The sequence below is a fragment of the Cyclobacterium xiamenense genome (assembly GCF_900109255.1).
GTDB lineage: Bacteria > Bacteroidota > Bacteroidia > Cytophagales > Cyclobacteriaceae > Cyclobacterium > Cyclobacterium xiamenense.
The window spans coordinates 172,479-230,149 of the sequence record NZ_FNZH01000002.1 but is presented as its reverse complement, the minus strand read 5'-3'; the positions used below and the strand labels follow the sequence as shown (position 1 = coordinate 230,149).

Sequence of the window (57,671 nt, the reverse complement as noted above, 5' to 3'; positions counted from 1 at the left end):
TTTTCTTGCTTCAGCGCTTTTGATCTGTCATTTTTTTAAACCATATACCGCATATAAGCGGTAGCGAACCAGCTTCCGATGCTTGCACAATTCCTACATGCTGTCCTGTGGATTGTTTCAGCGCGCTTGTTCGTACCCCCTTCTATGTCCTTCTATGCCCGTATGTATTTTTCCATGTTCTGGTGCGATTACCTGCTTTGGGGCCTTTGTGGAAAAAAGCCGGCGCTCCCAGCGAGGGCAATTGCCAGGCGAATGGATTTGGTAGCTATTCGTTGAAAAAAGAGGTTTCATAGGTGCCGCCATGCTGCAGGTTTTCCAAGCGCTGATCCAAGGCCTTGGAAGTTTCCGGTTCATTCTTTCTGGCGTAAATCTCCTTAAGCGCAGTGAGCGTCTCAACGCTGTTCGGATTGATCTGTTCCGCCCTTTGGAAATAGGGAAGCGCCTTGTCAAAGGCGGCGAATACCTCTGCTTCCATGGCTTCGAATTGGCCCCTACCCGCTGCGCTAAAGTCCCCGGACATCTCACTCAACGTCATCGTCAGGCTCGCAGCGCGGTTGTAGTACAGGGTGCCGGTGCTATACAGCGCATCAAAATTAGTCGGATCTTTTTCCAGGCTCTGACTGTAATAAGTGAAGGCCTGGTCGAAGTATTTGTCGGCCTGCTCGCTGTTTCCAGCACTGGATTCACGCTGGTACAAGTTATCGTATACGCTACCCAGGGTGAGGTAGAGTGTCAGATTGTCCGGTTCTCGGGTAATGGTTGTTTTCAATTTATCAATGAGTTCATCGAGTCGGTTTTGCTTCAGGAAGTGATTGATCTCGGCAAACATCAGGGATACTTCCCCGGGGTATTTTTCCCGACCGGCCTTCAGGTACTGGTAGGCAGTTTCCAGGTCGGCGTCTTCGCCGCTGGCATTGATGGTGTACAAGGCTTCATAGACAGCCGCTTTATCGTACTTCACCCTGTAGAGGTCTTCAAAGAGCGGTCTGGCCGCCTCGGGCATGTCGTTTTTCAGGGCCGCCATGCCGGTGACGTATTTATGGTCCATCAGGTCGAGGGCATCATCCAAAACGCTGAACCGGCCTTCTTTCTTCAGGATTTCATGGGCGGCCAGAGCCGAGGAGAAGTTGAGATAAGTCGATCCGTAGTCCTGGACTTCGAAGGCGTAGATCCCAAAGTTGTACAGGTGGGCTTGCGCTTCTTGGATACCATTTAACGCATCGCTGAGAAGATACGCAGGTGAGTTTATGGCTTGCGCATGCTTTTCCACAGCCGTTGTCAAGGCGTTAAATGCCTTGACCGCTACCCGGTCTACCTGCGGAAGTTCTTCTAGAGAACCGAAGCCGGTCTGTTTCACAGTTACGATCTGTGTCGCCAGCAAGTTTAATATCTCCCCTTTTAACACGTAGAAAGCCGGATCGGAAACATCTTCACCACTAGGGTCCGGCAAAATGGCCGCTACTGCTTCTTTAAGCTTGGCTTTAGAAGCGTTAGGATCGACTTGGTATTCGGTCAGCGCTCTCTTAGCTGCTCTCACATCTGCCTGCTGCGCCTGTACGGATACGGCAACCAAACCAAGGGCAAGCATTCCTACGATTATTTTATTCATGGTCGTTTATCGTTAGGTGATCAGGAAATGGGAGTTTTGATCGTAAAAAACCAAATCAGCACAAGTGAATAGCTACTCAGTAAGTTAGGAAATATTTCATTTAAAAACTGTCAAAAGATTTATTCTTCGTATTGTTGGAAATTTTAATGGACTCCGGTGCCCCTATGATCTGGGGGCCTTGGGTTATGTACATTTCGTTGAAACCGGACAACCGTTCCTGGTTGCCCGCTACCTAACGAAAAGGCTAGGAAATGTAGGGGTCGGCACCAGGGAAAAGCGCCGATCAAGGCGGAGGCTATCGTGGTTCAAAACTACTAAAAGGTGCAACATGGACCTAAGGCATACTGGTTCTGGAATGTAGTGGGTATGAGCGCTGAGCAGGGCTATTCCTGAAAGGTCGAATACCCGCTATTCCCGGCTGGCACCCATCGGTAGCGCGGCTGCTTGTACCGCCAGCGCATCCAACAAATGTTCGCAGTTGATTATTTTTTCCAGCAAGTCCTGTGGCAGGTAATAGTACTGATTGGAGGCCTCAAATCCGATGCGGGAATCTGCACGGGCCAGGGAATACAGCTGCAGGGCACTGTGAATCTCCATTTCCAATAAGTTTCGCATATGCAGGTAGACGAAATGATTGGGCGAGCGCCGCCATTGCTCCCGAAGCAATAGAAAACGGCCCTGCTGTGCCACCGACAGAACGTGCAGGTAGGCGGCTTTTGCCAGGATAAAATCTTCGGCAAGTTTCTCTTTCTGCTCATCGGTGGAGGGCAGTGCAGCCGCCTCTCCCAGCAAATCCAGTCCTTTTTTCCAACCCAAGGCTACTTTTTCAAATTGACTTACCAACACCTCCGGGGGATAGGGTCCCGACCATCCGGCCAGGTCGTCGTAGGGGAATCCCACCATGGTGGAGGCATAGCCGGTAGGTTCCAAAAAAAGCAGGTTGGAGGGGCCGTATTGTTGGGGCGCGTTGTAGACGACCTTTTGGTGGTAGGGAAATTCCTGAAAAGCATCGCTAAAGGCCGTCCAGGCTTTGCGGACAAGGGGTACACGCTGCCTGCCATAGCGCTCCCAGGCCAGCTCGTCCAGTACCTGTTCCACGGTGGCGCTGGGGTTTTGAGAAAATTTATGGGCAATTTCCAGGTTTGGCGAAGGATAGGAACCCAGCGTCCAGCTCAGCATGTACCCGTCCACCCCGGCCCGATTGAGGTTGGCAGCGTGTTGGGCCACCAGGTCCATCACCGGTAGCCAGGGGAGTGCGGAGAGCTCCCAGGAACTGTTTAACTGCACCTTGGCCACCGTACTCAAGTCCCGTTCTTTGGCTGCGGCCCAGTGGTCCAGGGCGCGGGGCCCGGGTCCCACGGCCGATAGGGAATACTCGGAAACGCGTGTTTCAATTCCCCCTCGTTCGATGGGAAGGCCCCATTCGCTAACGGACATAAGCTCGACATCCCTGGGTAGTTCGGCAATCACGTCCCGAGCCGGACCGTGGCCGTTCCATCCCCAATCCCAGGCAATGACGCGCGCCGAAGGTTTGGCCCGGTGCACCCCATCGGCGATCAGCCGATTTACCTCGGCGATAATGTGGGCATAGGGGCGTTTGCTGCACCGGGCGCAGGCGGCCTTTCCCCCATGGGAGGCACAATTGGTCAGGTTTTCGGAAGCCGTGATGGTAAAAACGCCGCCCAGTTCCGGTACTTGTTCAAAAACATGGGTCAGCGACTGACTGATCCAGTTTTGCACCTGTTTGTTGCTGGTGCAGAGGGTGGTCAATCCCTGCTTACTGATCCCGGCCATATCCGGTCGGGAGGCAAAAAAACGGGCGGGCATCGCCCGGGGCTCGTTGATGTAGAGGTAGATGGAAATCCCGTATTTTTGGGCACGACGGGCGATCGCCTGAAGATTTGCCAGGCGCTCGGAGGAACGATCGCCGAATTCCGGAAAGTCGGGTCCACCGGGTGCCAGTTGGTTCAACACCACGTGTAGCCAGACCCCATTGACGCCCTTTGCTGCCAGCTTTTGCAAAAGCCCGTCGGGGAAAGGGTCGCTTTGGGGGTCCAAGAGTGGATCTCCGAATACCCCGAAATAAGAATAAATCAACCGAAGTCCGCTCTGAGAAGAGCGGGTGGTTTCCGAATCCTGTGCTGTCGAGGCGACTTCGCTTAGTTGCTCAATAAAGGCAAAGCGGGGCTCTTCGGGCAGGGGATTATGGATGTGACCGTCCAGCAGGGCATAAATTTGGGCCGCTTTTTCCCAAGCTTCTGCGGAAGGTTGGGAGTACAGCAAGCGTTCCACCCGGGGTTTTAGCCGGCCAAACTTATGGAAGAGAAAGTCGTCTTCCTGAAGGGCAAATTCCAGTTCTTTTTCCGACATCCCGGTAAGCTCTAGTAGTTGCTCATAGGGCAATAAATGCCAATTTCTTCGAAGTAGGCTGATGTATAGCTGCCGGGAATATGCTGGAAAAAGGGCTTTTTTCTCCTCCAGTCCCATGGCCTGGGCAATATCGCGGACTTGCCAGCTTTCGCAATGCAGCAGGGCGGCCATTCTTTCCGCAGAGATCAGGTTCCAGTTTCGCCAGACAAAGGTGAAAAGGCGATCGGGAAAATGGTCAAAGGTAAGGGCCGGGGGATGGCTACCGCGGGGTAACCTGGATTGGGTAGCGCCGGGGTAAGGCAGGCTGAGCAAGGTAACGATCAGGAAAAATCCTAGTAAAGGTTTCATGGGAAACGGCGCGTCTTTCGTAGCTCAAAGTAATGAAAATTCTCCGATCCGGAAAGGAAGGTTTTTTGTTTGGCTTTGTTTGTTGTATTTTTAGCAATAACCACGAAATAGTTGATTGGGCAGTTTCGCTAGCATAGCGAAATCGCTCGTTAGTCGATTCAAAAAAACGGATACATGACCCTACCAATTATTATTGCATTGTGTGTTTTAATGCTTTCGGCCTACTTTTTTGACATTACGGCCGCGAAAACGAAAATACCACCCGTCGTTTTGTTGTTTGCGCTGGGGTGGGCGGTGAATCAGCTTGCAGAGGTTTTCTGGCTGGAAATCCCCGACCTTTCGAACGTGTTGCCCTTTCTCGGAACCATCGGCTTGATTTTGATCGTATTGGAGGGGTCGCTGGAGTTGGATTTTGACCAATCCAAGTTTTCGTTTGTGGGGCGAACCGTGCTTATCGCCATTTTACCGGTCTTGGGACTGAGTTTTTTGTTTGCTTTTGCCTTTATGCAATTTGCTGATATCAGCTTAAAGGTGGGACTGATCAATGCAATTCCCATTGCTATCATCAGCAGTGCGATCGCCATCCCCTCGGTGAGTAACCTCTCGGCAAAAAACAAGGAATTTGTGACCTATGAAAGCAGTCTCTCAGATATTTTTGGCGTGATCTTTTTTAATTTTCTGCTGGAAAACGAACGGATTGGAGCGGGATCCATTGGGTTTTTTCTGGGAGAAATTGTGCTAATTTTGATTATCACGTTCTTTGCAAGCATCATTTTGGCCTTTTTGTTAAGTAGAATCAAGCACCCGGTCAAATTTGCGCCTATCATCCTGGTGATTGTCTTGATTTTTGCCGTTTCCGAACTTTACCACTTGCCGGCCTTGATTTTTATTTTGTTGTTCGGTTTGTTTATTGGCAACCTGGTCCAACTCCGGCATTTGGTGGTGATAAGAAACCTGCACACAAAGAGTTTTAAAAGGGAGATCAAGAAATTCAAAGAGCTGACACTCGAACTGACCTTTTTGATTCGAACCTTGTTTTTTCTTGTGTTTGGTTTTCTGATCGATACCCGGGAGTTGATCAACACGGAAACCCTGATTTGGTCGGTTTCCATCGTGTTGGGTATTTTTCTAGTGCGAGGCTTGGTGTTAAAAGTATTTAAGATTAAACTGTTGCCCTTGATTTTCATTGCGCCGCGGGGCTTGGTGACCATTCTGCTTTACCTGAGCATACCTGGCGGAGCGGCCATCGCCCTGGTCAACGATTCCCTGATCATTCAGGTGATCATCCTTTCCTCGCTAGCCATGATGCTGGGCATGTTGACGGCCAAACCCAAACCTGCAGAATCCACGGTTGGGACTGCTTGAGGTTTTTGGTTTGGCCGAAAGGTTGCGGTTTTTAGCGGGACATGCCCCGTGCCAATACCGGCAGGACCATTTCCACTTTCCCCCTGCGGATGCCGTAGATGCGATCGTACAGGTTAATGGCCGGGTCGCAGTGGGGAACGATCACTTCCAATCGATCGCCTACCTTGTAGTCCCGGTTCGCTTCGGAGTAGGTGACGGTTCCGTATTCATCCGATCCGGCGTTGTAGGTAAATCCCGGCTCACCGATCACAATGCCGCTGGGTTTGTTGATGGTAAGGGCCTTGGCGCCCGAGTCGGTGATCAGCCGGCCGGGATAGTTGGTATTGATGACGGTGGTCATGACCGTCAGCGAAGGGTCGAAATGATCGTATAGCTCCTCGTTTTCTTCGCTCCCGATGGCCATGTACTGGGCATCCATAAACAAATAACTGCCTACCTGCACATCCGTAAAGCCGGGCACGTCCCCCATCATGTCGTAGGTGCCAGTGCCGGCGCCGCTGAAGATCTCCACGTTTAGACCGGATTTTACCATGCTTTCGTAGGTTGCCACAACCGGTTCAAAGGTTTGATCGGTGCGTGCTTTCCGGGCAGCGTAGCCTTTGACGTGTTGGGCGCCTCCGTCGTAGGCCAGAATGCCCATAAAGCGCAGGTTGGGGGAGCGGTCGATTTGCTGCGCCAATTCCAGTGCGGGCAGGCCCGTACGGACGCCCGACCGTTTGATAACGTCCAGGTCCACGACCACCTCGGCGATGATACCGGCGGCTTTGGCGGCATCCTGCAGGTCTTGTGCATTTACCGGATTATCGACCGCCTGGATAAATCCGGGGTATTTTTTTCGCAGGGCCATGGCTTTCTTAATTTTGACCGGGCTTACGTTTACCCCGGTCATCAGTACCTGCGAGATGCCGTTTTCCAGCATGATTTCCGATTCCGAAAGCTTTGCTGCGCAAACACCAACAGCCCCGGCATCCAGTTGCATCTGCGCCAATGCGGGGCATTTGTGTGTCTTGATGTGCGGGCGGACCCCAATTCCGCTACCCGCTAGTTTATAGTGCACCTTTTTGAGGTTTTTTTCCATGACCTCCAGTTCCAGGCAAAGGGAAGGGGTTTCGAGTTCCCATTTCGAGAGTCCGATTTCATCGGATGCAAGCGTGGGATAGCTGCCGGCTGTACCCTTACCGGGCAGCAACAAAGCCGTACCAGCCATACCGGTATACTGAAGAAATTTTCTGCGGTTGAGTCGATGTGTCATGTTTCGTGGTTTTCGTGCAGCTAAAAATAACGATTATCGCTGAATCTGTCCCGGTTATTTGCTGCATACATGCAGGAAATAGCGAAATAAATCGTCCCGAGTCGACGAAAATTTGCTGGAAAGGGAGTGGAACGGGAAGGCCTGCGGTTTTCTCTCAGGTAAAAATACCCTATATTGATGCAATTAATCGTTGATTTTTATGCGACAACTAGCGATAATCCATTATGGAACTGCAGAGGAGGCCTTTCGTCTTCAGGAAGGAGACGATCCCAAGCCCCTGGAATTTGAGGTATTGGTGGAGGTGGAAGGTTTTGGCCTGAATTATGCGGATGTAATGGCGCGGAATGGGTTATACAAGGAGGCGCCGAAAATTCCCTTTGTTCCCGGCTACGAAGTGGTGGGCAAGGTGGTGGACAGGGGTTCCGAAGTACCGGATGCTGTCGTCGGGAAGCGGGTAGTGGCATTTACCCGTTTTGGCGGCTACGCCGACCGAGCCCTCGCGGATTATCGGGGGTTGGCGCTTATTCCGGAAGCCATGCCGGCTGGAGAAGCTTGTGCACTGGCTACGCAATACTGCACGGCCTATTTCATGAGCAATTACCTGAGCCGCCTGCATGCTGGAGACATAGCCCTGATCCACGCTTGCGCAGGTGGAGTTGGAACAGCGCTTACGCAATTGTGCCAATTGCAGGGCGTGCGGGTAGTGGGCCTTTGCAGCACGGACGAAAAGGTGGCCTACCTCAAAGAAATGGGGGTGGAATGGCCAATCAATTACCATAAGGCAGATTATGCGGAAGCTGTGGAAAAGAAAATTGGAAAGCGAAAACTAGACGTTATTTTTAATTCCGTTGCAGGAAAAAGTACCAAACGTGACCTAAATTTGCTGGCTCCTGGTGGGCGACTGTTTTGTTACGGTGGGGCGGCCAGATCGGGCCAGAAAAGTAAGCTGGTATACGACCTGGCTTTTTTGCTGAAAACCGGGTTTCTAAGTCCACTTTTCATGATGATGAATTCCCAGGGGCTGATTGGCGTGAACATGCTCCGGGTGGCGGACCAGCGAATAGATATCATCGGTGCGTGTTTGCATGCGCTTATCGGCATGTGGAAGAAGAATGACATTCGACCCCAAGTGGGAGCCAGCTTTTCTGCCAGCGATATTGCAGCAGCCCACCGGTTGCTGGAATCTGGCAAAAGTACGGGCAAGGTGTACGTGCATTGGTAGCTGCTGGTCTCGCCTTGGAGCCCTACCGTCTAGCCCGTAAGAATACGGGTTTTAAAAATTAAATGATACCAGATGTTTCTATTGTTTGCTTATTTGTTTTTGGCTATTGGGGTTTCTTTCGTGTGTTCGGCATTGGAAGCATCCCTGTTGAGTATTACGCCCTCCTACATCGAATCCCTTAAACAGGCCGGGAAGACGTATGGAACGGAATTAGAAAAATTAAAGTCAAACGTGGACCGGCCCTTGGCTGCCATATTAAGTTACAATACCATTGCGCATACGGTGGGTGCGGCGGGAGTGGGGGCACAGGCAACCAAACTATTTGGAGAAGCTTATTTTGGTGTCATTTCAGCGGTATTGACCCTGGCGATTTTGGTTTTATCCGAAATTTTTCCAAAGTCCCTGGGAGCTACCTATTGGAAACAGCTGGCGCCCTTTATTGGAAAGATGCTAAATTTCATGATCCTTTCCATTTATCCCCTGGTCAAAATGTCCGAGTGGATGACCCGTTTTTTTAAAAACGAGGAGGAAAACAAGACCACACGGGAGGAAGTGGCAGCCCTGGCCAATATGGCTACTCGTGATGGCGTTTTTGAAGAAAACGAGTCAAAAATCATTTATAACCTGATTCGGTTTCGTTCGATTTTTGTGTATCATGTCATGACACCCCGGACGGTCACGGTGGCCTTGGAGGAAAATACGAGTTTAAAGGACTTCCTATTAGATACCAGCATCAAGAAGTTTTCCCGGATTCCCATTTATGAGGAGCGGATCGATCAGGTAACGGGCTATATTTTGAAATACGATGTGTTGGAAAAGCTCGCTCAGGACCAATTTGGCTACGTTCTGAAAGACTTGAAACGCAAGATCCTGGTCGTACAAACCGATGATCCCATTCCGGAGGTATTGGAAATACTGATGCAAGCCCGGGAGCACCTGGCCATGGTTACCGATGAATACGGGGGCCTTGCAGGAATTGTGACCATGGAGGATATTTTGGAAACGCTGTTGGGGCTGGAAATACAGGATGAAACGGATGGTGTAAGCGACATGCAGGAGTTGGCCCGAAATCAGTGGAAAGAGCGCGCCTTAAAAATGGGTTTGTTTCCGCCAGGAGAAAACATCGATTGAGTCATGGCAACGCACCTTCATCCCTCGCCCGGGGCAAACGGAAAAGCCCCTCAGTTTTTAGTAGCAGATTTTTATAAAAGCCCTGGCCTTAGTGCCGCTGCGCTGAAGCGAATTGCTGGGGTTCACGCCTATCAGGAATTTAAAAAAGGTACGCTGTTATTGCAGGAGGGACAGCGTGCGGATGCCTATTATTGCCTGGACGCAGGAATGATCCGGTCCTTTGCTACCAATCCTTCTGGAAATGCGATTACCACCGGATTTACCTGTCCGGGGCAGATCGCCATCGAGGTAGCCTCTCTTTTTTTGGGCCTCCCTACGGAAGAAAACATGCAAGCCCTTACCGATTGCCGGGTGTGGAAAATCAGTTTGGAAGCATTCCAGGTTTTGTTCAATGAGATACCGGCCTTTGCGACTTGGGGTAGGGATTGGATGACCCAGGCACTCCTCACCCATAAGTTGCGGGCCTTGCGGATGATTACGGAGACGGCCCCGGAGCGCTACCTGCGGCTGCAGGAAGAGCAACCGGAGATCCTAAAGGTAGCGCCGTTGAAGTACATTGCCTCGTACCTTGGGATTACAGACAGCTCTCTCAGTAGAATCCGGAAGGAAATACGTGGATAGGTCGGATTTCTTGTCTTAGGACAAGAAGAATTGCCGTACAATCCGCTAACTTGCTCGAAATCAAACGAACCAACCCAATGGCACGAAACACGAATCCTGTTAACTGGTTTGAAATCTATGTGGAAGACATGGAACGAGCCAGAAAATTTTATGCGACGGTACTGGCCGAAACGATGTCGGACATGGCCGTTCCGGAAAGCCCCGAAAGCGGAGACATGCACATGGTTGCCTTCCCCTGGGTCGAAGACGCATCAAACGCCGCCGGAGCCCTGGTAAAGTCTCCGGATATGAAACCCGGCGCCGGAGGTACCTTGGTGTATTTTACCTGTGAGGATTGTTCCATTGAGGAAAAAAGAGTACCAACAGCCGGCGGTAAGGTGGTGCAAGCAAAATTTCCCATTGGGGAACACGGTTTCTGCTCCATTTGCATGGATACCGAGGGCAATGTCTTTGGCCTCCATTCGACAAAATAGCCCGAAACCAATGAAAAAATACACCATTGAAATAAAATGGGGACTTATCTTTGCGCTTATGGGCCTCCTGTGGATGGGCTTGGAACGAATCATAGGCCTGCACGATGTGCACCTGGACAAGCACCCCATTTATACCAATTTTATCGCCATTCCAGCTATTTCCATCTATGTGTTGGGGCTGCTGGAAAAAAGAAAAAAGGTGTATGGCGGCAAGATGAGTTATGGGCAGGGGTTTAAAGCCGGACTTTTCATCACGTTGGTGGTAACCCTATTGACCCCGCTGACGCTATGGCTGACCCTTTCGGTCATCACACCTGATTTTTTGAACAACGCGAAAGATTTCGCTATTGAATCCGGCAACATGGCCCAAGAAGAGGCGGAAACCTATTTCAGTAAGGAAAATTACCTGGTTCAAGGCATCGTTGGTGCGCCCATCATGGGAATTTTGACCACTGCGATCGTGGCAGTGTTTACACGGAAACGCGAAAAGTAGCCGGTACCGTAGTACCGAAGCAAAGATCCCCGTAGGAATTGATCCGTTTATTGAATACCTTAGAAAAGGATAATTCTTAACGCGCGTATGAAAAAACTATTGTTTTGGTGGTCTGAACTTACATCTACTTTTTGGTTTATTCCCGTTTTCATTATTTTTATCGGGATCGTTTTGGCTGTATCGCTGGTATATGTAGACAGTTACTCCGGATTTGATCCAAGTGGTGGAGTGGAATATTTTTTTCCGGGAAGTCCCGACGCCGCTAAAAACATACTGACGACCATTGCTGCAGCCATGATAGGGGTAGCGGGTACGGTGTTTTCGATTACGCTCGTGGCCCTAACGCTAGCCAGCAGCCAGTTTGGCCCCCGACTGGTAAAAAATTTCATGTACGATCGAATCAATCAAACCGTACTAGGAACCTATGTTTCCTTGTTTATTTACTGTTTGATTGTTTTAAATACGGTAAAAGATACGGGCAACTTGCAGTTTATTCCGCTATTTTCGGTAGCTTTTGCCTTGATGATGGCGATCGCCAATATCGTTTTGCTCATTGTATTTATTCACCATGTGGCAACCAGCATACAGGCGGATTATATCATCGGAAACATCTCCGCAAAACTGTTTCGTAACCTGACCCACTTGTTTCCCCAGGAAATGGGTAAGGAACCGGATCAACATGTACCCAATCCCGAAAAGGAAAAAAGTAATTACGCCACCTCTCAAGTTTTGGAATGTGGCTTCGATGGGTATTTGCAGTACATAGACAGTGATAAATTGATGGAGGAGGCCAGAAAGCAGGAGGTTTTCATAGAGCTATTTCACCGTCCCGGGAGTTACCTGGTAAAAAGCCTCGAACTGGCTAAGGTATACTCCAATAAAGCCCTGGATAAAGAAGCAATGAGCCGGCTGCGGCAGCATTTTTTGGGGGGGAAAACTAGAACCCCACAGCAGGACGCCGAACATGCCATTCACCAAATGGTTGAGATTGCAGCAAGAGCACTTTCCCCTGGCATAAACGATCCCTACACCGCCATCTCCTGCATCGACAACCTCATTAGCAGCCTGGCCTACCTAACACAGGTCAAGTTTCCCACTGCGTACCGATTAGACAAAGAAGGAACTTTGAGGATTAAAGCCGACATCCTTACCTTCGAAGGGATGATGGATGCCGCCTTCAACGCCATCCGGCAGTATGCCAAAGACAGTCCATCCGTGATCATCCGGCTCATGGAGGCCATGGTTACGCTCAGCAAATTTGCAGAAACTCCAGAACAAAAGCAGCCGATAAAAAAACATGCGGAGATGATCTGGAATCAGGGCAAAAAATATTTCGATGAAGAAAACGATCTCAAAGACCTGGAAAAACGCTATCAAAATATAGGTTAGCGGCTGGTTTTCTTATCACCGAAGTATTTCGTAATTTTGTGTCCCAAATCGATTGTGAGCAGCCCTGGTGCCGGGGATGGATTGGAACTGGAAATTACATGCATACCCTATTTACTTTTCTCACATTCTTGAAAAGCCGGCTGTTTTTGCTGTTGCTTTGGGCAGGACTTAGTGCTACCGGTGTTCATGCCCAGCAGTATACGATAGCTGCACAGGCTGGATTATTCACGCCCATCGATTATGGACGGTTTGTGTCCGCCCGTTTGGGCTTTTTTACTGGTTTGAGCTTCGATTACCGGTTTCCGGGAAAGCTTTCCTTCGGGTCCCATTACCAGTTTGGCACATTTTCCTACGCTCCAAATCAAGGCGGGCAAACGGGATTGCCGGAAAATTCCTCCGTGCAGGTACACCTCATTTATTGGACCCTTCAAAGGCATTTTTCGTTGGGTGGGGATTGGAACCTGGCGGTGGGTACCGGCCCGGGATTTTTCCTGGCGAGGTACCCGGACGAGCGGGATGGACAGACCGGGCTACCGGTTTTTAGCCGGGATTTTAGCATACCCTTATTGCTCAACCTTTCCAAACCCTTAGGCAATTTCGGAACGGTCGGCGTGAAATCGGGATTGTTTTTTACGCCTTTTTATGCCATTGGGGGTTTCCATTTTGGGCCCGAAATTCGCTTTCGCTTTTAAAGATGACTTACAAAACAATCGTTTTATTTGTACTGATGCTTGTCCTGGGTTCTGCCTTGCATGCTCAGGAGCTGGAGGCCCGGCTAGGCCTGGGGTCTTTTAGCCTGAACCGGGATTACGGCTATGAAAGGCCCGCAGTAGGATGGTATGTTTCGCTGGGACTTTCGTATGATTATACGCCGGAATGGACCATGGGTACGGAATTTAACCGCTCTTTCAATGTATATTTCCGGGAATCAATGGCGGATACCCCCTTATTGATCGGAAATTTGCCGACAAGAGCAGCGGTCAATTCCGATCACTTTTCCTTTGTCTTAACCAGAAAAATCCCCTTTCCCCTTGGCTTGAAGGGGCAAATTGGTTTGGGTATGGGGCTGGCCATAGACGAGAACCGCTTTTACCAGCCAATCCTTTTTGACGAAGAGCAGGGGGCTTATCGGGGAGTTAACCTGGTAGAACAATATCAGGTAGGACTGATTTTTCCCGGTCAAATCGCGGTGCGTAAGTCCTTGGGTGAACGCTGGCACCTGGGACTGCAGGCAGGTGTTTTTCTGGATCAGCGCTTTCGCATGCGTAGCAGCTTTTGGGGACCTGAACTGAGCTATCGATTTTAATACTACCCATCATTACATAGCTGTCAGGTTTTGCTGATAATTCGCCAACAACAAACGTTGCTTGATGAATCCTAACTGGCTTTTTTCTGCTTCACTCCTAAAAAATATCGGAACCATTTATACTCGCTTTGGTTTAATTCGTGGCAAAGAACGGTAAGCGCTACTTTTACCCTTGAATGGAGCTAGCGCTCGGCTGCCCGGCAGGCCAAAAGCAGGGCCAGCGAAGGACAAAATCGCCCGGATTTATTTTCCTTTGGGATTATAGTCTGGATGAAATGGGTTAAATTTAACGGTAAGTTAAAAGAGTATATTCATCCACATACATTCGATTAAAACATGGAAAATTTAAACGCAATCGGCCTGGACATCAAGCGCTCGGAAGAGTTGGCCCATAAGTTAAACGTATTATTGGCCAATTATTCCATCTTCTACCAGAACACCCGGGGTTACCACTGGAACATCAAAGGGGATAAGTTTTTTGAATTGCATTTAAAATTCGAAGAGCTGTATACCGATCTGCAGGTAAAGATTGACGATATCGCCGAACGCATCCTGACGTTGGGGCACGCTCCCCAACACCAGTACTCCAAATACCAGGAGAGCTCGGCGATAACGGAAAGCCAGGAAGTAACCGATGGCATGAAAGCGGTTGAAAACATACTGGCCTCTATGAAAAGTATCATTACCCTGCAGCGGGAATTATTGGACCTGTCCGGTGAAATTGGAGATGAGGGTACCAATGCCCTGATGAGCGATTACATCCGGGAACAGGAAAAACTGGTTTGGATGTATTCCGCCTTCTTGAAGAAATAACTCAAGTAAAGAGTTCATGCACCACGCTTCCGGCCACATCCGTGAGTCGGAAGCGCCTTCCCTGGTGTTTAAAGATCAACTGCTCGTGGTCCACGCCAAACAGGTGCATGAGGCTGGCGTGAAAGTCGTGCACGTGTACCGGGTCCTGAACCACGTTATAGCCAAATTCGTCCGTGACACCAAAGGAGAAGCCGGGTTTTACACCTGCTCCCGCCATCCACATGGTAAAACACCGGGGGTGGTGATCCCTGCCGTAGTTGTCTTCGGTAAGCGTTCCCTGGCTGTAAACCGTTCGTCCGAACTCTCCCCCCCAAACTACCAGAGTATCTTCCAGGAGTCCTCGTTGCTTCAGGTCCTTGATCAAGGCAGCGGTAGCCTGATCGGTTTTTGCGCATTGGTTGCGGATGCCTCCCGGTAGGTTGCCGTGTTGGTCCCAGCCCTGATGGTAGAGTTGTACGAAGCGTACGTCTTTTTCTATGAGTTTTCGGGCAAGCAAGCAATTGGCGGCGTAAGTGCCCGGATCCCGGCTGTCTTCACCGTACAGGTCAAATACCCAATCTGGTTCATCGGAAAGATCCGTCACTTCGGGAACGGAGCTTTGCATGCGGAAGGCCATTTCGTACTGGGCAATACGGGCATTGATCTCCGGATCGCCATACGTGTCAAATTGCAGGCCGTTTAGCTCTTTGAGGTAGTCCAGCATCTGTTTTCGGTCCTCGCCCTCGTAATTCTCCGGATTTCCCAAATACAGTACCGGATCTTTTCCAGAGCGAAATTGCACGCCTTGATGCTGGGAGGGAAGGAAGCCATTGCCCCAAAGCCGGGCATAGAGGGGTTGGTCACGGACCGCATTTTTGGATACCAGGACAACAAAGCCTGGTAGGTTTTGATTTTCCGAGCCCAGGCCGTAGGACATCCAGGCGCCCGTGGAGGGTCTGCCGGGCAGTTGGTGGCCCGTTTGCATGAAGGTAATGGCCGGATCGTGGTTGATCTGCTCAGTAATCATGGACTTGATGAAGCAGAGTTCGTCCACCACTTCGGCTGTGTAGGGCATGAGTTCGCTTACCCAAGCCCGGCTTTTTCCGTACTGCTTAAATTCAAAGGCGGATTGTGCAATGGGGAAGATACTTTGGTTGGCACTCATACCGGTCAGTCGCTGTTCCCCCCGAATCGATGGAGGAAGGTCCTGACCCTGCATGCGTTGCAAGGTGGGTTTGTAATCGTACAAGTCCAATTGGGAGGGGCCGCCACTTTGAAACAAGTAAATGATACGTTTCGCTTTGGGGGTATGGTGGGGCAGACCGGGAAGGCCACCGATTTTGGAAAGGCTTTTTGCCATCAGGCCCTCTTGGGAAAAGAGCGAACCCAGGGCAAGGGCGCCCATTCCCATGGCGGTTTTGGAAAGGAAATCCCTGCGGTCCATTTTCTTTTCCAACTCGTGCAGGTCCGGTATATGCGAAAAGCGGTATTTATCTGAATGATGACACATATTTATCGTTTGGTAATGGTCGCGTCGGAATTAAGGATGGCACTTGCCACCACGGAATTGGCTGCCCAGGGAAGCGGGTCGGGTTTATCCGGGATGGGGTAGGATCCGGTAGCCAACCAACCCTTCATCTTTTCCGGGTTTTTTGAAAAGGAGCGCATTTCTTGCTCCCGCAGGCCCAGTAATACGCCGAGCTCCTTTGTGGATGGAAACCTGCCGGTAAGCTTTCGGAATGCATCCTGTATGCCTTTTTCCGGGTCGGAATGCCGGGTAATCCGTGCACCCATCACTTTGGAAATTTCTACATAAATGGGATCGTTCATCAATACCAGGGCTTGCAGGGGCGTGTTCGTTTCCTGCCTTCGGATGGTAGACTCCGATCGTTCCGGCGAATCGAATATGTGCAGGGTAGGGTGTGGAACGGAGCGTTTCCACAGGGTGTAAAGGCTGCGCCGAAACAGGTTTTCGCCTGTGTCTTCGGTATATTGGCCACCGTTTACCGACCACAAGCCCTCGGGCTGGTACGGTTTTACGCTGGGTCCCCCAATGCGTTTGCCTAACATGCCGCTGGCCAGGAGGGCGTTGTCCCGAATCATTTCTCCGGGCATGCGGCCCGAGGGCCCTCGGGCTAGCCAGGTATTGTCCGGGTCTTTTTCGAGCAATTCCGGCGAGGTGAGCGAGGCCTGTTGGTAGGTCTCGGAAAGCACAATCATTCTTTGCAGGTTTTTTACGTCCCATCCGGATTCCCGAAAAGTCACGGCTAGCCAGTCGAGCAACTCCGGATGGCTGGGCATTTCTCCCTGATTGCCGAAATCCGAGGCGGTAGCGACCAGTCCCTTGCCAAAAAACTGCTGCCAGAGACGGTTGACGGCTACTCGGGCGGTAAGGGGGTGCCGCTCGTCCAGGAGCCATTTGGCCAACCCCAGCCGGTTTTTTTCGTAGGCATCCGCCATGGGAAGTACCGCTTCGGGTGTTCCCGGATGTACTTCCTCTCCATGGGCATGGTATTCCCCCCGTTCCAGTACATACGTAGGTCGCTTCGGTTCCATTTCATCCATGACCATGACCTCCTGTAGGGGCTCTACCGTAGCCGAGTGTTCCATTCGGGCAGTTGTTAAGGCCTTGAACTGCTTTTGGTAAGCCGAGGAGCGATTGTGCCAGTAAAAGGACTCCAGCGCGGTTCGTTCTTCCGGTGTCAAGGCATCAGGAGACGTACGGCGTAGCTCCTCCAGAAGGTCGGGTTGCAGCCAGTCTCTGATTTCCAGTTGGGATAGCTCCTTGTCGAAAACCGTTAGCTCGTCGGCAGCGGCGCCTTTTAGCCCTTTGCCTCGCCACACGGCACCGATTTGAATGCCGGGCTCTTTGTCCCGGCCAAATAGGATGTCTTTGTATAGATTGTCCCGAACCGGTTCGCTGGCCATTAGCTTCCCATTCAGGTAGGTCTTGATGCCGGCAGCCGTGGAGGAGCCATCGTAGGTCATTAGCAGGTGGATCCAAGTATCTCTCGGGACTCCTTCCAGCGTCACGTTGCTGATTACGTTGTAGGGAGCCGTATGGGCCAGGATCATTTCCAGCTTGTTGTCTTTCAGATACAAATGATAGCCGCGGCGGTTATAGAGGACGGCGCCGTCGCCTGTATGAAAGATGGCGCCGTTTTCCAATTCTTCCGGAATAGTGACCCAAAGTCCTACACTAAAGGGCTGGTCTTTGGAAAAACTCCCGACACCTCCCATTTTTAGCCAGGCATCCCCATTGAGCGCGGCTGCCTTGCCCCGGTACCCGTCGTCCACCAATGGGGGCTGCTTGCTCTTCTCGCCGATGCTTTCCATTATGCCCGTAACGGAGGGGTTGACCCGGTCTCTCAGGGGGAGCTCGTCAAAGTCAAAGTGTGCAACCAAGGAGGCGACTGGGCGGTAAAAGCGGGTTTCTTTGTATCCCAGATTGTTTACCCAGGCGTCAAACTCCGCCTTTTCCACCTGTTTGATGGAGTCAAGTGCTTCTTCTGCCTCATCGATGTTATTTTTCAATAGTGCCAGTAATGCGTCCTTTTCATCATCCGTCCAAAGCATGGTGGGGACCGGCATGGCGTTGTCCCAGGAAATCTGCCCTGCTTCGTCCACCTGATTGAAAAAACTGCTGAGTTGAAAATATTCTTTTTGGCTGATTGGGTCGTATTTGTGGTCGTGGCAACGGGCACATTCCAGACTCAGCGCCATGATGGCCTTCCCCAGCGTATTCGTACGGTCTGCGACGTATTCTACCCGAAACTCTTCCTGCACGATACCCCCCTCCATGTTTTGGGGGTGGATACGATTAAAAGCCGTGGCCAGTAACTGGTTTTTTGAAGGATTGGGGAGCAGGTCGCCGGCCAGTTGTTCGGTGATAAACCGATCGTACCCCTTATTTTGGTTGTAGGCATCAATCACCCAATCCCGCCAGGGCGACATGTCCCGGTACCGATCCACCGTATAGCCATGGGTATCGGCAAAGCGGGCCAGGTCCATCCAGTGCATGGCCATTTGCTCCCCGTAATGCGGTGAGGCCAATAACCGATCCACTTGCTTTTCCCAGGCCTGCTCGGAGTCGTCCGCTAGGAAGGCATCCAGTTCTTCCAGTGTAGGCGGCAGCCCGGTGAGGTCGAGGCTAAGCCTACGCAGCAGCAGTTCCTTGGAGGCCCTGGAGCTGGGCGCCAGTTGATTTTCTTCCAATTTTTGGGCGACAAAGCGATCGATGGGCTGCTGAGACCAATCGGTAAATGCCGACTGTGGTGCTTCGGGCTTTTTTGGGGGAATAAAGGCCCAATGTTTTTTGTATTCAGCCCCGGACTCAATCCATCGAATCAGAATGGCCTTGTCTCGGTCACTGAGTTGGAGGTGGGATTCCGGTGTAGGCATTTGGTAGGCGGCATCCTCGGATAGGATGCGTTGCACGAGTTCGCTTTTTCCTGGCTTTCCGGGCTTGATGGGGGTTTTGCCACTTTCCTCAGAAGGGGTGAAGGCTGCTTCGGCCAGGTCCAGGCGAACACCTCCCTGCCGGGCGGCTTCGTCGGGTCCATGACAGGAGAAGCAATTGTCCGAAAGAATAGGTTTTACATGAATGTTAAAATCCAGTTGTTCCGGTAGCTCGTCCATGGCCATTTCCACGCTTTCCGGAAGGTTTGGGGCGCAGCTGAATACCAGCAAAAAAACTACGGGGAAGAGGCAACGAAGCAACATTGGTTTTTTACGACTATCCATTAATACAAAGATAAAAATAACGGAATTTTTACCCAAAACAGCCCCTTTCATAAAATAATACATCCGTTGTTAGTATGTTTCGCAGCACGAAATGCTTTCGTCGGGAGTAAAGACGCGTTGATGCCGATCTCGGATGCAGTTTCAGGGATACTTTAGGTGTCGGTTGTGCGGATGGGTTGGAAAATGATCGCTAGTGCTTGGGCTGCGTATTTTGGGGAATACCACCTATTCAATTGCAGACAGTGTATGCCCTTCTCTGCTAAAGACCGATTCGTCTACGGTCTTCCGGAAATTCGCCAGGCGAATGGCTACGTTTGCTTTGCCTTTTTTACTTGTCAGTTTCATTTCCAATGGAAGTCCGTCGACGCCGAACTGTTCAAATTGTTCCAGTTCTTTTTGCGATTTGCCCACACCGATGGCCTGGTAACTCAACAGCTGCGGCATGGAGAGTGGAATTTCGTCGGTCAACCAAAGCTCCGCGTTATAGTCACTGCTTTCTGCAAGCACTTTTCTACAGCGATAACCTTCAATCATTTTGGAATCTCCCGAAGGGTCTTTCCCCGGTTGAACAGTATTGCTGTTGGGTTGGAAGGCATGACGCATTGCGGGCCAATAGCGGTCATTCATGGGCAAGATATAACCGCCTTTTTTGCCCTGCATCTCAAAAAGGCCGGTGATGGTCGAATCTGCAGCATTGATCACCATCCGCATATCCGGCTGATTTTTTCCGGCATGAATTAGGATTGCGGTCTCCTGGATACCGAAAAAATAGGAAATGGTATCGCTGCGGGTGGTACCATTGGGATATTCCTGACTGGCGATGAAATCAAAGCTTCCGAGGAATGTCCCTGCGGGTAGTTCGTGCGAACCCGGCGTCCTGGAAAAGATCAGCCAGGTTGACAGGAAGGCAAGGGTAAGGGAAAAAGGACAGAGGCTAGCCATATTTTTGCGAGGATCAGGTAGTGATTTAAAAATAATAAAACAACCACAGATTGCAAAAATTAAAAGGAAAAAATTAAAAAAAGAACGGCAGTATGATTGGAAAATCAGGAATATTTCGAAATATTCATCTGGAAGAGCCGTTTACAAAACCCCCAGGGTATACACGTAGCGATTAGAGGAATTGGTACCGCTATTCCTTGCCAAACTTCTCATGCTTGCCCAAATTAGGGGTAGTCGCTGGTTTTATAGTGGCTTTCGCGAGTTCGAAAATTTGAACCAAGGTGTTGTTTTTCGAATCCCAGTGTTCGCCTTTGCTGATTTTAATTTCTAGCATTGCCAGGTCGGGATCGTCTTTTCCGTTTTCAAACCAGGCAGCGACCCAGGGATTCCAATACCTATCGATCAGTTCCTTGTTCTGCGTAACACAGCCCTTTCCTGTCAACGATACGTACACGTTGTCTTTTGGATTACTAAAGGTCAGGCAGACGTCGGTATCGTTTACGATTTCAAAGGCCTTCGCATCGCTCTTGGACGTGTAAAAAAACAAGGTGCCATCGTAGGCATCCTGTACAAGGCTCATGGGACGTCCCCTCATGCCCCCGCTATCTTCGGTTGTTTTGGTAACGAGCATCCCCACCTTAATGGGTTTTATCAGCTCCCAAATTAATTTTTTGTGTTCTGGACTAGACATATCCGTTGTTTCTTTTTTAAGGTTCAATCAATGCCAGAGGACGGATCTACCTGCCTCCCTGGCAATTTTTCAATTCCCCTAAAAGAGAGCAAAACACATTCCAAAAATAAAGTTAAAATTCAGGGGGAAAATCAGCCTCACTTGGGAAGCAGGCATTCATTAAAAAAAGCTTGCTGCAGGCCAGGTGCACAGCAGCTAATAAAATGTACACCCGGCATTTTCTTGACGGCTTGTCCTCCCGCTGGGGCTTCCCGAAGCGGCGCTCTGGCTCCCCTTCTTCGGGATAAACTTCTCGCCCAGTCCTGAAAGTTGTAAAAAAAAAAAAACTTGCTCCGAAGAACAAGTTTTCTGTTTTGGTGATCCCGCTGGGGCTCGAACCCAGGACCCTAACATTAAAAGTGTTATGCTCTACCAGCTGAGCTACGGAATCGAATCTTACCAACTACCTGCTTTTCAGCGCTTGATAATTTCAAAAGAAAACTTGGTTTTGCGCACGAGTTTTCCGTAATTGGACTGCAAATTTAAAGCACTAGATTGATAATGCCAAATCTTAAATGGATCTTTATTGTTTTTTTGTCAGCTTTTTCGCTGATTAATCCCCAGGAAGCTGACTGTCAGGGGCAGAGCATTTCCCTACTCCAAGAGGCGGATAGCTTATTTTCTCAAAAGCAATACAAAGAGGCCCTGCAAATCTACGAACAGATCCTCTACGAAGAGGAGACGTATTCTCCGGCGATGTTGTTAAAAATGAGTTTCATTACGGAGGGCATGGGAGATTTTGGAAAAGCCTCTCTTTTTCTGTCCAAGTATTACGATTACAACCCAAATCCGTCGATTATCGACAAAATCAAGTCCCTGACGGATCAGAATCGACTCGAGGGTTACGAGATTTCCGATCAGGATCGATTCCTATCGGTGATCCTCGATTATAAGATGGAGCTGACGGCGTTCTTCGCCCTTTTACTGATGGTGTCGTTGATCATGGTCTACCTGTCATCGACCAGGCAATCCCCGTTTCTGGTTCCTGCGTTTATCTTTTTGCTATTGGTTTTTGTGGGCAACAACTTTACCGATCCTCCCGAAAAGGCGATCATTACAGGTAGCCCGGTTTTGATCATGGATAGTCCTTCTGCTGCGGGGAATCTGGTGAAGCGGGTGGAGATGGGTCACCGGGTGACCATCCATTCCAGCGAGGATATGTGGTACCGCATTCGCTGGGGCAATCGGGATGCCTATATCAAAAAGTCTGACGTGTCAAAAATTTAAGGGATCCAGGTATTTAAAGTGCCCGTTCATTTTGATTCGGTGCTTTGACGCTTCGATTTCTTTGAGAATGGGGATGGTTTTTTTCAAATGCGCAAAAAGGAAATCCAGGCGTTTTTCTTCGGTTTCGAGTTCGAGTAGCCGGTATTCCTGTGCCGGGCTTAGCCCGATCTTATGGGCATAAGTAAACGAAGTAAGGGAAGGGTTTTGGAGGTCGGCTGAAAATTGCATCCATTTAAACAGTTCTTCCAGGGAATTGCGAAAGGCAATCTTTTTTTCCTGTGGGGCTTCCAATTCCAGGGGAAGGAACGCAACTTTTCCTCCTGCGTAGAGCTTTCCTTTCATGGGGTTTTCGAAACCCAGAATTTTGAATGTGCGTAGGCCCCGGGTTTTTATATCCAGTCTTCCGTCCTCGTAGGTAGTGGTGATTTCGAGCAAGGACACTTCCGTACCTACCGGCATGAGTTTATCCAGAAAGGTGCAAATGCCAAAGGTCTGCCCATGCTGGAGGCAGTCGTTGATCAACTCCTTGTACCGAGGCTCGAATATGTGGAGGTTTAGATTTTCCTCCGGAAAAGTGATGAGTTTTAAAGGAAAGAGGGGCAATTCCTGCGTCATGGTCTACCGGTTTGAATCCTGCTGTCGAAGGACTTTTTATTCCTTTTAACTCATAAGTGGACGTATGGTTTTACTTGGGTGCGGAATCTACTACCCGCGCTCCACGTGCAGGCCGATAGCTGCGTATTTCACCAGAAACATTCAATTTTCTTCCGTTGGGGATTCTTCTGCCATTTCTACCATGGATAGGATTTCACCGGGAGACAGGTAGAGGGTTTCTATCTTCTTTTTGTAGTCCAGCGGGATTTTTTCGTGATTCAGCACAAAGTTTTTTGTGGCGATAATTTTCTCCCCCAGGCCGTAAGCGACGGCATAGCTGTCTGCAGCGATCTCCGCCTCGGAAATAAAGGTATTCGATAGGTAATATTTTACGCCGAAACCGAGCAAATTGAATGCACTTCGATCAAGATAGTCTTTGATGTGACCGAGTTCGTGGCCAATCCATCCCAGAAGCACGTCCTTGGGTAGGCTTTCAATCGGCAGGGTTTCGTCCTCCAGGGCAAGGTATCGACTGATTTTGATACGATACCCTCTGTTTTGCTTATTTTGAAAGAGTAGCGAAGAAATTTTGGGCTGCGCTTGCATCACGGAGCCGTGTATGGCGTTTTTAAACTGAAAATCAATTTCGGTATGAATCAAGTCTGGAAAATAAGACAAAGCTTCCAATGCCACCTGCCTGATTTCTTTTGGAATGGTTTTGTTTTTGGAGAAGCGTTCCAGGTCTCCCTTGTCGATCTCCGTTTTGGATGGGGGATTTATGGGCTCGTTTTTGTCGATCAGATCGCTGAAATTGTATATCAAAAGAAAATGAAGCGAAAACAGGGCATTCAGTACAAAATAGGTCATGTTTACAGCGTAATATTCATCGTCAGTTTAGCAATTATCACGTTCCTATCCAAAAAATAAGCCGAATAAAACGAAAATAGCTTACCAGAAAGCGGGGCTATTGGTAGGCTTGCGAAGCCACACAGTACTCCGATTAGATGAGCCAGGCTTTGTCAACGGATCTTCTTTCTCTTTGGATTTAATGCTGGGACCTAGATCTTTATTGGTATGGTACGCGTGTTGAAGGGTAGACAGATTTTTATTTGCCTATTTCAGATTATCAAGGATAAAAAGTTTATCTTTAAACACACAGATCGAAAAGTAGTTGATTCACCCGTTTCGAGTGAGGCAGGAGCACATGCAATAATGCAAGAAAAGAGCTCTTTCCTGCCTGAGGAAGATCCGGCCGGTTCCTTTCGTGTCACCCAAAATAGTTTACTCCATGGCAAAAAAAGTCGATTCGAAAGAAGTAGGCCTAGAGCTGGGTTTTCTGGTCTTTAAATTCTTTTTGAAATCGGAATACCTGCATTACGGGTATTTCAGCGACGGGCTGGAAGCGGATGTCGCCCAACTGAATGAAGCGCAGAAACGCTATAATGAGCTTATATTTTCCTGCATTCCTGAGGGAGTGAAAACGATTCTGGATGTGGGATGCGGTTCAGGAAAAATGGCAGAGGAGTTGATTCATAGGGGATATACGGTCGACTGTGTTTCGCCTTCCGCTTCACTTAACAAAATCGCGGAAGAATTGCTCTCCGGCAAGGGAAAGGTGTACACCAGTAAATTTGAAACCTACGAAAGCAGCGACAAATACGATCTGATCATGTTTAACGAGAGCTTTCAGTACATCCCCATCGATGAATCCATTCTGCGGGCACTCAGTTTTTTGAACAAAGGCGGGTACATCCTGCTTGCGGATTTCTTCCGCAGGCCTATACCGGGAAAGCATCCCATCGGAGGAGGCCATGAATGGACCGAGTGGGAGCGTAAATTGCCCACTTTTGATGTCGACATACTGCTCGAAAAGGACATTACCGAAGAAACTTCCAAAACGATTGAGGTGGTCAACCAATTTACCAATGAGGTGGTCCACCCCGTGTGGAAGGCAGGTTTTCTGCTCGCGGAAGACAGGTTTCCACTGTTGATGAAGCTGGTAAAATGGAAGTACAGGAAGAAATTAGCCAAGATGGAAAACAAGCACTTCACCAATCAACGAAATGGGGCAAATTTTGCTACCTATAAAAAGTACGTCCTGTGCCTGCTTCAGGCTAAAACATGAAAAATAAAAAAAACGCATCCAATAAACCAATGGGTTCGGGTTTAGTAGATTCTCGCGTAGGTTCGGACAGACCTTTTTGTACCAATCAGGAGCGCTAAAAGTGGAAGGAATGGAGGCTTTCCCGACTCATTCTGACGAAGGGCAGCACAGCCCGTTCCTGGGCACAAAAAAGCGTAGCTCCCCGATAGGAAAGCTACGCTGGTTTACACGGTATTTGTTCAGATACGATTAGATGGCCCAGGCTTTGTCGCCCTTTTTGTACTCGATACAGGGATCGTACCTACCGGGCGTCTCAATGAAGCGGAGGGCCTGGGTGGCGCCCACTTCCGATGTGAAATAGCCCAAGAGTGTTAAATCCTTGATCATCAGTATGTAGTTGGGAGCGTTGTTCCCTTCGCCTGCCTGTTTCATGGCCGCTTTGTTAAGCTGATTCAGGAAGGCGGTTCGTTCTTCTACCGAAGCGTCCATAAATGCCTTTCCCGTTTCAGCTTTAAAATCGGCTTTCAGGCTGTTTAGCCCGTTGATAAAGGTTTTTTGCTGTTCTTCGGTATAGGTATCCTTTACCATCATGGCCATAAAGCCACCGATACCCGCAGCCTTGGCCCCGGGAGTGTCCGTTTCCGGAATAATGGCCTCGCCGATTTCATCCATGTAAGCGAGCTCTTCCTCAGAAAAATCCAGGCCTTCAATTTGTTTTTCCGGGGCGCAACCGGTTAGGATTACGTTGGCTCCTACCATGGTGCCTCCCATCATAAGCACCACGCTTTTCAGGGCCTCTCTTCTATTCATTGCATTCATGTTGATTTCCTTTTGGGTGTTACAAATTACCTTTTTTCAGTTCTTTCACGGCAAAGTCAGCCGCACGGGCAGTCATCGCCATGTAAGTAAGGGATGGGTTTTGCGCAGCGGCAGATACCATGGCGGCACCGTCGGTGACAAATACGTTTTTGGCATCCCATACCTGGTTGTTTCCATTGAGCACGGAAGATTTGGGATCCCTTCCCATGCGGGCCGTACCCATTTCGTGAATTCCCTGTCCAAAGGTATACCCCCTGTCGTAGGTCGTGACATTCTTAACGCCGGCGGCTTCCAGCATTTCGGCCGCATCGTTCATCATGTCTACCCGCATTTTCGTTTCGTTATCGCGGATTTCGGCACTCATCTCCAACACGTACATGCCCCACTTGTCCTTTTCGGTTTTGCTGAGCTTGATGGTGTTGTCGTGGTAAGGAAGGATTTCTCCGAAGGCCGTCATTCCGATGGACCATGCGCCTGGTTCGGTAAGCTCTGCCTTCAGAGGCGCACCGAAGTCCAGTTCGGCCACGGTTCGGCTCCAGCCCTGCCGACTTGCGCCACCCTGATAGCCAAATCCGCGCAGGTAATCCCGGCTTTCATTTCCGGTGTTTCGGTAGCGGGGTACATAAAATCCGCCCGGACGTCTGCCGAAATAGTATTTGTCTTCGTATCCTTCCACGGTGCCGTTGGCACCAAGACGAAAATGGTGATCCATTACGTTATGGCCCAATTCCCCGGAGCTGCTACCTAGTCCTTCCGGCCAAATATCTGTCGCCGAACGCATCAAAACTGCAGTGGAGTTAAACGCAGAGGCGCAAAGAAATACGATTTTGGCGTCAAATTCGTAGGTTTGGTTGGTTTCCCCGTCCAGGACTTCTACGCCGGTGGCTTTTTTGGAGTCTTTGTCGTAGAGCAAGCGAGTAACGATCGACCAGGGTCGTAACGTCAGGTTTCCTGTGGCAACGGCAGCAGGAAGCGTGGACGACTGCGTACTGAAATACCCACCAAATGGACAACCCAGCGAACACTTGTTCCGGTATTGGCATCCAGGTCTTCCCGGCAGGGGTTGGGTAATGTTCGCTACCCGTGCATTGGTCATCACCCGGGAACCACCGAAATGATCTTTTATACGTCCGGCAATGTCTTTTTCCACGCAGTTGAGTGGGATGGCCGGCATAAATTCTCCATCTGGAAGTATATCCAGGCCGTCGCGGTTTCCAGATATGCCCGCAAATTTCTCCACATAGCTGTACCAGGGAGCCAGGTCGTTGTACCGAATCGGCCAGTCAACCGCGATGCCTTGCTTGGCATTGGCTTCAAAATCAATGTCTGCCCAACGATAACTTTGCCTTCCCCATAGCAGGGAGCGCCCGCCCACCTGATAGCCGCGAAACCAGGTAAACGGTTTCTTTTCAATGTAAGGCGATTCGTCTTCGTGTGCCCACCAGTCCAGATTGAGTTCGTTCAGCACGTAATCCCTGCGTAGGTTGGGGTGGTTTTCCAACATTTCAATCGTTCTTCTCCCTCTATGCGGTATTTCCCAGGGAGCTTTGGTAGCATTTTTATAATCCTGCACGTGTTTTACGTCCGGACCTCTTTCCAACAGAAGAACTTTCAATCCCTTCTCCGTGAGTTCCTTTGCCGCCCATCCGCCGCTGATTCCAGACCCAACGACAATAGCGTCATAACTTTGATTGGCCATATACTTTACTTGTTTATTTTAGGTAGTGCAATTATATTGATATTTTCAAAGAAAACGTTAGATTTTTTCCTTTTCCTCTTTTCCCTTTTCCCAATTTATAATTGCTCTAAATTAGGTTTATTTGTTTCTACTCTAAGGATAACTTGCTGGATTCCTGAATGTTTTTCTCCTGCTTTCGTAGCGCATTGGCTTTTCGAAAATCGTTGTCCGTAAAGGAAAATGTAAATAAGATGGTTACGACCAGGGCAATCCCGGAAGGGATCAGCCAAATTTTCTCCCACTGGTGTACAGTGCCATCAAAATACAGGTCGGAAACGATGCCGGCGATCCAAAAACCGATCAGCATGCCGATGCCATAGGTCGCTAGCGTAATCAATCCCTGGGCGGCACTTTTGTAGCGGGGGCCGGCTTTAGAATCGGTATAGATTTGCCCCGATACGAAGAAGAAATCGTAGCAAATGCCGTGCAGCGCAATGCCGATGAGCAAGAGGTAGGTCCCCTCGCCGGCATCGCCGAACGCAAACAGTACGTACCGCACAACCCAGGCCAACATGCCGACGATCAGCGTAACCTTGAGGCCAAACTTTCGGAAAAAGAAGGGCATGAGTAGCAGAAAAAGGACTTCCGACACCTGGCCGATGGTCATTTTTCCGGTTGGATTGGAAAGCCCCACCTCCGATAGAAAGGGGTTGGCATTTTGGTAGTAAAAGGCCAGTGGAATGCAAATCAGCACCGAAGACACGAAGAAAATAGCGAAGTCTTTGTCTTTAAGGAGTTTCAGGGCATCCAGGCCCAGCAGGTCGGAGAGTGTCTGTTTACCGGCGCGTTTGGTGGCGGGAGGGGTGGCCGGCAGGCTTAAGGCAAACAAGCCCAATACCACGGAAGAAATAGAGGCCATCAGGAACGTGTAGCGTAGCGCGCCTTCTCCGATGGCTCCCGGACTGTCCCACACAAAGAAATAACTGATCATCAGACCCGAGGCGATCCAGCCGATGGTACCCCATACCCGTATGCTGCTAAACTCGGTGGAGGGATCCTTCATTTGGCTGAAGGAAACCGAATTGGCCAGCGCAAGCGTGGGCATGTAAATGAGCATGTATACCAGTACAAAGGGGTAAAAGGCTGTGAAGCTGTCCGCCTGATACATTAAATACATCAGCACGGCTCCGAGCAGATGCAACACGCTGAGAATTTTTTCTGCATTGAAGTAGCGGTCGGCGATTAGTCCGATAATGAATGGAGCGATAATGGCACCAAACGACTGGGTGGAAAACGCGGCGGCGAGCTGCGCCCCGTTCGCTTCCAGGTTATTTCCCAGGAAGGTACCCAGGGTCACGTACCAGGAGCCCCAGACAAAAAACTCCAGAAACATCATTAGGGAAAGCTTAAAGCGGTTGGCAGTCGTCATGGTAGGTCGAATTATGTTTTTTGTCTGTTGAAAAGCGGTGGGTACCGACCTTCAAACTATTCTGGGAAATATTTAAAATTAAGCCAATTTAATGTAAATTTATCACTTCAGAAAGTAAGGAAACCAATTCCATGGTCCGTAGCTACGTTCGGTGGGGGACCTTGATTTCGCTTATTCCCTGAGAAATATAGACGTTATACAGGAACTTTAAAAACCAAAAAACCAAAGATTGGACTAATGAGCAACAGAAAACTTAAAATGGGCATGATCGGTGGCGGACCGGGCTCTTTTATCGGAGCCGTACACAGGATATCCGCTGCCATGGACGGAATGATCGAACTCGCCGCCGGGGCATTTAGCAGCAGTCCGGAAAAATCCGCCGAAACCGGTAAGGAACTGTTTTTGCCAGCAACGCGTGTCTATGGCTCCTACGACGAGATGTTTGAGAAAGAAAAGCAGTTGCCGGAAGAAGAACGAATTGATTTCGTTGCCATTGTTACGCCCAACCACGTTCACTTTGACCCAACCAAAAAAGCCCTGGAAAACGGCTTTCATGTGGTACTGGACAAGCCTATGACCTTTGATTACGAGGAAGCGAAAACCCTCAATAAAATCATCGAAGATACCGGCCTCCTTTTTTGCCTGACGCATACCTACACTGGGTACCCCATGGTAAAGGAAGCCCGACACCTGATCGCCTCGGGAGTCCTGGGGGAAATTCGGAAAGTATACGTGGAATACCCACAGGGCTGGCTGTGGACCAGTCTGGAAAAGACCGATTACAAACAAGCGATCTGGCGAACCGACCCGTCCAAAAGCGGCATTGCCAATTGCATGGGGGACATCGGTACGCATGCCTTCAACCTGGCGGAGTACGTTAGCGGGCTGAAGTTGACCAAGCTCTGCGCCGATCTAAACATTGTGGTGGAAGGCAGGACCCTGGACGATGACGGGGCAGTACTGCTCAAGTTCGACAACGGCGCCTCGGGCGTCTTGATGGCAACGCAAATAGCCACGGGTGCCGAAAACAATATCAAAATCCGGGTGTTTGGAGATAAGGCTGGTTTGGAATGGGAGCAGGACAATGCCAATACGCTGATTGTGCGGCACCCCGAAGCGCCCGATCAGATTTACCGTACCGGAGGGAACGTTCCCTATTTGTCCTCCTGGTCGATGGAAAACCTTCGGACCCCGGGCGGGCATCCGGAGGGCTACCTGGAAGCATTTGCCAATCTTTACCGTAACTTTACCCGCTGTCTGTACGCGCGCAAAAACGGGGAGACCCCCAAAAAGGAATGGGAAGACTTCCCCGGAGCGGAAGACGGACTGCGCGGCATGGCCTTTGTGGAACATGTGGTGAAAAGTGGGAAATCTAATGAAAAATGGACTAAATTTGAACTTTAAAACGACAAACCCTTATGAAAACCATTAAAGGACCCGCCTTATTTTTGGCTCAATTTGCGGACGATACCGCACCTTTTGATAACTTGAAAGACATCTGTACCTGGGCAGCGAGCATTGGCTACAAGGCCGTTCAAATCCCCACCTGGGATGCCCGGTTGATTGACCTGCAGCGAGCGGCAGAGGACATGGACTATGTCAGCGAAATCAAGGCTACCGTGAAAGAGGCGGGAGTGGAGATTTCGGATTTTTCTACCCACCTGCAGGGACAGTTGGTGGCGGTTCATCCTGCCTACAACGAACTATTCGACGCGTTTGCGCCCGCAGAACTTGCCGGGGATCTGAAAGGAAAGCAAAAGTGGGCCACCCAGCAGTTGATGTGGGCAGCCAAGGCTTCGAAAAACTTCGGCATGACCACGCATGCGACCTTTAGCGGGGCATTGATGTGGCATACCGTTTACCCCTGGCCTCAGCGACCCGCTGGTTTGGTGGATACCGGATTTGAGGAACTGGCGAAACGCTGGCTGCCCATTCTGGACGAGTTTGACAAGTATGGAGTGGACGTGTGTTATGAGTTGCACCCGGGCGAGGACCTACACGACGGGGTAACCTTCGAGCGTTTCCTGGAAAAAGTAAATCACCACAAACGCGCAAACATACTGTACGATCCCAGCCATTTTGTATTGCAGTGTCTGGATTACGTATCGTTTATCGATATTTACAAAGACCGGATCAAAATGTTTCACGTCAAAGATGCGGAATTTAATCCCACCGGCAGACAAGGTGTGTATGGCGGTTATTCCAGCTGGGTAGAACGCGCCGGAAGGTTCCGTTCCCTGGGTGACGGACAGGTGGATTTCAATGCTATTTTCAGCAAGTTATCGCAGTATGATTTTGACGGATGGGCCGTATTGGAATGGGAATGTGCCTTGAAACACCCGGAAAACGGTGCCATCGAAGGAGCCAAATTTATTAGTGAAAAAATCATTCGCGTCACTGAGAAAACCTTTGACGACTTTGCTTCTACGGGAGCGGACGAAGGATTGAACAAGAAAATATTGGGAATCAATTAATCTATTTATAACAAACAATGAAGTTAAATCTTAAGTTAAGCCTGGCCCTCATTGCCGGTTCAATGATGGCTGTATCCTGTGGTGGTTCTGGCAGCAGTTCCGAATCCACTTCCTCTTCCAACACCCCTCCTGCACCTGAGCCTATAAAGGAAATCAGTCTGGAGGAAAAGTACAAAGACGATCCCATTTTCATCCGGGGTGTGGAATTGATGAAGCAGAACGACTGTCCCAGTTGCCACATGATCGAACGAAAAATCGTAGGCCCCTCCTATGCGGATGTAGCCGCGAAGTACGAAACGACGGACGAAAACGTGGAAATGCTTGCCGGACGGGTAATTGCCGGCAACGTGGGGGTCTGGGGAGAAATACCGATGCCCGCGCATCCGGCATTGTCCAAAGAAGATGCCGAAGACATGGTGCGTTATGTACTTTTGTTAAAAAAATAAGTCTATGAACAAACTACCGCTGTCGTTGGCGTTGGGCTCACTGCTGGTTTGGGGCTGCGGCCCCGGCACCCAGGAGAAAACCGCCTCTGACGAACAAATCGAAGAAATTATCGTGACGGAAGAAGAATGGATCAGCCTTTTTGACGGAAGCAGCCTTACCGGCTGGACCGGTTATGGAAAAGATCAGCCCGGAGAAGCCTGGGAAGCGGCAGACGGTGTGCTGTACTTTAACTCCGAAAAGAAGAAAAGTGGCACTACCGGTGGTGATTTGGTGACACGTGATTCCTACGGGGATTTCCACTTCCAGATAGAATGGAAGATTTCCGAAAACGGAAATAGTGGCATCATGTTTCATGTGCAAGACACCGGCAACTACGGTGCGCCGTACCATACGGGCCCGGAATACCAGTTGCTCGATAACGACGGCCACCGGGACGGGCAGATCGTGACACACCGCACCGGTGACTTGTACGACCTGATTGAATCCTCCGAGGAGGCCGCTAAACCGGTAGGTGAATGGAACCTTACGGAAATCAAAGTTGAAGACGGTCAACTCCAGTTCTTTCTCAACGGTGTAAAAACGGTAGAGACGACCCTTTGGGACGATGCCTGGAAAGCCATGGTGGCAGATAGCAAGTTCGCCCAATGGGAAGATTTTGCTACCTTCAAGGAAGGTAAAATTGCCTTGCAGGACCACAATGACGATGTCTGGTTCAGGAATATCCGCATCAAAAGATTGTGATACCCTATTCGTATAAGCTTAAAAAAGCCGCTGAACCAGCGGCTTTTTTTAAGTAATGAAAATAATATTTCGCCGCCCATTTTCCATTTTCGTAAAAAATCCCCCGGCCCCCTTTTTAGGGAGTTGGGTACGTCAGAATTTACGGACACGGAATCAACATAGAGTTCCTTCAGCCCGTTTTAATGGCGACAGTTCATCTTTAAATCAGCATTTCAGCTATTCCCTCCGCCGCGGCGGAGGGCAAGGGGGATTTTTCGAGATTCTTCAATTCATACCAGGTTGAATTTTAAATGGTAGACGTAATTAAATCCCCCTTTTTGCCTCCCCCGCGGTGGAGGGATTTGGATACGTAAGGATTAAATACCTTAGGATTTCCTCAGCCCGTTGCAATGGCGACAATTCAACACCACTGCTCCTGGTTTTTCTATACAAACGCAAAAAGCCGCTGATTTCAGCGGCTTTTTGAATTTGCAATTACATGGACTTCACAGGCCTATGCGACAATGGCCTCCAAAATCTTGTTCAGCGTAGCACTGGGCCGCATCAATTTTGCGGTCTTTTCCCCATCCGGCCGGAAATAACCACCGATATCCATAGGCTTACCCTGAGCAGCAATCAATTCCTCATTGATGGCTTTTTCTTTCTCTACCATTTCTTCGGCCACCGGACCAAATATTTTTTTCAAGGCTTCGTCTTCCTCCTGATTGGCCAGGGCTTCAGCCCAGTACATGGCCAGGTAGAAATGACTGCCCCGGTTGTCTATCTCATTTACTTTTCTGGAAGGAGATTTGCCATTTTCCAAAAACTTGGCTGTGGCCTGATCCAGGGTTTTACCAAGTACCTTTGCCCGCTCGTTGGCAAAGGTATCGCCCAGGTGATCCAAGGATACGGCGAGTGCCAGAAATTCACCCAGCGAATCCCACCGCAGGTGTCCTTCTTCCACAAATTGCTGCACGTGCTTGGGCGCAGATCCACCCGCACCTGTTTCAAATAATCCTCCGCCATTCATCAAAGGAACGATGGAAAGCATCTTGGCACTGGTGCCCAGTTCCAGGATAGGGAACAAATCGGTAAGGTAATCCCGAAGCACATTTCCCGTAACGGAGATGGTATCCTTTCCAGCCTTGATCCTTTCCAGCGAGAATCTGGTTGCTTTCACGGGAGACATGATGCGAATATCCAGCCCCTCGGTTTCATGGTCTTTCAGGTAGGTCTCTACTTTCTGAATCAGCTGTGCATCGTGTGCACGGTCTATATCCAGCCAGAAGACGGCGGGTGCCCCGGTAGCTTTGGCGCGGTTGACGGCAAGTTTCACCCAGTCTTGTACCGGCGCATCTTTTACCTGGCACATCCTCCAGATATCTCCTTTTTCTACGGAATGTTCCAGTAGTATTTTTCCGCTATCGTCCGACACGGTCACGATGCCATCGGAAGCGATTTCGAAGGTTTTATCATGCGACCCGTACTCTTCGGCTTTTTGGGCCATTAGTCCCACATTGGGTACGGATCCCATGGTGGTGGGATCAAAGGCCCCGTTTTCCCGGCAGAAGTCGATGGTTTCCTGGTACACGCCGGCGTAAGAACGGTCCGGAATGACCGCCTTTGTATCCTGCAATTGGTTGTTTTTGTTCCACATCTGTCCACTGCTGCGGATCATGGCCGGCATGGAGGCATCGATGATCACGTCACTTGGCACGTGGAGGTTGGTGATGCCCTTGTCAGAATTGACCATGGCCAGGTCCGGACTGTCGGCATAGCAGGCCTCGATATCGGCTTCAATGGCTGTTCGTTTGTCCGCAGGCAATTTTTCCAGGGAGGCGATCAAATCGCCGAAACCGTTGTTTGGATCCACGCCCAACTCGTTGAGTGTTTCGGCATGTTTTTCAAAAACCGGCGCAAAGAAAACCGTCACGGCATGGCCAAAGATAATCGGATCCGACACCTTCATCATGGTGGCTTTCAGGTGCAGGGAAAACAAGACACCTTGTTTTTTGGCTTCGGCTTTTTGCTCTTGCAAAAACGCCCGAAGAATGCGGGTGCTCAGCACCGCGGCATCGATTATTTCGCCCTCCTGCAGTGCCAACCCGTCTTTAAGTGTGGTAACCTTTCCATCGGCCTGATGCAACTGAATGGAAACCTGGGTTGCTGCCGGGAGGGTCATGGATTTTTCACTGCCGTAAAAATCGCCTTCGCTCATGCTGGATACGTGGGACTTGCAGTCCGTTGACCATTTCCCCATGCTGTGGGGGTTTTTTCGGGCAAATTGCTTGACGGCCTGTGGCGCGCGACGGTCCGAATTTCCTTCCCGCAAAACGGGGTTCACAGCGGAGCCTTTAACTTTGTCGTATTTGGTTCGGATATTTTTTTCCTGTTCGTTTTTGGGATCGTCCGGATAGTCCGGAAGGGCATAGCCCTGGGACTGCAGTTCCTTGATCGCTGCCTTCAACTGAGGAATGGAGGCACTGATGTTGGGTAGTTTCACAATATTGGCCTCCGGCGTTTTGGCGATATCTCCTAATTCCGCCAGCGCATCGTTGATCCGCTGATCGGGTGTTAAAAATTCCGGGAAGGTGGCGATGATTCTTCCGGAAAGGGAGATATCCCGGGTTTCCACGACCACACCTGCCGAATCCGTAAACGCTTTGATGATGGGCAATAGGGAATAGGTGGCCAGGGCCGGTGCCTCATCGGTAAGGGTATAAAGAATTTTAGGGGTTTTGTCACTCATTATTTTTCGATTTCGTTAAAAATGAACGCCTGATTCAATTGAGGCGCTAAAATACGAAAAAAAACCGTATAAAATGACCGGAGGTGCAGAATGAACCAATTTTGTGAGGGGATAACATTTGTCACCCGGCTGCGTTAAGTCTTCCAAAAAAGATCACGGAATGACAGGGTATTTGATTCTCTTCTGGTGGCTTAGCTTCGGAGGACTTGCGCCCGGCAATCCGATCCGGATGCAGGACTCTCCGGAGGAAAAGGAGCTTTTTGATGCAATCAATGGTTACCGGGAAAGCAGGGGTCTTCCAACGGTCCCTTTTTCGGCGGCGTTGAGCAAGGTGGCAAAAGCCCACGCGCGGGACCTCATGGTAAACTACCGCCCAAACAAGCGCTGCAACCTGCATTCCTGGTCGGACCAGGGACCCTGGGAAGCTTGCTGCTACCGGGACAACCACAAGAACCCCGAATGCATGTGGAACAAGCCCCTTGAAATTGCGGGTTACACCAGCCCAGGCTACGAAATTGCGTATTGGCATTCTGCCGCTGCCAGTCCCGGTCATGCCTTGGAAATGTGGAAGAAAAGTCCCGGCCACCACGCCGTGCTGGCCAACCTGCCGCCCTTTAAAGCCGCCACCTGGAAAGCCATGGGCGTGGGCATTTACAAGCAATACGCGGTGGTTTGGTTTGGAGAGAAGGAAGAAAATCCCTAAACCCTTATAGAAAAAGGGCACCACAGATTACGCAATTTAACACAGATAAAAAAGACAAAAAAATGGGTCAATCCTGACACCTTAAAAATCCGTGAAAATCTGTGCGAATCCGTGGTGAAAAAAAAGGATGCACCACAGATTACTCAGATTAAAACAGATTAAAAAATGCGTGGAGAATGCTACTGAATGAGGTCAATCCTGACACCTAAAAAATCTGTGAAAATCTGTGCGAATCCGTGGTGAAAAAAAAGGATGCACCACAGATAGCTCAGATTAGCACAGATAAAACCAATGTTCTGGGTGAAGTATGCCACTTCACCCTGATATCTTCGCCATCGTTAATTGGAAAGACCCGCCAAAAAGCCATTTGCAATGGCTAAACGAACACTTTTCCAGGAATGATTTTCCTAACGTTCTGTCCATGGACCCGGCATTGCAAATGCCTCGCTGGCTTAAATTAGATAATCGTAAATTAGATAATATTAGGGATGTAGTTACAAACTATACCCAGCTCAGGGGTAAAAGAGAAAAAATCTGTGCGAATCCGTGGTGAAAAAGTGCGCCACCGATACCACAGATTCGCTGCAATAGGAAAACCCCGCCCGAGGAAGCTTTTCACGATCTGAATAGGACAAACGAGGTAAAAACCTTCAAGAGCTTATCCGCAGACTTCCCAAAATACTTTTTTAAGGTTGCATTATTTAAAATTGCTTTTTGTAAAAACTATTTCGTAATTTTACTTTTTGTAAAAATCAATCTATGGAAAGTCTGATTCGAAAATCTGAGCGTAAAGCCAGTTTCGTCAAAGAAAAAAAAAAGAAGATACCTCTATGGACAAATTAATTGGGAGCAAAAACTGATCATTGTTCTTGGCTACAGGGGTTCTGGCAAAACAACCCTTCTTTTGCAATACCTTTCTGCTATCCAAGGGAAACGTATTTATTTAAGTCTCGATGATTTTTATTTCGAAACCCATCGATTAATAGAAGCAGTAGCATCCCTTTACGCTATGGGTTACCGCATTTTCCTATTGGATGAAGTTCACCGGTACCTTTGGTGGTCAAAAGATCTCAAGCAGCTTTATGACGACTACGAGGACATTCAGGTAGTTGCGACAGGTTCTTCCATTCTTGATATTTCCAGGGGAAATGCGGATCTTTCCAGAAGAGCAGCGGTCTATCACCTACATGGATTGTCCTTCAGGGAATACCTTAATTTTGAGAAAAACACGAATTTGCCAATACTAGGTCTGGAAGAGATTATAAACCAGCACCATGTAGTGGCACCTGAACTTCTGGACACCTTTGATTTCCATTCAGATTTCCGGGATTACCTTAGTTTCGGCTATTTCCCTTATTTTTTAGAATCCAAAAAGGCCTACCATCAAAAATTGCAGCAAACCATCCAATTGGTCATTGATACAGATATTGCACCTTTTGAGGAACTGCAGCATGCTACGACACGACTATTGAAAAAGCTGCTTTTCGTCTTGAGCGAAAGCGTCCCTTTCACTCCCAACATCCAGAAATTGTCCCAAAAACTGGAGACCCCGCGGAATACCGTCTTAAGACTTCTGGATATATTGAACCAGGCGCAGATACTGCTCCTATTGCGATCTTTTACCAAAGGGGTAAGTTACCTTCAGAAGCCGGAAAAGATCTATTTGCAAAACCCCAACTTTATTTACCTCTTTTCTCCGACGATGGCCAATATAGGTAACGTACGTGAAACATTTTTCCTCAATCAACTTACAGCAGTTCATTCGGTGACGGCTCCCAGGTATGGCGACTTTATGGTCGATGATACCTATGTATTTGAGGTGGGTGGAGCTTCCAAAACCAGCGAACAGCTTCAGGGAGTCCCCCAGTCTTACCTGGCACTAGATATTGCCGGGGGGAGTAATCGGAGAATCCCCCTTTGGTTATTTGGTATGTTGTACTAGGAGAATCCCTGCCTGCAAATAGGATCGCAGCACAGATTCGCATAGAGTAAAGGTCAATTTTGGTATCTAAAAAATCCGTGAAAATCTGTGCGAATCCGTGGTGAAAAAAGTTGCACCACAGATTACGCAGATTCGCACAGATAAATAAAAGAAAAAATGGGTCAATTCTGGTACCTAAAAAATGGGTGAAAATAGGTGCGAATCCGTGGTGAAAAAAAAGCATGCACCACAGATTACTCAGATTAACACAGATTAAAGCAGGGGTGGCGGTACTATCTTTGGAGTCATAAACAGATAGAAACCGTCTAAAAGCCATTTGCAATGGCTAAACACACACGTTTCCAGGAATGATTTTCTAAACGCCCTATCCAAGGGACCCGGCATTGCAGATGGCTCAGATTCCGTACGTCAATGGAAAATAGGGATGTAATTGCAAACTCACCCAGTCTAGTAGGAGGGAGCTAGTGGCTTGATCCTGCTTCCAATTAACCCAAAATAATAGACCATGAAGGATTTATGCTGCAAAATACTTCTCCTGATTTGAATTTTTAGTACTTTAGGAGACGATAAAAAGTAGATCATGAAACAGGTAGACCTTCAGGATTCGACGCATGACCGGCGTAATTTTCTTAAAAAAGCGGGTCTGGGAGTAGCAGGCCTGGCATCTTTTCAGGCAGCATCGCTGGCAAATTCCCGGCATTCAACAAGCCAATCAAAAAAAGTGGAATTGGCCATTGCCACCATCACCTGTGACGGTTTTGGGGACGAAAACTTTGAAAAAGCATTTCAGGTCATTCCTCAACTTCCCTTTAAAAATGTGGAATTCAACTGCTGGTATGGCCGTAACCTTACCCCTTCGGGCATTGGCAGCATACAGCAACGCTGCTACGAACATGGCTTGACCCCCATCTGTGTGCAGGGCAGTTCCTTTGGGGCAGAAGGAAACATCGTAAAGGATGTTGCCCATAAACTTTGGCTGATGGAAGCGGCAAAAAAACTCGGTTGCCGCCGGGTCAAATGCACCGGGGCCGGCCGGGGGAAAGCTGGAGGTCCCGAAGCCGTAGTGGAAATCGTGCGTGAACTGGCCCCTGCTGCGGAAGAAATGGATGTACTGCTCCTGCTGGAAAACCATGCCAATAACAACATCGAATTCATGGAGGATTATGAGAAAATATTTGATGCCATCAATTCCACCCATGTAGGAATGTGTATGGACAATGCGCACTTCAATGGTTCCAACGTGGGCCTGATGGAGGTGGTGGATAAATTTCATGAAAAAATCCTCCACATCGACATCAAAGACACCGAAAAAATGGGTGTTCACAAAGTGGTCAACTTTGGAGAGGGGGTTACCGACAACGATGGGGTAATTCAAAAGATGCTGGACCATGGTTACGAAGGCTATTTGCTGGTTGAAATGGCCCCTCCCCTCAATGAAACTACTCTCGTAAAAGACCTCACGCGCGCGTACCAATTATTCGAAAAATACCAGAGCTAGTGATTTTCTGATACCATTATCCGCCACTATTAGTCGGTTTTTGATGACCACTAACCGGCCGAATAAACCTGTCAGGTTTGATAAAGTAAACGTTCGTTGTTGGTCGGAAACCAAAAAAACCTGACAGGTTTGGGGATCAATAAGCACGAATCAAATCGCTTTCAAAGGAACAAAGGACACCGTTATGCAGCTAAAAAAACCCGACCTATTCCTAATTGCACTTTTTATTGTATGGATACCCGTTTTTTTCTCCTGTGAAAACAGTGCGGTAAAAAATGGGCCCATGGTAGTGGACGGTGTTACCATTTTGGACGAGCGGCTGGAACTAACGCTGATGAAACAGGATCCGGACATTGTCACCCCCATAGGCATTGCCGTGGATGCGCAGGATCGGGTTTACGTACTTGAATCCCACACGCATTTGCCGCCAACCGACTACGTAGGTCCTGAAAACGATCTCATCAAAGTCTATGAAGACAGCAATGGAGACGGGACCTGGGACAAGGAGTCCGTTTTTGCCGAGGGATTATTCGAGGGCTTAAATATCGCTTTTTCTCCGAAAGGGCACCTCTATGCTGTGACCTCCAAAGAAGTGTGGAAATTTTACGACGAAGACAGGGATGGTATCAGTGAGCGACGCGAAAAGCTGTTGGCTTTTACCAAACCCAAACAGGTCTATGCCCATGCAGCCCTGTTGAGCATAGCTTTTGATACCGAAGGCTGGATGTATATCGGACGAGGCAACACCGGTGCCGCCCACTGGATTCTGGAAGGTAGCGATGGGAGCCAGGTTGAAGGTTATGGAGATGGCGGCAATATCCTTCGTGCCAAAACGGATGGGACGGAACTGGAAGTATTTTCTACGGGATATTGGAACCCCTTTGACCTGAAGTTTGACAACTACGGCCGCTTGCTGGTAGCGGATAACGACCCCGACAGCCGGGGTCCCAATCGCCTGGTACATGCGGTAAAAGGCTCCGACTTTGGCTACCAGTCTTTGTTTGGCGGAAGCGGTATCCACCCATACCTGGCCTGGAATGGGGAATTGCCGGGAACCTTGCCCTATGCGGTCCCGTTGGGAGAATCGCCATCGGGGCTACTAAATGCCAACCTGGGCAGGTTACCCCAGGATTACGATGACCAAATGCTTTGTACCATTTGGGAAGAAAGCAGCATCGTCCGGATTGCCATGGAGGAAAAGGGGCTGTCCCTGACAGGGTCCACGGAAGTGATTGTACAAGGAGGTAAAGATTTCCGACCGGTGGCATTTGCCGCGGACAGTAAAGGATCGATCTTTTTTACCGATTGGGTGGAACGGGTGTATCCCAACCATGGAAGAGGGAAAATATGGAAGCTTTCGGCTAGGGAAATTACTGACCCGGTAACCCGGAGAAGCGTGTATCAAGCCCCGAAAGAAAACTCGAAAGTGGAAGAACTAAGGCAGTTGATGGCCGATACGGGTAATTTTGATTTGCATTTTGAGAATTTGAATGCGGAGGATCCCTATGTAAGACATGCTGCGGTGATGGCCTTAAGTAGCAGTGAGCACAGGGAAAAACTGGAACAGGCTATGCAGGAAGCATCAGCTGATGTAAGGTTGGGCGTACTATTGGCACTCCGGCATTCTGATCATCCCAGGGAAGCCGCCCTGGCCCGGCAATTTTTAGCCGATGCCGATCCTGAGATCAGAAGGATGGCACTGATATGGATCGGCAGTCATGGACTGGCATCCCAACGGGAAAACCTGGAGCAGGCCCTTATGGCCGGAGATTTTACGCCCCAATTGTTCGAGACGTATTTGGAAACCGTAAAATTGCTGGAACCCCAATACCAGCAGGCATATCAAAACAAAGAGGAAGAAATCTCCAAGCGGATCCCTTTAAAATTGCCGGATGAATTCATTGCGGGAATAGTCAGTGATCCTAGCCACCCTTCTCAAATGAGAGCCTATGCCCTTCGGTATCTCGAAGATCCGGCCGGTCACAAGGAACTTCTGCTGGAATTTTTATCCCAGGAAGCGGCAGAGGACCTGCAATTGGAAATTATCCAAACCCTGGCCAATGTCCCAGATCCACGGGTGGCCGATGCGCTGCTTCAGGTCAGTTTATCAACAAATAAACCCGTCAATCTCCGAGCTGAGGCTTTGTCAGCGCTTTCCAGGCAGCCCCTTGAGGATTGGAGAGAGATTATTCCCCTATTGGAAGTTTCCGATGAAAACCTGGCCATAGCTGCGGCAGGGTACCTCCGGGCCAAGAGCGGGGATGAAGCGGTGCAAAAAGCCATGGAGCGGGTTTTGAATGATGGAAGCAGTTGTGACAGCGAAGGCCTGCGGCAGCAGTTGATGCTGGCCTTGTCTCAGGATAGGGGAAAACGACCCGACCCGCAGGAATTGGAGGAGTGGACGTCTTTACTTGAAGGTGCGGGAGATCCTGACCGGGGCCGGAGGGTTTTTTATTCCAGCGCATCGCTGTGTGCCACGTGCCATGTTGTCGGAGGCCGTGGAGGCGATCTGGGTCCCGACTTGAGCAATGTAGGTAAATCGAAGGATAGAAAAGGGTTGATCAGTTCCATCCTCGTCCCCTCGGAAGAAATTAGCCCGGAATGGCAAGGCTGGTTCCTGGAGATGAACGATGGCACGCGCTACGAGGGCCGGCAAATAGATGTAGGCGAAAAGCAGATCAAGCTGTATACGCAGGCAGAAGGTTTCATCCAGGTGCAAAAAGCGCAGGTGGCCAATTACGGCATGTCCGACAGCTCCCTGATGCCCAGGGGGCTGGAACAACGGCTGACTAATCAGGAACTAACGGACTTATTGGCTTTTTTGCAGGCTCAATAGCTTTCCTTCTCGTTTGGAAAATCAGCCGATTTTACGTCTTGAATGTATTTCCCCACGGCTTCCAGCATGGTGTTACGGATGTCCGCGTATTGGCGGAGAAATCGGGGCTTAAACTCCTGGGTAATGCCGAGCATGTCATGCAGCACGAGCACCTGTCCGTCCACATCGGGACCCGCTCCAATACCGATCACGGGAATGGTAACCGCTTCTGCTACTCTCCTGGCTAGTTGGGCAGGAATTTTTTCCAAAACCAGGGCAAAACAGCCGCATTCTTCGAGGATTTTGGCATCTTCCAGTAGTTTTCCGGCTTCTTCTTTTTCCCTGGCTCGAACGGTATAGGTCCCAAATTTATAAATGGATTGGGGAGTCAGCCCCAGGTGGCCCATGACCGGTACACCGGCGCTTAGGATGCGCACCACCGATTCCCGTATTTCTGCCCCGCCCTCTACTTTGACGGCATGCGCACCCGACTCCTTCATGATCCGGATTGCAGACCGCAGCGCTTCGGAACTGTTTCCCTGATAGGAGCCAAAGGGAATATCTACCACGACGAGCGCCCGTTCGACAGCCCGGACCACAGCGGTGGCATGGTAGATCATCTGGTCCAGGGTGATGGGTAGGGTGGTTTCGTGACCCGCCATGACGTTGGAAGCCGAGTCTCCGACCAAAATCATGTCAATACCGGCGGCATCCACGATTCCGGCCATGGAGAAATCGTAGGCGGTGAGCATGGAAATTTTCTCTTTCCGCTTTTTCATTTCCTGCAGAATGTGCGTGGTGATCCGCTTCAAATGGGTGGATTGGTGTACAGACATGGCTAGTGCAGGTGAACGGTGGAGGCTTCTGCGTTTAAATCTACGGTAATGTGTTCGCTAAGGGTAGTGGCCAATTCAAAACCGGTGTAGTCGGGTGCTACGGGGTACAATTTATGGCTGCGGTTTACCAGGACTAATACTTCCATTTGCTTCACCTCGGCTTCCAGGAAAGGAACCATGGCATAGGTCAGGGTTTTTCCGGTGTTCAAAACATCGTCTACCAGGATGACGGCGGCACCCGTTAACGGCACCTGCTCGGAAAGGCGTACCTCGTGTATGTTTGGCTGGGATTTATCCAGGTCGATTTTGATTAACTGCAGGTGAAAAGGCGCGATTTCGCGGAGTTTCTCTACCACTCGTTGGGCCAGCACATAGCCCATTCCCGTAAGGCCGGCCACCACCAGTACCTCTTCTTCCGCATTCCTTTCGAAAATTTCGAATGCGATTCGGGTGATTTTCTGTTCGATCTGCCGGTGGTTCAGTACCATCGTTTTTCCCTGTTGCGTCGTTTCCATGCCTTTGTCAAAATTTTAATGAAATTAACCGAAAAGACCCTGCTTTCAAAGCAAAGCACTAAAATACTCGCAGGCGATGCTGCATCCAATCCCTCGAAAGGCTCCGATTTTCTTAGCGGTGGCTGTCTTCTTCGTCCAGTATTTTCAGGTAACTTTCGTACCGGTAGGGGTGGATGTATCCTGCTTCAAGTTGCTCAATGACCTTGCAGCCCGGTTCGTTGACATGGGTGCAATTGTTGTACTTGCACTGGCCCAGGTAGGCGCGCATTTCTACAAAATAATGCGACAATTCCTGCTCCCCAATGTCCAGTATCCCAAATTCCTTGATACCGGGCGTATCAATCAGGTAGCCCTCTTCCTTGCCCAAGGGAAACATTTCCGCAAAGGTGGTGGTATGCACCCCCTTTGATGAGAACTTCGAAACCTCCTGGGTGACCTGACTGGCCGCTGGCACCAACCGGTTGAGCAGCGTGGATTTGCCTACTCCCGAATGACCGGCAATTAAGGTGGTCTTTTCTTTTAACAGGGGGATAAACCGTTCGGTAAGGTTTGGATCAGAGAGGGCGGAGAGTTCCAGCACCGGATAGCCCAGGGGTTCGTAGATTTCCCGGATCAATTCCTTGTATTCCAGGTCTTTTTCTTTGCTGAGGGTTTCCACCTTATTGACCAGGATGCTGGCAGGAATGCGAAAGCTTTCGGTACTTACCAGGAAGCGGTCGATGAATCCCAGCGAGGTCCGGGGGTTACGCACGGTCACCATCAGGAAGGCCTGATCGATGTTGGAGGCCAGGATGTGTGAAAAATGGTGTTTTCGGGTTGATTTCCGAATGATGTAGTTTTCACGGGGTAGGATGTCGGAAATCACCGCCGTTTCCTGATCTTTCTCTTTAGCGAGCAGAACATAATCCCCCACGGCAATGGGGTTGGTCAGTTTGAGCTCCTCCTGTTTGAACTTGCCTCGCAGGCGCGCTTTCAGCAGGCCTTTGGGCGTTTGCACGGCGTACCAGGAGCCTGTGGTTTTGATTACCCTTCCTTCCATTCCAGCTTTTTTATGTGTGCAATTGTCTTTTCTGCACTGCCCAGGTTGTCCTGGAGCAACTTTTTTGCCGCCAGACAGCTTTTTTCGTAAGCGCCCTGTTCGGTCAGGCGTTCCAAAACCTCGGCCAACTCCTGCGTATGTTGCACGGGAAACCCGCAACCGTACTGCTTGCTGATGCCCGCTTCCGGAAATTTAGAAACCCGCCGGACTTTTCCGAACAAAACGGGAATGCCGAATGCCAGTGGCTCCAGAATATTGTGTAGTCCCTTGCCAAAGGCGCCACCCACATAAGCCCAACGGGCAAATTGGTACAGGGAGGAGAGCATACCGATGTTGTCGATCACCAAAACCTTCCATTCGGGAGGATTTTCCCGGCCACTAAAGTCGGAATAGGTGAGGGAAGGGAGCCGGATGGCCTGCTGCCACCTACGGATGGTTGCAGCGTTGATGTCGTGTGGGGCAAGTATAAATTGCCTGTCCCGGGATTGGTTGATCCAGGGAATCAGCAGGTCCATGTCCTCTTGCCAGACACTTCCCAGGACCATCACGGGCTGGTGGATGGTGTTTTGGATTTTGGGGAACGGGGTTGGATGAAGGCGAATCGCGGCCACGTTGTCAAACCGTGGGTCGCCGGATTGTATGCATTGACGGTAGCCAATTGTTTCCAGCAGTTCCAGGGAGTCGGTATTTTGGGTAAAAATATGATCGAAGCGGAAAAGGATCCGGCGGAAAAATGCCCCATACCAGGAAAAGTAAAGCTGTTCTTTTCTGAAGGAAGCCGCGACCAAAAAACAAGGGATTTTGCGTTTTTTCACTTCCCGAAGGTGGTTTGCCCAGAGGTCGTATTTGATGAAAATGACCTTATCGGGTGCCAGCGTGGCCACAAATCTTTTGGCATTTCCGGGAGTATCCGTCGGAATATAGGTAATGTGGTCGACCCAACGTTGTTTTTTCTTGCGCACCTGTTCGTATCCCGAGGGGCTGAAAAAAGAAACCGCAACGGCCCACAGCGGGTATTTTTCTTTAAATGCCGCAATGACTGGCCGGGCTTGTTCGTATTCCCCAAGGGAAGCCACGTGGAACCATACCAGGGGACTGGGCTGCTTTTTTCGAAAGCTGGTGAGGGCAGCAAACAGCTCTTTCCTGCCCTCCACGGCTAGTTTTAGCTTTTCCGATCGCAGACTTCCGATTTTCATAAAAAAGTCCAGCAAATACATGCCCAGATGGTATACCATGCTCATGCCACAAAATTACATCAAAAATAGTTGTTTGAGCAATGCGGGTTCCAATTCGTGTCCGCCAGGGTAGTGAAACGTACGTATATCCGGAATTGCCGCCTCCAGCAGCCGGGCCTGGGCTTCCTGGAATTGTTCGGTCTGAAGAAATGGATCGGATTCTCCCAGCGCAACGAGGACCCGGCTATTCCTAAACCGTTTGCGAAGTACGCCGGGTTCCAGATCATAGGCTGGCGTGCCTCCCCAGAAGATCACCTTGTCCAGGGAGACCTCCGTCTGACAGAGCCAGCGGCTCATGGTGGCAGCACCTTGCGAAAAGCCCAGGCTATGTACCACCTGAAGGTGTGGGAGCTGTGGAAGTAGCTCGCTCAGCATGGAATTGAGGTAATTGTTGGTATTCTCGATGGCCGCGGAGCGCTCGTGCTTGGTCATCCAATTGGCTCCCACCCGACCGGAAAAGCCATTTAGGTACTGCCTATTGAGTCCCTCGGGAGCAACAATCAGCCGGTCCTCGGAAACAAAATGCGCGAACTTTCGCAGGAAAAAATTGGCCAGTTGACCGTATCCGTGAAAAACGATCCAAAGGCTGGTTTCTTTTCCTGTAAGCGGCTGACTCAGGTAATACAGGTGGCGATGGGTAAACGAAAGGGAATGGGATATCATCACCGATTCAGGTCTTCAAATTTATACGGCAACAGCTGATCGATTCCCTCGGCCCGGAGCAAGGTTTCGTCCGGCCGGCACATCAGGATTTCAATGGGCGCCTTGAACTTCATTTCGAATTCACTGATACTTTGCCGGCAAAGGCCGCAGGGAGTTACCGTAGCCAGTCCGGTATTGTCCGACTTTAGGGCGGCGATCACCAAAATCTCTGGTTTGAGGTGTGGGAAGTTAGCATGGGTGTACCCGAGCAGAATTCTTTCCGCGCAAACACCGACCGGAAAGCAAATGTTTTCCTGGTTGTTGGCCCAAAAGGTCTGCCCGTCCTCCAGGACCACAGCCGCGCCTACGCGAAAATTGGAATAGGGTGCATAGGCGTGGTCTGCCGCCTTGCGGGCTAAATGGACCAGGTTGAGACGAATGGCGTCCAGATCCTCTCGTAGTAGGATTTCCAGACTACTGTTGCTGCTGATTTTCCTGTTTTTTTCCATCGGTATTTTTGGCTTTAACTTTCTAAACATACGGTTTAAATTTAGAATTCGCCGGAATCATTTTGAATTAAGCAAGCCAAAAATTGAACTTTTCTCTGAACTATTGGAGAAATAAGTACCGTATTTATTCGTTTTACTGGTTTTTATACCTACCTTAAACTTGTTTTCCAGGCACTAAGTGAACCAAATCGACACAGGAGGGTTTAAATTCTCGCGATCTTGGGTTCAATTTTGCACGGCTAAGTAACCCAAATGGACTTTAGATCGAATAAACACCTATTAAATCAAGTTGAACTATTTTAAACGCAAACGTATGAAAAGAAGATTTACCCTGTATTTCGTGTTACTAACCTGCTTCCTTTTGCAGGGGTCCGTGTTGCTGGCGCAGCAGCGGACGGTTAGCGGCACCATTACCTCCACCGAAGATGGGGAAGTTCTCCCGGGTGTGAGCATCGTCATAGAAGGAACCAGCACCGGCACGGTCTCCGACCTGGAAGGAAACTACTCCCTGGACGTACCCGGTCCGAACGCGGTGTTGCTTTTTTCCTTCATTGGGTTTGCTACCCGATCGGAGCAAGTGGCAAATCGCCAAACCGTGAACATCGCCCTAAGTCCGGAAGCCGGAGATCTGGACGAGTTTATCGTGACGGCCTTCGGTATTTCCCAGGAAAAGAAATCACTAGGCTACTCAGCGCAGAGCATTGATGCAGAAGCCATCACCAAAATGAAGCAGCCTAACCTGGTCAATGCCCTTCAAGGGCAGGTAGCCGGGGTACAGGTTACCAATTCGGGAGGCGCACCGGGTCAATCGGCCCGGATCATCATTCGGGGAATCAACTCCCTGGATCCCGGAGCAGACAACCAGCCGCTCTTTGTGGTAGACGGGGTTCCGGTGGACAATTCCACCATCGAATCCAGTGGAACTCCCCGGGGGCTATCCAACCGAATGGCCGATGTAAATCCCAACGATATCGAATCCATGTCGGTGCTTAAAGGAGCCGCCGCCACGGCGCTATACGGCGTGAGAGCTGCAAACGGGGCGGTAATCATCACTACCAAAAAAGGAAAAGAGGGGCAGATTCGTGTCAATTATAGCGGATCCGTAGGTATCGAGGAACTAAACCGACTGCCCCGGCTACAGGACGAATACGGGCAAGGATTCAGCGGACAATATCAGCCCAACAGCTTCTGGCCTTCCTGGGGAGCCCCCATCAGTCAAGTGCAGCAAACCGTACCCGACCATCGCTACCAGGACAACTGGAACCGGGCCTTCAACACGGGGGTACAAGTGGACAATAGCGTCAGCATTTCTGGCGGAAACGAAAAAGCAACTTTCTACGGATCAATCGGCAACCTGACCCAGGAGGGAATCATCCCGTTCTCTACCTGGGACCGGACCACCGCCAAGCTTTCCGGTTCGGTAAAGGCCAACGAAAAATTTGACTTCTCCGGTTCGATCAACTTCTCCAATACCGGAGGAAACCGCGTGCCACACGACCGCTTTATGGAACGCATGATGTACTGGTCCGAAACGACGGATGTCCGAGACTACATCAACGAAGACGGCACCATGCGTACCTATGGCAATACCAATCCCATTTACGATGCCCGCTTTGCGACGTATGAAGACGATGTCAACCGCATCATTGGGAACATCAACCTGAATTATAACCCGACAGATTGGTTGTCCTTCTCTTACCGACTTGGGAATGATTTTTACAGCGATACGCGAACCGAGATTACGCCAGGTCCCAAGGGAATCGATGGGGAAAGGGCATTGAGCTCCACTGGTTTGTTGGAAGAGACCCGTATCAATAGCCGGGACCTTACTTCAAACTTCTACATAACGCTGAAAAAGCAATTCAACTCCGACTGGAACACCAGCCTTCGGCTCGGTAACGATATCTTTGAGCGCCGGTTTGATCGCATTACAGCAAGGGGAGAGAATTTTGTCATCCCTGAGTTTTACAATTTGAATAATACCACGCAGATATTCGCCAGTCAGGGCAAAAGTCTCAGAAGGCTGGTAGGTTTTTATGGCGACCTGATGGTGGATTACAAAAACTTTCTGTTTCTGAATCTTACCGGAAGAAACGATATCTCCTCCACGCTGCCGAAGGACAACAATTCCTTTTTTTACCCTTCGGTAAACCTGGGCTACGTGTTTAGCGAAAACCTGAGCCTTCCTTCCTGGGTTACCTTCGGTAAATTGCGCGCTTCCTGGGCGCAAGTGGGAAAAGACACCAATCCCCACATCCTGGGAGCTACGTATGCCTCTCCGTCCATTTTCCCGTTGAACGGACAGGTAGGGTTCACCCGGAACTCTGTCTTTGGCGATCCGAACCTGCGGCCGGAGTTAACGACTTCGCTCGAGTTTGGCTTGCAGACGGCCTTTTGGGACAATCGGGCCAACTTTGACGTGACCTACTACAAGTCGAACGCCCAGGATCAGATCATCCCGGTACCGATCTCTGACGCAACCGGATTTTCTTCCTACATCACGAATGCAGGAGAAATCGAAAACAGCGGCTTTGAATTTATTTTAGGCGGCACGCCGGTTCAGACGCAGGATTTTTCCTGGTCCATCAATGCCAACCTCTCCATAAACAATAACGAGATCAAGTCTATTCGGGAAGGAATTGACGAGATCGTGGTAGGCAGTCAATTTGGCTACGTGGGGTCCACGGTTACCATGAAATTGATAGAGGGAGAGGCCTATGGAAATATTTTCGGCAGTTCTTACCAGCGGCTTGGTGCCGATCCGGACAACTTGTTTCTGGATCGTAGCCTGCCGGTAATCATTGGTGCAAACGGCTTCCCCGTAAGAACCGGAACCCAATTGGTGCTTGGAAATGCCGTACCAAAATGGATCGGGGGGATCCGCAACGATTTTACCTACAAGGGATTTGAGTTATCCTTTTTGGTAGACTTTCGAACCGGTGTAGAGCAATACAACCAGTTTGCAAATTTCCTCTCTGCCTTTGGCAAAAATGAGTTTACCGAGGCCCGGGAGGATTTCCGGGTGTTTGAGGGAGTACTTGCCGACGGTTCGCCCAATACACAGGAAGTATGGCTGGGTCAGGGTGTCGGTCCGGACGGCGTGAACTACGGCGCCGGCTATTGGCGGAATCACTACCGTACCACCAGTGAGAACTTTGTGACCGATGCCAGTTTCATTAAGTTGCGAAATCTCACCTTGGGCTACAACCTGAGCCCGGGGATTTTGGAAAGCACGCCGTTTCGATCCGCAAGGGTATCCGTAGCAGCCAATAACATTATCCTGTACACGCCTTGGGATGGCTTTGATCCGGAATCCTTTTCAGCTGGAGCCGGAGGAAATGCCGTGGGATTTACTGGCCTTGGCTTCCCCGGAGTACAGAGTGTATTCTTTAATCTCAACCTTGGACTTTAATTTTCAGCCATTATGAAATCGATACATATCCGACTACTTGGTCTGTTACTTTTGGTAGGAATTTCGTCCTGCGAAGAGTTTCTGGACGTTAATGAAAATCCGAATAATCCGGAAGATGCTCCCATCACGGGGCTGATGACCAACGCTACCTACGAAACGGCCCTGAACGTGCAACGGGTCGGCAGCACTACCTCCAATTACGTGCAATACCTGGCCTCTCCCAATCCCGCAAGTGCCTCCGATGTCATGGATCCCCTGAACTTTAGTGGTACCTGGTTTAATCTCTACAACGTGATGACCGATTTGACCGACCTGATCAGCAAGGCCGAGGAATCCGACGCAGGTCATTACCTGGGTGCCGGGCAGGTCTTGATGGCACTGAACCTGGGTATGACGGTTGACATCTTTGGTGATGTGCCCTATTCCGAAGGCTTTGATTTCAGTTCGGTGACCCCGACGTACGACGATGACGAGCAGTTGTATGCAGAAATTATGCGTTTGCTGGATAGCGGCATACAGAACCTCGCAGGTAGCACCACCATTTCCATGGGAGCAGATGATTTTATCTTCCAGGGAGACGTGGAAAAGTGGGGCAAGTTTGCCAACGTTCTTAAAGCAAGGTTTATGCTACACACGAAAGGCACCGGTAGTTACAACGAAAGCGAATTGCTCGCTGCACTGGAAAATGGATTTTCCGGGAATGAAGACGATGCCTCCGTAACCTTTTTCGAGCAGCGCTTCAATCCCTGGGCCCAGGTTGCCATTAACAACGCAAACCTGTTATTGGGCGGATGGATTTCCACCCAGTTTATCGAAGCGTTGGATGGCACGTCGTATCCTACAGTAGACCCACGGCTTGGTCTAATGATTGGTACCACGGATGAGGGTGAATTTGTGGGTGTACCCAACGGTGAGGGCCGGGGAGATGCGCCGGAGCAAGGTGCCCGATCCACCCTGGTTCCCGGGCAGTTTTATACTTCCGAATTGTCGCCGCTTTTGATCGCAACCTATGCAGAGCAAAAGTTTATCGAAGCGGAAGCCGCGTTATCCACGGATCCAGGCAGGGCTTATGCGGCTTATTTGGCCGGAATCGAAGCGCATATGGACATGCTGGAGGTGCCTCAGGCGGAGAAGGATGCCTATTTGTCCGACCCCAGCGTGGCCGTGGGTGCACAAGCCCTGACCTTGGATACCATTCTAAAGGAAAAATGGGTAGCCTTATTCTTGCATCCAGAAACTTGGAACGATGCCAGGAGATTCGATTACGGCTACAAGGACATGACCGTACCAGCAAATCTAAATGCCGATCTGAACGGGCAGTTTATCCGCAGGCTCGCCTACCCGGACAACGAAGTCAGCAGAAATGGCCAAAATGTGCCTACCGTGACCCTATTGGACCGAATCTGGTGGGACCAGTAAGTAAAAATTAAATGCATCTTTTTCCCAGGGCGAAGTTAGAAACTTCGCCCTTACTTTTTTTGCGACTCCTACTGATCGTTGCGTTCTATGAACCCCTGGAAAGAACCGCACCTTCCCTTTAGTCCGGATTTTGCATAACTAATCGTCATGAGAATTGAAACGGCAAGAAAATCAGGCTGTTTGGAGATTGAGGCATTGCACTGCTACGGTGAAATCGAAAACCGCAGCGTAGCGACTGATTTTGAAGTAGTTTCAGTTCCTACTACCTGTGCGCCTTGGGGTAGATAGGCTTATTGGCTATTTCGGGCTTAACAAAGCCGATGAGTTTTCAATCCCGATGAATCCTGGTACACCTCAATCTATTTTTACGGTTGCAGGTTTTTCCGGTTGAAGCAATGCCCATTGAATCGGAAACCTGGTCGTTTTTCGGATGCAGGAAGAAGCGGTGTGGAAGAGAACGGGGAAAAAAGCGGGCCATACCCCATTCAATCCAAGGCATAGGCTACGACGTAATCGCCTAGTGGTGTACCCAACTTGCCATGCCCACCCGCTGAAATCACCAGGTATTGTTTCCCGTTCAATTGATAGGACATAGGGGTGGATTGGCCACCTGCAGGAAGCTGGCTTTGCCAGAGTAGTTCACCGGTTTCGGTAGCAAAGGCCCGGAAAAAACCATCTAAGGATGCGGCTACAAACGTCAGTCCGCTGGCCGTGGTCAAGGCACCCCCAAAATTGATGGAGCCCCAATTGACCGCGTCGGGGTAGGTTTGGGGATCGTACATAAAACCCAGCGGCACTTCCCATTTGCGTTCCCCGGAATTCATGTCAATGGCCAGTAGGGTTCCCCAGGGCGGTTTTGTCTGCATGCGCAATCCCTCCTGGCTTCTCGTAAACAAGTAATCCCTTTTCAAGACATAGGGGGTTCCCTCCTGAAGTCCGGTTTCTGCCCGCAGTAGGGCCTCGTTTTTTCCTTCCTCTTCCTTAAGTTTTTCGCGGGGGATCAGCCGGATGACGGCTACCAGTCGGTTGATATTGGTAATCAGGAGATTTCGGCCTGGATCGTAGGAAACTCCTCCCCAATGCACGCCACCGGCATTGGAGGGGGTTACCATGGTGCCTTGCAGGCTGGGAGGGGTAAACGGACCCTCATTGACCAAGGAGGCGATTCGCTCTTCGGCAACTTCCCTGTCGGCTTCCGTTAACCCCCAGGCATCCTCAATACGGACCTGCTGTGGCCCTACCGGTAGGGGCAACACCGGAAAGGGCTGAGTGGGATAGGCTTGCTCTCCGGGAACCTTGCTTTGAGGAACAGGTCGCTCCTCGACCGGAAATAATGGTTTTCCAGTCTCCCGGTGCAGGAGGAAAATATGCCCCATCTTCGTTCCCACTGCCACTGCCGGAACCTCCCCACCATCCCGCTCTACCGAAATCAATGCCGGCTGGGCGGCGTTGTCATAATCCCAGAGATCGTGGTGAACGGTCTGGAAATGCCAGACCAGCTTACCGGTGCTGGCCCGGAGAGCAACTATTGAATTGGCGTACTCGTTTCTACCGACGCGTTCTCCCCCATAATAATCCGGACTGGGACTCGTGGTGGGGATAAATACCAGGTTCCGTTCGGGATCCACTGAAAGGATGGACCAGGCATTGGCGGCACCGGTCTGCGCTGCTTTTTTCCCCTTCCAGGTAGCCCTGGCCGGATCGTCGGCCTTGCGGGGTATGGGATCCCAACGCCACTTTAATTTTCCCGTCAACACATCAAAGGCCCTAACTACTCCGCGCTCGTAATCCAGCCGTTGGTTATCGCCCATAGAAGAGCCGGTGATAACCGTATTTCCAATGATCGCCGGAGGGGAGGTGACGCTGATGGGGCCGATTCCCCTGCGCAAGTCAATGGTTCCTTTCCTTCCGAATTCGGGAATAGGTTTTCCGGTTGCGGCAGAAAGTGCAATCAGACGACCGTCAATGGTTGCCAGGAAAATTCGGCGTTCCCTATCCTTGCCCACCTCATCCGGTCCCGGCCAGGTAGATACGCCCCGGGAGGTGATTTCGGAATAATCCTCTTTCAGGTTAACTTTTGGGTCAAAAGTCCATTTCTCGGCACCGGTTGCTGGATCCAGGGCAATGACCCGATTGCTGGGAGTACTTAGGTACAAAACGCCTTCCACCATCAAAGGCGTGGCTTCGAATGCGGCTTTTTCTGCGGCGTTGTTTTGCTGGTAGTATGCCAATTCCCCGGTACGGTAGGTCCAGGCCACCTTCAACCGATGGAGATTTTCCGGGGTAATTTGGGAAAGCGCAGCATGCCGCATACCGCTCGGATCACCTCCGTAGGCAGGCCAGTCGGCGTCATTTACTTGGCCAAAAAGGGTACCGGAAAGTGCGAGAAAAAGGCAGCCGAAAAAGCCACTATATTTTTTCATCGATTCGCTGTTTGGTTGTTATAGGTCATAATTTGTCGCACCCGGAAGCTCAGGAGACCCCTTCCCCAGACCGATTTGGTAAATTTAAGGGCTATCCGTGCAGCCAATCGGGTGCCTTGCCTCCCCCATGTCCGGTTCGGGCCGGTGTCGTTTCAGTTGGTCAGGCATTGTCTGCAATTGTTGAAGGAAAAGTAATCATTTTATCCGATTGAAAGCAATGATCAAACGGCTTTTTCATGCCCGGGCACATCCGTTTACTGAAGAGGTTTTACCGCAGGATCAAGGCCAGCTGGCCTGGCCAGGGTCTGCTCGCCACTTCTGCCGGGATAGGGCTGCCATTTCCCTCCGTAGGCTTGCCGGGATCAAGAAGTGCAATCGGTTTAAAATAATGGATGAGACTCAAAATTCGCCTTTTTTTTCCCAAAAAACGGCCAATTCCTCGATATTTTTTTTAGCTTTTTATTTTTTATTGGCAAGGCAGGGTTAAATTTAACCCATGAAGCACATTTACTGGCTATTACTCCTCCTAATCAGTTCCTGCACGGTACAAAAAGTTAAAAAATCCGTCTACGATTCCGAGGTCTTTGAAAGAGGACACATGGGATTCATGTTGTATGACCCGGTTAAGGAAAAGACGCTGGTCAGTCTGAACGAGAAAAAGTATTTTATTCCCGCTTCCAATACCAAGATTTTTACCTTTTATACCAGCTACAAAGTATTGGGGGACGATCGGGTAAATGGACTGAACTACCTGGAAAAAGGAGATTCCCTGGTGTTTTGGGGAACAGGGGATCCATCCCTGTTGCATCCGGATTTTCAGGATAGCACCGTCATCCGATTTTTGAAAGAACGGCCGGAAGAACTGTACCTGGTAGATAATTTTGCGCAGGTACCCCGGTACGGTCGCGGGTGGACCTGGAATTGGTACCCCTACTACTTCGCTGCCGAGCGATCGGCCATGCCTATCTACGGGAATGTAATCCGGTATTCCAAAGTCGCCGCTTCGCCCATCGCCACCGTCTATCCTAAGAGTACCTTTTTACCCATGAGTAAGCAGCTGGGTGAAATGCCAGACAGGTATAGCATTCGCAGGGACTTCGAACGAAACTTATTTTATTATGCATTGAATCCGGAGGCGGGGGAACTGGCTTTTGAAACCGACAAACCCTTCATTACCTCTCCCAACCTGAGCAAAAATTTGCTTCAGGAAGCCGTTGGCCGGAAAATTAACCTGATCGAAGATCTGGGGTATACCAGCACGCCCCATCAAACGCTGCAAACGGCACAAGCGGATTCCATCTACGCTCAGATGATGAAAATCAGTGATAATTTTCTGGCAGAACAACTCATGGTACTGGTGGCAGACGCGCTCTTTGACTCCCTGGATATGGCCGCAGCCATCACCTATGCCACCGACAGTTTGTTGAAAGACCTTCCGGACGAACCGCAGTGGGTGGATGGATCGGGATTGTCTCCACAAAACATGTTTACCCCACGATCGGTCATCAAATTGCTCGACAAAATCCAACAGGAGGTACCCATGGAAAAGATCAAGGCGTATTTTCCCGCCGGAGGTGAGTCCGGGACAATCCGAAACTGGTATCCCGCAGACCCGGGAGACCCCCCTTATATTTATGCAAAAACCGGCACGCTGAGCATGAGCGCGGCGTTGAGTGGATACCTGTTTACCAAAAGCGGTAAAACCCTGCTCTTCAGCACGTTTTTTAACAATTATACCGGGAGTTCCAGTGTTCAGAAGACCGAACTTCAGAAGGTACTTTATTTTATCCACGCGAATTATTGACCCCGACCCCTGTATGCCCCTTTTCAAAGCACTTTTCGGATTATTACTGGTCCTTGTTGCGCTGTTACCACCCTGTTTATCGTTTGCTCAGGGTTTTAGTACGCTTTCTGTTTCCCGGTTTTCCTTTCCTTCCGAACTCACCGCTCATGCTGCCAGCGGCCACATTGCCTGGGCCATGGACGAGCAAGGCAAACGAAACGTATACCTTGCCGAAGCGCCCGATTATGCCGTCCGAAGGTTGACTCACTTTCAGGAAGACGATGGCCAGGAAATCAGCAGTTTGCAGTTCAGCAAAGATGGGGGGTACCTGGTGTTTGTACGGGGTGGAGACCACGGTGGAGGCAATGCTTCGCGACCGGTAAACACCCAAAACATGCCGAAAATGAGTAGCGTGGATATTTGGACGATATCCCTTGCATCCGGGGAAGCCAGTCCCTTGACCAGCGGGGATTATCCCGTATGGGGCAGCGGACATAATTTGGCTTTTATCAAAAACGGCGAAATCTGGCTCAAGGACCTGGCTAGCGAGGAGCCGGCAAAGGCCATTATTCAGAACAGAGGTCGGCTCGGTGAGCTCCGTTTCTCTCCAGATGGCAGTCAATTGGCTTTTGTGGCCAATCGGGGGACGCATGCCCTGATCGGGGTGTACCGGGACGAATCCACCCCGGTGAATTGGCTTGCCCCCTCCTTTCAACGCGATCAGTCGCCCCGATGGTCACCGGATGGACAGTCCATCGCTTTTGTACGGACCCTGGGGGGTTCGGGAGCGGCCTTGCCGCTGTTGGAAAAGCGTCACGTGCCCTGGGAGATTTGGACAGCCGATGTGCGGTCCGGGAAAGCGGTCCGACAGTGGAAGGCTCCGGAAACCCTGGCTGGCTCGGTGCCCACCACGCACGGTGGATTTAACCTGCATTGGCCGATGCGGGAGCAATTGGTATACCTTTCTTACGAAGACGGATGGCCGCACCTGTATTCGCTCGATCTGCGGAGCCAGGAAGCGACCCTACTCAGTCCGGGAGAGTTTATGGTGGAGCAGCTCAGCCTGCATCCCGATGGAAAAAGCCTGGTTTTTGCCGCCAATGGGGGCGACCTGCCGGATGACCTGGATAGGCGCCATGTGGCTACGGTTGATTTGACGAGCGGAACATTTACCTGGAAAAGCTCCGGAGAGGGGATTGAAGCTTATCCGATCTTTACCGGTCGCGAAGACGAAATCGCCTTTTTCTCAGCTACGCCGAAGCGTCCCTTGCTTCCGGCCGTTTTACGGGAGGGGGAGGTCCGTTTGTTGGGTGAAAATCTCATTCCAGCCGATTTTCCTACGGAAGCGTTGGTAGCTCCCAGGCACGTGTCGTTTATCGCCGCCGACGGTACCCGGGTGTACGGGCAATTGTTTGAACCGGCTGGCGGTCCGGCGAAAAAGGCAGCCGTAGTCTTTGTTCACGGCGGACCGCAGCGGCAGATGCTATTGGGCTGGAGTTACATGGATTATTATTCCAATACCTACGCTATCAATCAAAAGCTGGCCGAAATGGGCTTTGTGGTCTTGTCGGTGAATTACCGGCTGGGAATAGGCTATGGGTACGATTTTCATCGGCCTGCCGGCACCTATTACCAGGGGGCAGCCGAATACCAGGACATCAAGGCTGCTGGGGAATTCCTGGCCGGCATGGAGCAGGTGGATGCGGAGCGCATCGGCATTTATGGAGGATCTTATGGGGGTTACTTGACGGCCATGGCATTGGCCCGGGACTCCGATCTGTTCAAGGTAGGCGTTGACATCAGTGGCGTGCACGACATGGATCATCGGTACGAGCTGCCCGAGGGCGTTGAAGTGGCACCGGACTATGCAGAA

44 protein-coding genes and 1 tRNA gene (1 of these 45 only partly in view) are annotated in these 57,671 nt (G+C 50.1%); 24 read left to right on the top strand and 21 right to left on the bottom strand.

The genetic code is table 11. The annotated features are described in order from the left end of the window. Positions 1–265 precede the first annotated feature (265 nt). Both BMW71_RS05725 and BMW71_RS05720 read right to left on the bottom strand, forming a co-directional pair. A complete protein-coding gene (locus BMW71_RS05725) occupies positions 266–1,609 on the bottom strand; it encodes a tetratricopeptide repeat protein (RefSeq protein WP_092170773.1) in 1,344 nt (447 codons plus the stop codon). Between the two features lie 408 nt (positions 1,610–2,017). After that, positions 2,018–4,327: a hypothetical protein gene (locus BMW71_RS05720; protein ID WP_092170771.1), complete on the bottom strand. Its 2,310-nt coding sequence runs from the start codon at positions 4,325–4,327 to the stop codon at positions 2,018–2,020. A 174-nt stretch (positions 4,328–4,501) separates the two neighbouring features. Between BMW71_RS05720 and BMW71_RS05715 the strand changes: the two genes are divergently transcribed. Next, positions 4,502–5,692 carry a cation:proton antiporter gene (locus BMW71_RS05715; RefSeq protein WP_092170768.1) on the top strand — a complete coding sequence of 397 codons (1,191 nt, stop codon included), beginning with the start codon at positions 4,502–4,504 and terminating at the stop codon, positions 5,690–5,692. A 31-nt stretch (positions 5,693–5,723) separates the two neighbouring features. On the opposite strand, the gene BMW71_RS05710 is transcribed toward BMW71_RS05715, so the two are convergent. Beyond that, on the bottom strand, positions 5,724–6,944 hold the full coding sequence (locus tag BMW71_RS05710; protein ID WP_092170765.1) for a DSD1 family PLP-dependent enzyme: 1,221 nt from the start codon (positions 6,942–6,944) through the stop codon (positions 5,724–5,726). Between the two features lie 199 nt (positions 6,945–7,143). Between BMW71_RS05710 and BMW71_RS05705 the strand changes: the two genes are divergently transcribed. From BMW71_RS05705 to BMW71_RS05665, 9 genes are all read left to right on the top strand, one after another. Beyond that, positions 7,144–8,166, top strand: coding sequence for a quinone oxidoreductase family protein (locus BMW71_RS05705; protein ID WP_092170763.1), 1,023 nt, complete (start codon positions 7,144–7,146; stop codon positions 8,164–8,166). 72 nt (positions 8,167–8,238) lie between these two features. Then, positions 8,239–9,297, top strand: a complete 1,059-nt coding sequence (locus tag BMW71_RS05700) for a CNNM domain-containing protein (RefSeq protein WP_092170760.1) — start codon at positions 8,239–8,241, stop codon at positions 9,295–9,297. A gap of 3 nt (positions 9,298–9,300) precedes the next feature. Further along, a complete protein-coding gene (locus tag BMW71_RS05695) occupies positions 9,301–9,918 on the top strand; it encodes a Crp/Fnr family transcriptional regulator (protein ID WP_092170758.1) in 618 nt (205 codons plus the stop codon). 77 nt (positions 9,919–9,995) lie between these two features. After that, on the top strand, positions 9,996–10,391 hold the full coding sequence (locus BMW71_RS05690) for a VOC family protein (protein ID WP_092172711.1): 396 nt from the start codon (positions 9,996–9,998) through the stop codon (positions 10,389–10,391). Between the two features lie 10 nt (positions 10,392–10,401). Further along, positions 10,402–10,884, top strand: coding sequence for a DUF4199 domain-containing protein (locus BMW71_RS05685; RefSeq protein WP_092170755.1), 483 nt, complete (start codon positions 10,402–10,404; stop codon positions 10,882–10,884). An 87-nt stretch (positions 10,885–10,971) separates the two neighbouring features. Then, on the top strand, positions 10,972–12,273 hold the full coding sequence (locus BMW71_RS05680; RefSeq protein WP_092170752.1) for a DUF2254 domain-containing protein: 1,302 nt from the start codon (positions 10,972–10,974) through the stop codon (positions 12,271–12,273). Between the two features lie 98 nt (positions 12,274–12,371). Further along, positions 12,372–12,965 carry a hypothetical protein gene (locus tag BMW71_RS05675; RefSeq protein WP_143057562.1) on the top strand — a complete coding sequence of 198 codons (594 nt, stop codon included), beginning with the start codon at positions 12,372–12,374 and terminating at the stop codon, positions 12,963–12,965. Positions 12,966–12,967: 2 nt separating this feature from the next. Next, positions 12,968–13,579 carry a hypothetical protein gene (locus BMW71_RS05670; RefSeq protein WP_092170746.1) on the top strand — a complete coding sequence of 204 codons (612 nt, stop codon included), beginning with the start codon at positions 12,968–12,970 and terminating at the stop codon, positions 13,577–13,579. Positions 13,580–13,915: 336 nt separating this feature from the next. Beyond that, positions 13,916–14,392 (top strand): Dps family protein, encoded by a 477-nt coding sequence (locus BMW71_RS05665; RefSeq protein WP_092170744.1) that lies wholly within the window; start codon positions 13,916–13,918, stop codon positions 14,390–14,392. Between the two features lies 1 nt (position 14,393). Here BMW71_RS05665 and BMW71_RS05660 read toward each other — a convergent pair whose 3' ends face one another. The 5 genes from BMW71_RS05660 to BMW71_RS05640 all read right to left on the bottom strand — a co-directional run bounded on the left by BMW71_RS05660 (position 14,394) and on the right by BMW71_RS05640 (position 21,177). Continuing rightward, positions 14,394–15,881: a DUF1501 domain-containing protein gene (locus tag BMW71_RS05660; RefSeq protein WP_092170741.1), complete on the bottom strand. Its 1,488-nt coding sequence runs from the start codon at positions 15,879–15,881 to the stop codon at positions 14,394–14,396. Between the two features lie 2 nt (positions 15,882–15,883). Next, entirely contained in the window at positions 15,884–19,093 is a 3,210-nt protein-coding gene (locus BMW71_RS05655) for a DUF1553 domain-containing protein (protein WP_092172708.1), read from the bottom strand. A 246-nt stretch (positions 19,094–19,339) separates the two neighbouring features. Continuing rightward, entirely contained in the window at positions 19,340–20,056 is a 717-nt protein-coding gene (locus BMW71_RS05650; protein WP_092170739.1) for a DUF4412 domain-containing protein, read from the bottom strand. A 190-nt stretch (positions 20,057–20,246) separates the two neighbouring features. Continuing rightward, entirely contained in the window at positions 20,247–20,747 is a 501-nt protein-coding gene (locus tag BMW71_RS05645; protein WP_092172705.1) for a pyridoxamine 5'-phosphate oxidase family protein, read from the bottom strand. Positions 20,748–21,101: 354 nt separating this feature from the next. Then, a tRNA-Lys gene (locus BMW71_RS05640) sits at positions 21,102–21,177 on the bottom strand. Positions 21,178–21,287: 110 nt separating this feature from the next. Here BMW71_RS05640 and BMW71_RS05635 point away from each other — a divergent pair. Then, positions 21,288–22,013, top strand: coding sequence for an SH3 domain-containing protein (locus tag BMW71_RS05635; protein ID WP_092170736.1), 726 nt, complete (start codon positions 21,288–21,290; stop codon positions 22,011–22,013). Here the strand turns inward: BMW71_RS05635 and BMW71_RS05630 are convergent. Continuing rightward, entirely contained in the window at positions 22,002–22,628 is a 627-nt protein-coding gene (locus BMW71_RS05630; protein WP_092170733.1) for an LON peptidase substrate-binding domain-containing protein, read from the bottom strand. The genes BMW71_RS05635 and BMW71_RS05630 overlap by 12 nt on opposite strands. Positions 22,629–22,769: 141 nt before the next feature. Next, entirely contained in the window at positions 22,770–23,474 is a 705-nt protein-coding gene (locus BMW71_RS05625; RefSeq protein WP_092170730.1) for a hypothetical protein, read from the bottom strand. A gap of 421 nt (positions 23,475–23,895) precedes the next feature. Here BMW71_RS05625 and BMW71_RS05620 point away from each other — a divergent pair, with 421 nt between their 5' ends. Continuing rightward, positions 23,896–24,732 carry a class I SAM-dependent methyltransferase gene (locus BMW71_RS05620; RefSeq protein WP_092170727.1) on the top strand — a complete coding sequence of 279 codons (837 nt, stop codon included), beginning with the start codon at positions 23,896–23,898 and terminating at the stop codon, positions 24,730–24,732. A gap of 228 nt (positions 24,733–24,960) precedes the next feature. On the opposite strand, the gene BMW71_RS05615 is transcribed toward BMW71_RS05620, so the two are convergent. From BMW71_RS05615 to BMW71_RS05605, 3 genes are all read right to left on the bottom strand, one after another. Continuing rightward, a complete protein-coding gene (locus BMW71_RS05615) occupies positions 24,961–25,521 on the bottom strand; it encodes a gluconate 2-dehydrogenase subunit 3 family protein (protein ID WP_092172702.1) in 561 nt (186 codons plus the stop codon). A gap of 28 nt (positions 25,522–25,549) precedes the next feature. Beyond that, positions 25,550–27,229, bottom strand: coding sequence for a GMC oxidoreductase (locus tag BMW71_RS05610; protein WP_092170725.1), 1,680 nt, complete (start codon positions 27,227–27,229; stop codon positions 25,550–25,552). Between the two features lie 127 nt (positions 27,230–27,356). After that, complete coding sequence (locus BMW71_RS05605; RefSeq protein ID WP_092170722.1) at positions 27,357–28,637, bottom strand: MFS transporter; 1,281 nt, start codon at positions 28,635–28,637, stop codon at positions 27,357–27,359. Between the two features lie 237 nt (positions 28,638–28,874). Between BMW71_RS05605 and BMW71_RS05600 the strand changes: the two genes are divergently transcribed. From BMW71_RS05600 to BMW71_RS05585, 4 genes are read left to right on the top strand one after another with little or no spacing between them, the layout of a single operon-like run. After that, on the top strand, positions 28,875–30,041 hold the full coding sequence (locus BMW71_RS05600) for a Gfo/Idh/MocA family protein (RefSeq protein ID WP_092170719.1): 1,167 nt from the start codon (positions 28,875–28,877) through the stop codon (positions 30,039–30,041). Between the two features lie 14 nt (positions 30,042–30,055). Next, positions 30,056–31,111: a sugar phosphate isomerase/epimerase family protein gene (locus BMW71_RS05595; protein WP_092170717.1), complete on the top strand. Its 1,056-nt coding sequence runs from the start codon at positions 30,056–30,058 to the stop codon at positions 31,109–31,111. Between the two features lie 17 nt (positions 31,112–31,128). After that, a complete protein-coding gene (locus BMW71_RS05590; RefSeq protein ID WP_092170714.1) occupies positions 31,129–31,557 on the top strand; it encodes a c-type cytochrome in 429 nt (142 codons plus the stop codon). Positions 31,558–31,561: 4 nt separating this feature from the next. Next, positions 31,562–32,299, top strand: coding sequence for a 3-keto-disaccharide hydrolase (locus tag BMW71_RS05585; protein WP_092170711.1), 738 nt, complete (start codon positions 31,562–31,564; stop codon positions 32,297–32,299). 493 nt (positions 32,300–32,792) lie between these two features. On the opposite strand, the gene BMW71_RS05580 is transcribed toward BMW71_RS05585, so the two are convergent. Further along, the gene (locus tag BMW71_RS05580) at positions 32,793–35,027 is read right to left on the bottom strand and encodes an NADP-dependent isocitrate dehydrogenase (protein WP_092170708.1); all 2,235 of its coding nucleotides are present in this window, start codon (positions 35,025–35,027) and stop codon (positions 32,793–32,795) included. 160 nt (positions 35,028–35,187) lie between these two features. Here BMW71_RS05580 and BMW71_RS05575 point away from each other — a divergent pair, with 160 nt between their 5' ends. The 4 genes from BMW71_RS05575 to BMW71_RS05555 all read left to right on the top strand — a co-directional run bounded on the left by BMW71_RS05575 (position 35,188) and on the right by BMW71_RS05555 (position 42,006). Further along, complete coding sequence (locus BMW71_RS05575; RefSeq protein ID WP_143057561.1) at positions 35,188–35,730, top strand: CAP domain-containing protein; 543 nt, start codon at positions 35,188–35,190, stop codon at positions 35,728–35,730. A gap of 904 nt (positions 35,731–36,634) precedes the next feature. Then, positions 36,635–37,672: an AAA family ATPase gene (locus tag BMW71_RS05565; RefSeq protein WP_244891094.1), complete on the top strand. Its 1,038-nt coding sequence runs from the start codon at positions 36,635–36,637 to the stop codon at positions 37,670–37,672. 580 nt (positions 37,673–38,252) lie between these two features. After that, entirely contained in the window at positions 38,253–39,170 is a 918-nt protein-coding gene (locus BMW71_RS05560) for a sugar phosphate isomerase/epimerase family protein (RefSeq protein ID WP_092170699.1), read from the top strand. A 184-nt stretch (positions 39,171–39,354) separates the two neighbouring features. Next, positions 39,355–42,006, top strand: coding sequence for a PVC-type heme-binding CxxCH protein (locus BMW71_RS05555; protein ID WP_244891093.1), 2,652 nt, complete (start codon positions 39,355–39,357; stop codon positions 42,004–42,006). Here the strand turns inward: BMW71_RS05555 and panB are convergent. The 6 genes from panB to BMW71_RS05525 form a co-directional block, all read right to left on the bottom strand. Beyond that, positions 42,000–42,821: a 3-methyl-2-oxobutanoate hydroxymethyltransferase gene (gene panB / locus BMW71_RS05550; RefSeq protein WP_092170695.1), complete on the bottom strand. Its 822-nt coding sequence runs from the start codon at positions 42,819–42,821 to the stop codon at positions 42,000–42,002. The two genes, BMW71_RS05555 and panB, sit on opposite strands and share 7 nt — an antisense overlap. 2 nt (positions 42,822–42,823) lie before the next feature. Next, positions 42,824–43,336: a phosphoribosyltransferase family protein gene (locus BMW71_RS05545; protein ID WP_092170693.1), complete on the bottom strand. Its 513-nt coding sequence runs from the start codon at positions 43,334–43,336 to the stop codon at positions 42,824–42,826. A 112-nt stretch (positions 43,337–43,448) separates the two neighbouring features. Further along, positions 43,449–44,375 carry a ribosome small subunit-dependent GTPase A gene (gene rsgA / locus BMW71_RS05540; RefSeq protein WP_092170690.1) on the bottom strand — a complete coding sequence of 309 codons (927 nt, stop codon included), beginning with the start codon at positions 44,373–44,375 and terminating at the stop codon, positions 43,449–43,451. Further along, positions 44,360–45,616, bottom strand: a complete 1,257-nt coding sequence (locus BMW71_RS05535; protein WP_092170687.1) for a 3-deoxy-D-manno-octulosonic acid transferase — start codon at positions 45,614–45,616, stop codon at positions 44,360–44,362. The genes rsgA and BMW71_RS05535 overlap by 16 nt, the downstream gene beginning before the upstream one ends. A gap of 9 nt (positions 45,617–45,625) precedes the next feature. Then, on the bottom strand, positions 45,626–46,273 hold the full coding sequence (locus BMW71_RS05530) for an alpha/beta hydrolase (protein WP_092170685.1): 648 nt from the start codon (positions 46,271–46,273) through the stop codon (positions 45,626–45,628). Continuing rightward, complete coding sequence (locus BMW71_RS05525) at positions 46,273–46,791, bottom strand: cytidine deaminase (protein ID WP_244891092.1); 519 nt, start codon at positions 46,789–46,791, stop codon at positions 46,273–46,275. Before BMW71_RS05525 ends, BMW71_RS05530 begins: the two co-directional genes overlap by 1 nt. A gap of 283 nt (positions 46,792–47,074) precedes the next feature. Here BMW71_RS05525 and BMW71_RS05520 point away from each other — a divergent pair, with 283 nt between their 5' ends. Both BMW71_RS05520 and BMW71_RS05515 read left to right on the top strand, forming a co-directional pair. Further along, positions 47,075–50,173, top strand: coding sequence for a SusC/RagA family TonB-linked outer membrane protein (locus tag BMW71_RS05520; protein ID WP_092170682.1), 3,099 nt, complete (start codon positions 47,075–47,077; stop codon positions 50,171–50,173). 12 nt (positions 50,174–50,185) lie between these two features. Continuing rightward, on the top strand, positions 50,186–51,592 hold the full coding sequence (locus BMW71_RS05515; RefSeq protein WP_092170679.1) for a SusD/RagB family nutrient-binding outer membrane lipoprotein: 1,407 nt from the start codon (positions 50,186–50,188) through the stop codon (positions 51,590–51,592). Positions 51,593–52,077: 485 nt separating this feature from the next. On the opposite strand, the gene BMW71_RS05510 is transcribed toward BMW71_RS05515, so the two are convergent. After that, positions 52,078–54,015, bottom strand: coding sequence for a pyrroloquinoline quinone-dependent dehydrogenase (locus tag BMW71_RS05510; protein ID WP_092170677.1), 1,938 nt, complete (start codon positions 54,013–54,015; stop codon positions 52,078–52,080). A 496-nt stretch (positions 54,016–54,511) separates the two neighbouring features. Here BMW71_RS05510 and BMW71_RS05500 point away from each other — a divergent pair, with 496 nt between their 5' ends. Together BMW71_RS05500 and BMW71_RS05495 are read left to right on the top strand one after the other, a co-directional pair. Continuing rightward, complete coding sequence (locus tag BMW71_RS05500) at positions 54,512–55,819, top strand: D-alanyl-D-alanine carboxypeptidase (protein ID WP_092170671.1); 1,308 nt, start codon at positions 54,512–54,514, stop codon at positions 55,817–55,819. A gap of 13 nt (positions 55,820–55,832) precedes the next feature. Continuing rightward, on the top strand, positions 55,833–57,671 hold the 5' portion of the coding sequence (locus BMW71_RS05495) for a S9 family peptidase (RefSeq protein WP_092170669.1). It continues 264 nt past the right edge of the window; 1,839 of the gene's 2,103 nt are visible here — the first part of the coding sequence; it begins with the start codon at positions 55,833–55,835; its stop codon lies off the right edge, out of view.

Coding starts and splice junctions, on each gene's coding strand:
- BMW71_RS05725 (WP_092170773.1), bottom strand. CDS start 1,609: ATGAATAAAATAATCGTAGGAATGCTTGCCCTTGGTTTGGTTGCCGTA.
- BMW71_RS05720 (WP_092170771.1), bottom strand. CDS start 4,327: ATGAAACCTTTACTAGGATTTTTCCTGATCGTTACCTTGCTCAGCCTG.
- BMW71_RS05715 (WP_092170768.1), top strand. CDS start 4,502: ATGACCCTACCAATTATTATTGCATTGTGTGTTTTAATGCTTTCGGCC.
- BMW71_RS05710 (WP_092170765.1), bottom strand. CDS start 6,944: ATGACACATCGACTCAACCGCAGAAAATTTCTTCAGTATACCGGTATG.
- BMW71_RS05705 (WP_092170763.1), top strand. CDS start 7,144: ATGCGACAACTAGCGATAATCCATTATGGAACTGCAGAGGAGGCCTTT.
- BMW71_RS05700 (WP_092170760.1), top strand. CDS start 8,239: ATGTTTCTATTGTTTGCTTATTTGTTTTTGGCTATTGGGGTTTCTTTC.
- BMW71_RS05695 (WP_092170758.1), top strand. CDS start 9,301: ATGGCAACGCACCTTCATCCCTCGCCCGGGGCAAACGGAAAAGCCCCT.
- BMW71_RS05690 (WP_092172711.1), top strand. CDS start 9,996: ATGGCACGAAACACGAATCCTGTTAACTGGTTTGAAATCTATGTGGAA.
- BMW71_RS05685 (WP_092170755.1), top strand. CDS start 10,402: ATGAAAAAATACACCATTGAAATAAAATGGGGACTTATCTTTGCGCTT.
- BMW71_RS05680 (WP_092170752.1), top strand. CDS start 10,972: ATGAAAAAACTATTGTTTTGGTGGTCTGAACTTACATCTACTTTTTGG.
- BMW71_RS05675 (WP_143057562.1), top strand. CDS start 12,372: ATGCATACCCTATTTACTTTTCTCACATTCTTGAAAAGCCGGCTGTTT.
- BMW71_RS05670 (WP_092170746.1), top strand. CDS start 12,968: ATGACTTACAAAACAATCGTTTTATTTGTACTGATGCTTGTCCTGGGT.
- BMW71_RS05665 (WP_092170744.1), top strand. CDS start 13,916: ATGGAAAATTTAAACGCAATCGGCCTGGACATCAAGCGCTCGGAAGAG.
- BMW71_RS05660 (WP_092170741.1), bottom strand. CDS start 15,881: ATGTGTCATCATTCAGATAAATACCGCTTTTCGCATATACCGGACCTG.
- BMW71_RS05655 (WP_092172708.1), bottom strand. CDS start 19,093: ATGTTGCTTCGTTGCCTCTTCCCCGTAGTTTTTTTGCTGGTATTCAGC.
- BMW71_RS05650 (WP_092170739.1), bottom strand. CDS start 20,056: ATGGCTAGCCTCTGTCCTTTTTCCCTTACCCTTGCCTTCCTGTCAACC.
- BMW71_RS05645 (WP_092172705.1), bottom strand. CDS start 20,747: ATGTCTAGTCCAGAACACAAAAAATTAATTTGGGAGCTGATAAAACCC.
- BMW71_RS05635 (WP_092170736.1), top strand. CDS start 21,288: ATGCCAAATCTTAAATGGATCTTTATTGTTTTTTTGTCAGCTTTTTCG.
- BMW71_RS05630 (WP_092170733.1), bottom strand. CDS start 22,628: ATGACGCAGGAATTGCCCCTCTTTCCTTTAAAACTCATCACTTTTCCG.
- BMW71_RS05625 (WP_092170730.1), bottom strand. CDS start 23,474: ATGACCTATTTTGTACTGAATGCCCTGTTTTCGCTTCATTTTCTTTTG.
- BMW71_RS05620 (WP_092170727.1), top strand. CDS start 23,896: ATGGCAAAAAAAGTCGATTCGAAAGAAGTAGGCCTAGAGCTGGGTTTT.
- BMW71_RS05615 (WP_092172702.1), bottom strand. CDS start 25,521: ATGAATAGAAGAGAGGCCCTGAAAAGCGTGGTGCTTATGATGGGAGGC.
- BMW71_RS05610 (WP_092170725.1), bottom strand. CDS start 27,229: ATGGCCAATCAAAGTTATGACGCTATTGTCGTTGGGTCTGGAATCAGC.
- BMW71_RS05605 (WP_092170722.1), bottom strand. CDS start 28,637: ATGACGACTGCCAACCGCTTTAAGCTTTCCCTAATGATGTTTCTGGAG.
- BMW71_RS05600 (WP_092170719.1), top strand. CDS start 28,875: ATGAGCAACAGAAAACTTAAAATGGGCATGATCGGTGGCGGACCGGGC.
- BMW71_RS05595 (WP_092170717.1), top strand. CDS start 30,056: ATGAAAACCATTAAAGGACCCGCCTTATTTTTGGCTCAATTTGCGGAC.
- BMW71_RS05590 (WP_092170714.1), top strand. CDS start 31,129: ATGAAGTTAAATCTTAAGTTAAGCCTGGCCCTCATTGCCGGTTCAATG.
- BMW71_RS05585 (WP_092170711.1), top strand. CDS start 31,562: ATGAACAAACTACCGCTGTCGTTGGCGTTGGGCTCACTGCTGGTTTGG.
- BMW71_RS05580 (WP_092170708.1), bottom strand. CDS start 35,027: ATGAGTGACAAAACCCCTAAAATTCTTTATACCCTTACCGATGAGGCA.
- BMW71_RS05575 (WP_143057561.1), top strand. CDS start 35,188: ATGACAGGGTATTTGATTCTCTTCTGGTGGCTTAGCTTCGGAGGACTT.
- BMW71_RS05560 (WP_092170699.1), top strand. CDS start 38,253: ATGAAACAGGTAGACCTTCAGGATTCGACGCATGACCGGCGTAATTTT.
- BMW71_RS05555 (WP_244891093.1), top strand. CDS start 39,355: ATGCAGCTAAAAAAACCCGACCTATTCCTAATTGCACTTTTTATTGTA.
- panB (WP_092170695.1), bottom strand. CDS start 42,821: ATGTCTGTACACCAATCCACCCATTTGAAGCGGATCACCACGCACATT.
- BMW71_RS05545 (WP_092170693.1), bottom strand. CDS start 43,336: ATGGAAACGACGCAACAGGGAAAAACGATGGTACTGAACCACCGGCAG.
- rsgA (WP_092170690.1), bottom strand. CDS start 44,375: ATGGAAGGAAGGGTAATCAAAACCACAGGCTCCTGGTACGCCGTGCAA.
- BMW71_RS05535 (WP_092170687.1), bottom strand. CDS start 45,616: ATGAGCATGGTATACCATCTGGGCATGTATTTGCTGGACTTTTTTATG.
- BMW71_RS05530 (WP_092170685.1), bottom strand. CDS start 46,273: ATGATATCCCATTCCCTTTCGTTTACCCATCGCCACCTGTATTACCTG.
- BMW71_RS05525 (WP_244891092.1), bottom strand. CDS start 46,791: ATGTTTAGAAAGTTAAAGCCAAAAATACCGATGGAAAAAAACAGGAAA.
- BMW71_RS05520 (WP_092170682.1), top strand. CDS start 47,075: ATGAAAAGAAGATTTACCCTGTATTTCGTGTTACTAACCTGCTTCCTT.
- BMW71_RS05515 (WP_092170679.1), top strand. CDS start 50,186: ATGAAATCGATACATATCCGACTACTTGGTCTGTTACTTTTGGTAGGA.
- BMW71_RS05510 (WP_092170677.1), bottom strand. CDS start 54,015: ATGAAAAAATATAGTGGCTTTTTCGGCTGCCTTTTTCTCGCACTTTCC.
- BMW71_RS05500 (WP_092170671.1), top strand. CDS start 54,512: ATGAAGCACATTTACTGGCTATTACTCCTCCTAATCAGTTCCTGCACG.